Genomic DNA, 55,649 nt, shown 5'->3' with positions numbered 1-55,649 from the left:
CCGCGTCGTCACCCTTAGTCATATGACGATTCAAACAGCGGCGGTGCCTGCCTCGGCGAGGGACACGCCGAGATAGAACAGGAGGCTCCGAACTGGCTGTGGCCCAGCGCGAACGGAATAGCCCCTTCTTTGGGAAAAGGCACCGACCAGCCTTCAAAGTCCGTCGGCTCGCCTGACCCCCACACCGACCCACCCAACTCCCATCCCGCCGGCCGTCGACCCACACCTATGTGGAGCGGGCGCGGTGCCGGGCGTCCAGGTGGAGCGCGCCACTCTCCCTGGTGTGCGCGGCGCCGCCGCCCTTGACGAGCCAGCCGTCCGGCGCTATCTGGTCCGCACCGTCAATCGTGACATCGAAGCGGTCGATGCTGCCGAACGGTTCGACCCGTAGATCGAGCATCAGGGCCGCCTCCTCGGTCCGCGGCGACGTCGCGACACACCGCAGTGACAGACCGCGTGGACACCAAGAAGAAGGAACTTGTCGGCGACTTCAAGAACCATGGCCGTCAGTGGCGGCCGGCAGGCGAACCGGTGCCCGTGCGCGTCCACGACTTCGCCGATCCGCAGCTGGGCAAGGCCATCCCGTACGGGATCTACGACCTCCGGGCGAACACCGGCTGGGTCAACGTCGGAACCGACCACGACACCGCCGCGTTCGCCGTGCAATCGATCCGCCGCTGGTGGCACGGCCAGGGCCAGGACGCACATCTCCAGGCGACACGACTGCTCATCACCGCCGACGCGGGCGGCTCCAACGGCTACCGCGCCCGGGCCTGGAAACTCCAACTCGCCCAACTTACCGCTGAGACGGGACTGCTGATCACCGTCTGTCACCTGCCGCCGGGCACGCTCCCACAGCGGCCCCGCTGATCGTGGCCAGGTTCACCAAAAGCCAGTGCCAGCCCTGCCCGGCGCGTACCCAATGCACCACCTCCCGCGAAAGCACCCGCACCGTGGGCTTTCCCCCACGAGAACTCCGCGACCTGCAATTTCGCGTCCGCACCGAGCAACAGACGCCTGAGTGGAAGACCCGCTACGCGGTCTGCTCCGGAGTGGAGCGGCACTGTTAACGAGTTCGCCCGCGGCTATGGCATGCGACGCTGCCGCTACCGAGGACCGCTACCGAGGACAGGGAAAGGCCCACATCCAGCACGTCCTGACGGCCATCGCCGTCACCATCGAGCGACTCAGCGGACTGCCACCAACCGAAGAAGCCCCCACGCCCCGCCGACCGACCGCCTTCCAGAACTACCTCGACCAGCGCGAGATACCCCGGCCGAAGTCCTGGCGAACCCTGGGCAGCTGACCTCGGCGGCACCAAGATCCCCGACAGAGTCAAGTTTAGTGATGGTGTTTTTGAGCGCGTCGCCATCCGGCATGGTGGAGACGGTGAAGGAGTCGGCGGCCCCGATCAGGGAGACGATGGCCGCATCGGTGATGAGGCAACCAAATATCCTCTCAGGCTCGGGACTTGGCATGATTGTGGTGCTCGACCGAGTCGTCGCGGGCGACGAACACGTCGGCGACCAGCGTCGGAGGGAACAGGCCGTGCTCGACAACGCCGGGGGTGGCGCCGAGCAGCGCCGCCAGGCCCGCGAGGTCGTCGTAGGCACAGTGGCGCGCTCCACCTGGACGCCATGAACCACGTCCGCTCCACAGTGTGTGGGTCGACGGTGGACGGGATGGGAGCTGAGGATACTAGCGGGTTGCTGTCGAATGCAGAGCCAGCCGGTCGGCCGCGGCGTGACCTTCCAACTGCCCTCGGCTGCCGCGTCAACCGTCACCCTGCTCGATGTCCAGATGGATCGGACCCCGAAGAACGGGGCTGGGCCGGTACGGCGGCGGGTCGGCGACCAGCCTGGGTCGGTCGAGCCGGCGTACCAGCTCGGTCAGCGCGATCTGGGTTTCCCGCCGGGCCAGCGGGCCACCGAAGCACAGGTGGATGCCGCTGCCGAACCCCAGGTGCTGGTTGTCACGCCGATCCGGGTCGAATCGGTCCGGATCGTGGAAGCGCTTCGGATCGCGGCTGCCTGAGGCAAGCATGAGCATGATCTGCGAGCCCTGGGGGATGACGGTGTCGGCGACGGTGATGTCGCTGTACGCCGCCCGCCAGGGAATGATCTGCACGGAGGGCTCGTAGCGCAGCAGTTCCTCGACCAGCGGCACGACGAGGTCCGGTTCGTCGCGAAGTCGTTGCAGCACCTGCGGGTGGCGCAGCAGCGTCAGCATGCCGTTGGTGATGAGGTTGACGATGGTCTCATGGCCGGCGATGAGGAGCAGTTTGGCGGTGGCGACGATGTCGGCGTCGGCCATCCGACCGTCGGGCCCGTCGTCGCTGGCCAGCCGTGACAGGAAGTCGTCTCCCGGCCGGCCGTGGCGCTGTTCCACCAGTTCGCCGAGGCACTGGCGCAGATCTTTGCGGGCCTGTACGCCCTTGTCCAGTTTCTCCTTCGGGTCGGTCTTGGGGTCGTAGTCGATCGAGTTCATGATGTCGTTCACCCAGAGGTGGAACATCGGCTCGTCCTCGCGTGGCACGCCGAGCAAGTGACAGATCACGGTTACGGGGAACGGGAAGGCGAAATCATCGACGACGTCGATCTGCTCCTTGCCCGCCAAATCGTCGATCAGGCTGCGGACGGTGGCGGTCAGGAAGCCTTCAAGTCCGGTCACCAGCCCAGGGGTGTGCGGGGGGCCGAAGTGACGCGTCGCCATACGCCGCAGGCGATCGTGCTCGGGCGAGTCCATGTGGATGAACGACGACGTGGCCCCTCCCTCGGCCGAGGGCATCGGACGCGACAGATTGCGCACGTCGGAACTCAGATGCGGGTCATTCAGTATGTCCGTGATCTCGCGATAGGCGCTGATGACGTAGCTGCCGTCCTCCTGCCGAGCCACCGGCGTCCTGCGCAATTCGGCATACAACGGGTAGGGGTCGGCCCGGGCGGAGTAGTCGAAGATCCGTTGCAGCGTGCCGGGCGTCCCGGTCGTGGTCGTCCGGCCTTCCACCTGCCGATACCGGTGCACGGCCGTGACGCGGCGCTCACCGGGGTCATGGCCTGTGACGACCGCCGTGGCGCCCTGCGCGAGCAGGGCGGGGCCGGGGAAGTCGACGGGCACCGGTTTCATCTCGGCCGGCTGGTCCGGCGTGGGGCAGGGGGGCGGGAAAGGTGCTGCCTTCTCGATCAACCGTCGGTAGTGGTCCAGCCACTTACCGTTGTTGAAGCTCACGGCGGCCGTGACGCGGCCCCGATAGCCATATACGGTGACGAAACGGTGGTCGTCCAGCGATCCCTGGGTGACGACCACCTCGTCGGCGAAGGTCGGCACGCCGACGGACTTGATGTTGACGCCGAACTGGATCGACCAGAACAGCGGGATGGACAGGTGGGGCCGGCGGTCCGCCTGGGCGCTGACCATGTTGTGTGCCGCGACCTCTGCCTGCTCCACGGCGTTGGCCCAGTGCTCTAGTGCGATGAGCCGGTATTCGTAGATGGGGTTCGGGCAACGTGCCACGTCTCCCGCGGCGAAGACGTCGTCGGCGACGCGGCCATGGATGTCGAGGGCGCGGCAACCCGTGTCACAGGTGATTCCCCACACGCCCGCCGCCAGTCCCGACTCCCGCAGCCACTCGGTGTTGCGGATGCTCCCGAGCGCCACCACCGCCACATCGGCGTCGATGGTGCTGCCGTCGGAGAAGTGGGCGCGGCGGAAGTGCCCCTCGGCGTCGCCCTCCAGTTGGGTGACTTTGACGCTGCAGCGCAGGTCGACGCCGTGGGCGCGCTGCATGTCCGCCGCGACCTCACCGATCATGGCGCCGAGTGCGCCGACCAGCGGGGCTGGTGCGAGTTCGGCGACGGTCACCGGGATGTCACGCTCGCGGCAGATGGAGGCGATCTCGGAGCCGGTGAATCCCGCACCGACAACCAGTACCCGGGAGGGCCCGGCGGCGAGGGCTCGCTGCAGGCTCTCGGCATGCTCGCGCGTACGTACGACGAACACTCCGTCTAGGGCCGCCTCGGACTCGACGAACCACGGCCGGGCCCGTACCCCGGTGGAGATCAGCACCCGGTCGAAGGGAACCTCGCGTCCGTCGGTGAGATGTACGTGGTTCGTCGCGAGGTCCAGCCCGCTGGCGGGCACGCCGAGCAGCCACTGCGCATCGATGCCACGACGGCGGGGCAAAGTGGTGCCGTCGGCCGGCACCCACCCGGTCAGTACTTGCTTGGACAGGGGAGGCCGGTCGTAGGGCTCGCCCAACTCGTCACCGATCATGGTCAACGATCCGGTGAAACCCTCGTCTCGTAGAGCTTCCGCGGCCCGCAGCCCCGCCAGCGACGCCCCGACGACCACGATGCGGCCATCGCGCTTGAACGCACGCAGGTTGTCGGCACTGGTCATCACGGCGACGCCTCCGTTGGTGCGTGCCGCGCATCCAGCTGGTCGACCAGGATCGCCTGGACCGGGCAGGCCGCCGCGGCACGTAGCACCTGGTCGCGCCGGGCGTCGTCGGGGTCTGGGTCGTACATGAGCGCTTTCTCACCGTGCATCCGGAACGCCTCCGGAGCCAGGAACGCGCGCTGTGCATACCCCGCGCATCGGGAAAGATCAACGACAACTTTCACCCCGACCTCCACAGGGAGTGGGAGCTGTAGACCCTCAAGCCGACGCCACTCCGGCGCGCAATGAGGGAGGATCCGGCCGCTGCCCACGCCTGCGAAGTGCGAGGGGGTGCACCGCGCTCGTCGGGTCTCCATGGAAAGAATTGATCATCGCGGCTAAGGCGATCGGCGTCGGTCTAGGGACGTATCCCTGGTTGCGGCTGCATTTTGGTTACGTAAGCGGCGCTCTTTTGGATTGCCGTTTCGACAGAAACCGTGTGGCACGGTGCGCCGAAATGCCGTCAGAGGGTCAGCGTAACAGCGGCACCGATACCGGCGAGTCCAGCGTTGATCGATTAGATGGTCGCAGGCCAGAGACCCTTTCCTTCGCTTCTTCGGCTGCCGGGGCACTCGCCTAGGATCAGTAGAAGTCAAGCGTTGGCCAGGGCGGATGCCGATAGTAGAGGGCGGGAGTCAGTCTCGCTGACTCCCGCCCTCTCTCATTGTCTTGGAGTGACCCCCGAAATTCCGACACCTGGACGCTGGATGCTTTGTCATCCAGGGGAAGTGATCCATGGTGGCAAAGCGGAAGAACTACCCCGAAGACTTCAAGCGGGACGCGGTGGACCTGGTGCGGTCCTCGACGGACCGTTCTCTCACTGATATCGCTCACAGCCTGGGCATCCATCTGGAGACCCTGCGCAAATGGGTCCGCGATGACAGGGCCCGTGCCCAGACGCATGTGTTCGCCGACGCGCGGCGATGAGGAAAGCATGGGCGAGCATCGTTCTACCGGACGGCCAACAGCCTTCTCCAAGACGACCTGGCGGCGTCTGCCGTCGCCTACCGGCAGGCCCTGGCCGCCGACAGTGTGCGACTGCTGCTGCGCGACGACCGCCCTGTCAGTGACCGGGCTGGCCGACGCTGTGACGGCGGCGGTGTTGCCCGCCAGGTCCTGGACGGTGAGGCCGCAGGTGGTGCCCGCGCCGCGGTTGCTCCGCAAGGTTGCAGCTCCCCGATCCCATCGACACCGGTCCAGAAGAGCCGCCTGCCGTCTGCCTTCCTCGCGGCCCGCGGTCCTCGATGGTGGTCCGCAGCAGGTGCATGCGGCATCGACTACGTACCGCTTCCAAACCCCGCCTGCTACCACCCTGCTACCATGCGAGTATGACTTCCGCGAAGAAGCAGACGCAGGTCCGGCTGGAAGAGGACGTGCTCGCGGCCGGCAGAGCCGCCGCAGCCGCCCGCAGGCTGGACTTCAACAAGTACGTGGAGCGGCTCATCATCGAGGACACCACCGGTGCCCGCGCAGCCGGCATGGCGGCTGCGCAGCGGCTCATCGATGAGCACGGCACGTTCCTCGACGATCTGGAGCAACAGCTCGACGCCCCGTATGCCGATCCGCATCCGGGTGTCGCCGCGTGATCTTGCACGTCGATGAATCCTGGATTCTTGAGGTGGCGGAACGAGCCGGGCGCCACGACCCGACCCCCGACGATTACGGTGTGCCTATCGCCGCCGTCGCCCGCCACCGCGGCGAACTCCTTGACACCTCCGTCTACGACGGCCCCTACGCCCGCGCCGCCGCCCTGGTGCACAACCTGGGCCGCTGCCGCTGGTTGGAGCGCTCCAACCTCACCGTCGCCTGCGCCGTGGCGGTCATGTACCTCGAAGCCAGCAACATCGCCGTGAACCCGACCCGCGAACAGCTCACCGCGCTCGCCCACGAGCTGAACAACCCGCGCTGCACCGCCGCCCGGATCGCGTCCCACCTGCGCACCTGGAAGCCCTGATCCCGACCCGGGTGGTACTGGGAGAACGGCTTCAGCTCCCCCGAGCTGCCCGCCCGGTACGCCATGGGCCGCCCCCCACAGCATCCCGGGCTCGGGACTGAGTCGGTCAGCGGGATGGTGGCCCGCCGCCGTTACCCAGCCCCAGCAGCCTCCAACTCGGGGCCCCCGCCTCCACCGGCCGGGTCGGCGGGCGGAGGTGACCGTGATGGGCATAACCGAGAGCGTCGGCAGGACGTATGTGGTCTACGACGGAACCCGCTACGGCAAACTGGGCGCCAATCACATGCGATGCAGCAGCGACGGTCGGCGGGCCATCAAGATGGGGAGCACCGAGGCACACAGCTTTGCCGAGGGAAAGTTCGGCTCCCTCGTGTGCACCGGCGCGCCTTACCCGAAGAAGGGCACCATCGGGTACTACCTGCGCGGTCAGAAAATCTGCAAGCCGTGACGCTGACCCGCCCGGCCGCCCGGGCACACGTCCAAGGCACTCCGAGTGAAGGTGGCATGGTGAACCGCAGTCGCATCACAGTTGCAGCTGCGCTGCTGGGCGTGTTGCTCAGCGCATGTACAGGGCAGGGGACCGGCCCACATCCGTCGGCCTCGCCTTCCGCCGTGCAGACGGCAAGCCACTCATGCCGTTTGACAACAGCATTAGGAAGCGAGGGTGACGGTGATGGGCGCGGCCTCCTGCAGACCCTGGCCGCTCGCGCCGCGCTCGTGGGGCAGAGCTGCGGGGCTCCCGCGCCGCGTGGGAGCCCAGCCGGTCCCTTCTGGATCCCGTCACGCGGCGCGGCCTACGGCCTCGCTGGAGGTCAGCCGATGCCGGTGACCTGGAGCGCGGTGGTCCAGTTGTTCTTGATGGCGCTGCGCGCGGCACAGGATCAGCCGAAGGCCGCTCTCACGTCCGCCGGATGCACTTCCGAGTGATCATGTTCGGGGGCATCGTTCGAGCCGGATCCCCAGAACAAATTCAGCGTGCTCCGGCCGGGTTGGCGTCCTCGCCGAGGTAGGTGCCGTATCCCTCGGCGACCAGCGGGCCTTCGAAGGTCAGCACCTCGTTGACCAGTCCGCCCTTCTGGTTGCGGTAGTTGATGACCAGGCAGTCCACGCCGACGTAGCACCCGACCACTTCAAACTGCAGGTCCGGGATGCGCCGCAGGCCCTCCGCCCAGTAGGCGCGCAGCGCTTCCTTGCCGCGAATGACCCCGTCACTGCCGAGCAGTTGTGCGGCCACCGGCGACCGGAACGTCACGTCGTCGGCGAAGTGCGTTAGCAGAGTGTCTAAGTCGTGCGCGTTCCACGCCGTCACCCAGGAGTCGACGAACGCCCGCGCTGTTCCATGATCCATGGGCGCATTATGCCGTTCCACATCAGGGTTGGGACGGCCGCTCGGTTCGAAGAACAAGCGGCCCGCCACCCGCTACGACGTGGGCAAGACCGTCAAACGGCCTGAGACGATCACCGAACGCAACCAGGCCAGACCATAAAGCACACGCGAAGCTGTGTCTGAACCTCTTTGCGCTGTTCACGGGGCTATGCAGCGGGACGGGTCTCTGCTTGCCGTTCGGATCGGCGTCCATCGACGCTGATCCGAACGGCGGGTGGCGGGTTCTGGATCGTCTGTCTCAGTTTCTGCTGTGGCTCAGAGTGCGCGGTGCATAATGTGGAGCCCGACGTAGCCCTTCGAGGGATGCCGGAAGCCTTCCGGCAACGTGCCAAGCACCTCGAAACCGATGGACCGATACAGCTTCACCGCATGCACGTTCGTATCGACGACCGCGTTGAACTGCATCGCCCGGAAGCCGGCCGCGCGCGCCCACTCCACCGTGTACTCACACAGTGCTCGGCCCACGCCCTGCCCAGAGTGCGCCGGGTCGACCATGTAGCTGGCGCTCGCGATGTGCGAGCCGTTGCCCATGTGGTTGTTGTTCATCTTCGCCGTGCCGAGGACCGTTCCGGCGTCGTCGACGGCGACGACCGTGCGGTTCGGGGCCGGCAGGAGCCACCAGTCGCGGCTCTGCTCTTCGCTGAGATCGATCGGATAGGTGAAGGTCTCACCAGCGGCAACGATCTTGTGGAAGAAGGGCCAAATGGCAGGCCAGTCCTCGGTGTTGGCTTCCCTGATCAGCATGCGGACAGGATGTCGGCCCGCGCCACGGGACCGCCAATGCTTTTCGCGCCCCGGGGGGCGCCTCACGTTTCGCAGGTCACGAGGCCCCGGAGCTGGGTGCTGATCGGGTTTGCCGTTCGGTTGAGCGTCGATGGACGCCGAATCGAACGGCAGTCGGAGGGACCGTCAGGCGGTTGTGGCAAGGGGAGTTGGGGCCGCTTGGGGCCGGCGGTTGCGTCGGGTGAGGCGGCGGGTCATGAGGGTGATGAAGGCCCAGTGGCTACGAGGGGCAGAGGGCGGCGGTCATCAGGGCGAGGGCCGCAGGGCTGGCGTCGGCGTCGGTGCCCCAGTCGGTCCAGTCCACCGTGACTTGGCGGGTGCCGTCGAGTGTGTGGAAGGAGATGGTGCGGTAGCCGGGAGTGCCGCCGCCGTGCCCCACGATGGTGCCGCAGGGGCGGGCGGCCATCTCCAGGCCCAGGCCCCAGCCGTCGCCGCTGGTGTCGGTGGTCATCTCGCGCAGCTCGGCTGGGCGCAGGAGGCGGCCGCTGAGCAGGGTGCGGAAGAAGTGGTCGAGGTCGGCGGTGGTGGAGATGATCTCGCCGGCAGCGCCGGCGATGGACATGTTGACGGTGGTGTAGTCGACCGGGACAAGTGTCCCGTCCTTTTTCTCCACTGGTTCGTAGCCGTGGGAGTGGGGCCCGGTGAGGAAGGGAGAGGAGCCCGGCAGACGGGTGTCCCGGAGCCCGAGGGGCCGGATGATGCGCTGGTCGATTTCGGTGCGGTAGGAGCGGCCGGTGACCTTTTCGACGATCATCCCGAGCACGATGTAGTCCGTATTCGAGTAGTGGTGATCGGTGCCCGGCGGGAACAGCAGAGGGCGGTTGCGGTCGCCGTCCTTGACGGCCCGTCGGACCAGCTCGGCGGGTGTCCAGGTGCGGAAGCGGTCGTGAGGGGCGTCACCGTCGAGCAGTCCGTCGGTGTATTCGGGCAGGCCGCTGGCGTGCTGGAGCAGTTCCCGGACCGTGATCTTGTCGCCTCCGGGGGCAGGGACGAGGCCGGGAAGCCACCGCTCAGCTGTGTCGGACAGGCGCAGCCGCCCCTCGCCCACCAGTTGGAGCACCACGGTGGCGGTGAACGTCTTGGTGACGCTTCCGGCGCGGAAGCGGCCGTCGACAGGGGCGGGCTGCCGGCCGTTGAGCCTGGACTTGCCGCTGCTGCCGCGCCATACGGCGCCACCCTGCCGGACCTCGGCGACCGCGCCCACCGCGCCGGTTGCCGTCACCCGGTCCAGCGCCGCCTGCAACGCAGTTGCGTCCGGTACCACGGTGGGCGGTGCGGCGACCGCATCGCCCGCCGTGGGAACCAGCGCGCACACTGTCAGCAGCGCCAACGCCCCGAATCGTGAGCCCCTCATCGTTCTCCCGCCCTCGCTGTTCCCCGTGGTCCCCGTCGTACTGGCGTGGACGATGGTGCCCGTCCACGCCAGTACGACGGATCCACCCGGGGAACGAGGGGGTTTCCCGGAACAAAGGGCCGCCCGCCCCGACGCCGGGATCAGGGGTTCACCTAGGGGCCGTCGGGAACGAGCCCCGTCATCCTTGCCCGCATACCCCTGCGTTGGCTCTCACCGTTCACTTCTGAGCCTGGGTGCATCCTTTGGCCGACGTTGGCGCGAGCCCGGTCGGGGCAGGTGGTGCTGCTCTCATCGTGCGAAGGCCAGGAGATCCGCCGCTGGGACATGTTCACCGGCCGCATGCTGTGGTGTTCGGCTGATGCATGGTCTGCCCATGCGCTCGCGGTCGCCTCACCGCCGGGCGGCAACCCGGTGGTCGCCGTGGCCACGGAGGACGGCGTTGTGCGGCTCGACGCGCTGACCGGCGCGGAGCTGGACGGGTACGAGATGGCCGCCGATGACACCATCTGGGACGTGGCCACCGGGATCCTGCCGGACGGCCGCGCGTTCATCGCCGGGGCCGGCCATTGCGGCTTTCGGGTGTACCGATGGGACGCGGCGACAGGTGAGCCCCTGGGCCCGCCGCTGGTCGGCCACACCACCTGCGTCAAGGCCATCACAGCCATCACACTGCCCGACGGCACTGCGCTGATCGCCTCGGAGGACGAGGCAGGCCGCATCCTCCGCTGGAACGCGGCATCCGGCCAACCGTACGGAAACCCCATCCACGGGCCCGGTGACTACAACATGCAGTTGGTCTCCCTCGCCCTGAACGACGGGCATCCGGGCCGCGTTCGCGGAGCCCATGGTCATGGCGGAGGCAACCGCGGGGGACCTGGTCACGCCGGAGCCGTCCGAGGCGGTGGCCGTGCCGTTCGTCCCGCCGGACGGCACGCTTGACGTCATGGGCCGGCCTCGGCGCCTGGTGGCCCGCACAGCGGAGAGATACGCGGCGGTCCAGGCGCTGCTGGCCGACGGGCGGTCCCTGGCGACGATCGGCCGGACACTGCGGCTGGACCACCCCACCGTCCGCGGCTTCGCCCGAGCCAGCAGCCTGGAGGAACTCCTGGTCAAAGCCACCGGACGGCTATCCGTGCTGGACGAGCACAAGCCCTGCCTTCACACCCGCTGGCTGGAAGGCTGTCACGACATTCCCCAGTTCCACCGAGAACGACGCGGGCACGGATTCACCGGGAGCGTCCAGTGCCTCCGCCGCTACTTCCGCGCCTTCAGACCTCCCCGCCAACCAGGCCGGAAACAGCAGCTGGTCTCCTGGCCACAGCCCAGGCCGACCCCGAAGCCCCGCCGCGTCGTCCGCTGGATCATGACGAACCTCCAACACCTCGCCGACGGCCGACGCCGCGGAACTGAAAGAGATCCGCACGGCCCGCCCCCACCTCGACGCCACCGCACGGCACGTCCACGACTTCGCCGAGATGCTCCACCACCTCCGCGGAGACCAACTCCCGGACTGGATGGACCGCGTCCTGGCCGACGACCTCCCAGCCCTGCACTCCATGGTCAGCGGCCTGAGAAGAGACTTCGACGCTGTCACCGCCGGACTCTCCACAACATGGAGCTCCGGCCAGGTCGCGGGCCACGTCACACGCGTCAAACTCCCAAAACGCATGGCCTACGGACGAGCCGACCTCGACCTCCTACGCCAACTCGTACTCCTCGCACCATGACCGTGCGACATCGCAAGATCCCCGTCAGAGCTGAATGATGCGAACGTCCACAACACCTCTCAGATGTGGGAAGTGAGGCCGGTGACAGGGTCGTGGGAGAGCAGCGTCGGCATCCCGGGGTCATACCGGACGACCTCGCCGGTCAGCAGGGCCCGTCGTTGACTGGCCGTCGCGACCTCGACCAGGAACCGCAGCCACCCCCGCCCCGTCGAGGACGTCCTCGGGCCAGACGGAGAACTCGATCTCCTCCTCGTCGCAGGGCACGGCGAAGAACCACACGGTGCCGAAGCGGGCCCGGAAGGAGAAACTCGTTCCCTGGTCCTGCGGGTCGTCTGCCCAGACGCGGAAGAGGTCGGTGAAGGCGGGATGCACGGGATCGAGCTGGGGGTAGGGGTGCTCCACCTCGGTCTCGTCGGCTACAGCACGCAGGCGTTCGAGGACCGCGATCCACTCGACGCGGGTCGTGTCGAGGACCCGAATGTCCCTCAGGCTGCCGTCGAGATGGAAGACATCGCACATCCACGGCTCGGGCAGACACCGCGCGCGGGTACCGTGCTCGCCGGCGTGGACGTCCTCGTGCGTCAACTCGACCCGCCCCCTCGCGTTCGTCTCTCCCATGGCACCAAGGTAAGAGGTCGCCAAGGTATGGAAGGACCGGGCCGGCCGGTTCAGGGGTGAGTGATCCCATGTTCAGGGGTCCTGCGACATCACAAGATCCCCGGCAGGGCCCGTAATTCCCCACCTGCTGCGCCAGCTTCCCCGGCCAAGTGTTCGATCTGGATGAGTTCGCAAGCGTTCACCGTCCCGCGGGCACGGCCTCCACGTCGCTGCGCAGGGCTCGCTCCTCTGTGTCGGCCAGCCAGAAGAAGAGCGGCGGCAGGCTGAGCTCGATCACCGTCAGCGCGATCTGGAACCACTGCGGCCAGCCGTGCACGGCGAGCGAGAGCAGCCGGCCCACGCCGCCCAGCAGGAAGACGCCGGCCAGCCACCGCACCGCCCGAGCCGGGATCGGGCGTTGCCGCGCGGCCCAGAGCCAGGCCAGCCCGTAGCCGACGAAACTGGCCCCCATGAACCGGCCCCAGCTGTCGACCGTCGTGCCGGCGGAACCGGCGCCGGGGATCGCCGCGTTACCGAGTGCCACATGGAACAGGCCGATCATCACGCAGGCCCAGCCCATCAGTTGTGTGAGTGTGCGCAGAACCCTGGCCATAGTCCCTCCAAGCCGCCTTGGCAGAGCTTAGTTGACATACGTCTACTACGATGGGTGCGCTAGTAGACCCATGTCAACTAAACTTCGTTCGTGCCTCCCCGCCAGCGACTCACCCCCGCCGACCGCCGCGCCCAACTCCTCACCGTCGGCGCACGGCTCTTCGCCGCGCACCCCTACGCCGACGTGCTGATGGAAGAGGTCGCCGAAGAGGCCGGTGTCTCCAGGGCTTTGCTCTACCGTCACTTCCCCAGCAAGCACGCCCTCTTCGCGGCCGTCTACCAGCAGGCGGCGGACCAACTGCTCGTCGAGACGCGGCTCGATCCCGCCGACTCCCTGGTGGAGCAGCTGAACCAGGGTATGGACGTCCATCTCGACTACTTCGTGGCGAACCGCAACGCCGTCCTTGCCGCGAACCGGGTCCTCGCGGGCGACCCGGTGATCCAGACGATCATGACGAACGAGCTGGACGCACTCCGTGCGCGGCTGCTGGCCGTACTCCCCCTCGCGGACGAGAGCGCACGCGAGGCCGTGTCCGGCGTCCTGAAGAGCTGGCTGGTCTTCGTCCAGGTCCTCTGCGTCGACTGGCTCACCCACGAGACGTGTACCCGCATCCAGTTGCGCGACGTCTGCATCGGCGCGGTTCTCGGCGCCCTCCGACCGCTGCTCGCTCACGACCCCGCCCCCGACTGGCCGCCGCAAGGACCCGGTGCGGGTGCCTAGGGCTGCCCTACCACAACGCGCAGGGAGCCCGATGCACTCTCAGCAGGTCGAGCCCGAACGTTCGGATGGGGAACCTGACGCTGCCGGTGGGGAATTACGTGACGTTCCACACTCAGGGAAGAACGCAGATATGACCGCCATCTTCGTATCGGCCGTGGGCGTGCTGGGAACCGTCATGGGGGCTGCCCTCACCGCCTTCATCGCAGCTCGTACGGAACGGCGCAGAGAAAGATCACAGGACCGGGTGCAGCTGAATGACCTGCGGGTCGAGCATCAGCGATGGCGCCGTGAACGCCGACAAGCTGCCTATCTCTCATTTCTCGAAGCGCTGGGCAACGCTGACCGGGACAACCAAGCCTTCTTCCGTGAGTTGCGTGCCGGGCAGGCTCCGGTCCCGCTCGACGAGACGCGGAGCGCCGCGATCAGGCTGAAGTTCAAGGATGCCGAGAGCGCGGGACTGGTGGTGGTGCTGGAGGGCCCCGAGGGCGTCGCGGAAGCAGCCCACAACCTCGTCGATCAGTTGTCCTCCCTCGTCCAAGACGTTCGGGAGTACGCGCAAGCAGTTGCGGCGGACAGCCACCCCAACGGGGGCGACAACGTGCACGAGGCCGGCATGAGATTCGTAGCCGAGCGGAAGGCGTTTCTCGGCTTGGCCAGGGATGCGCTTGATGAGGTGACCAAGCACATCCAGATCCTCCCCGAAACTCAGCTTCGAGATTGAGCGGGCTGACGCAGAAGTAAAGACGACTCGGTTCGGTGAGAACACGACTCGATTGCGCGAGACAGGAGAGTCGACGGGCACAGCGCCCACGGCGCAGACAGCCGGCGGGGCGGCGAACACGGACTCCAGCGCGGTCTGCGCCGTTGGTACGGCCACCCAGTCGTGTCCGTCCCGGACAGGCGCAACAGATCGAACGCGACGGAGTGGGCCGGCCACTCCTTTGCCGCCCGGGCCGCTCCGGCGCCGCGCCGGGCAAGCCGGTTCCGCAACCGCTCGAACGCGAGGCGGCCCGCGGCGTCCCATACGACCAGCTCGCCGTCCAGCGCGGTCGCGTCCGGCAGCTGCGCGGCCCCGGTCACAACCTCCGGAAAGGCCGGCGCCATGTCGGTGCCGCGCCTGGAGCGCAGCACCACCTGGCCCGCGTCGACGGAGACCCCTGCCCTAAACCCGTCCCATTTCGGCTCACCCGCCCATCCCGGCAGCAGCGCAGGGTCGGACACAGGGGCGGCGAGCATCGGTTGCGGCAGTGTCCACGTCACAGCCCATGTCTTCCACCCGGCCCGCCCGTCGGCGAACCGAGTGCGCGTACGCACCCGACTACCGGCCCGACCATGGCAGGTCAGCGCACTACAACACCTCGCCGGGGGCTGTGTGCTGAGCTCCTGGCGTACGTCCAGGCAGCGCGGCCGGACACCGGGCTGCCCGGATCCCGTGTCGTACGGTCTGATGTCGCGGCCGCCCACCGTCCGCAACGGATCTCACCGAACCCGGCGGTGCCGCCGGTAGGGCCGAAGGATCTGAACCAGTACCGGGAATCAGGCCGCGACGAGCTCCTGCTCGCGGTCCGGTGTCCTGGCCTTGGGCTTCTTGTTCGGCAGCGAGAGCCGGACGACCTTGTGCCACGCGGAGAACACCTGCTTGGGCAGCGGCCCGGTGACGTACTCCAGCTCGTACTTGTCGAACAGCGCGCGCACCTTCACCGCGACCTCGGCGTACCGGTTGCTCGGCAGGTCCGGGAACAGGTGGTGCTCGATCTGGTGGGAGAGGTTGCCGGTCATGAAGTGCATGGCCCTGCTGCCGCTGATGTTCGCCGAGCCCATCATCTGGCGCAGGTACCACTGGCCGCGCGTCTCGCCCTTGATCGACCGGCGCTCGAAGACCTGCACGCCCTCGGGGAAGTGCCCGCACATGATCACCGAGTGGGACCAGATGTTGCGGACCAGGTTCGCGGTGAACGTGGCGGCGAGCGTGGTGAGGAACGACGGGCCCGACAGCAGCGGGTGGATCACGTAGTCCTTGAGCACCTGCTTGCGGATCTTGCGGCCCACGGCCTTGGCCCGCGCGCGGAACTCCGGGTTCTTGCGGCGGCGCTTGTGCAGGTTCTTGCCGAGCTCCAGGTCGTACGCCGCGATGCCGTACTCGAAGAAGCAGGCGTTGAGGAAGTTCCACAGCGGCTGGCCGAGGTGGAACGGGTGCCACTTCTGGTCCTCGTCGACGCGCATGATGCCGTAGCCGAGGTCGTTGTCCTTGCCGATCACGTTGGTGTACGTGTGGTGCAGCTCGTTGTGCGAGTGCTTCCACTGATCGGCCGGTGAGACGTGATCCCACTCCCAGGTGGTGGAGTGGATCTTCGGGTCCCGCATCCAGTCCCACTGGCCGTGCAGGATGTTGTGGCCGATCTCCATGTTGTCCATGATCTTCGCCACGGACAGACCAGCGGTGCCGATCAGCCACGCGGGCGGGAAGAACGAGAACAGCAGCACGCCCCTGCTGACCAGCTCGAGCCTGCGCTGCGCCGAGATGACCTTACGGATGTAGGCGGCGTCCTTCTCGCCGCGGCCGGCGATCACCTCGTCGCGGATCGCGTCCAGCTCGCGGCCGAGCTCCTCGATCTGCTCCGCGGTCAGGTGGGCGGTGGGGTCGATGGCGGTCAAGGTGCTCCTACCGTTCGATGTCGCAGGGGCCCGCCGCGGCGGACACGCAGGTCTGGATGAGGACGCCCGGCTCGGCCTCGGTGATCTCGCCGGTGCGCAGGTCGCGGACGGCGCCCGCCTTGAGCGGCGTGATGCAGCCGAAGCAGATGCCCATGCGGCACCCGGAGGGCATGAGCACGCCGGCCTCCTCGCCGATGTCCAGCAACGGCGTGGCGCCGTCCGCGTCGACGGTCTTGCCGGTGGCGCTGAACGTGACTTCGCCGCCGTCGCCGGCGACGACGATGCTGGGGCGGAAGCGTTCGGTGTGCAGGCGCTCTTGTACGCCGTGCTCCATCCAGTGCTCTTCGGCGGCGTCGAGCAGGCCCGCGGGCCCGCAAGCCCAGGTCTCGCGCTCGGCCCAGTCGGGCACGAGTTCGTCGAGACGGGCGATGTCGAGCATGCCGTCCGTGTCGGTGTGCACCTCGGTGAGCCGCAGCTTCTTGTCCGCGACCAGGTCGTGCAGTTCGTTGCGGAAGATCACGTCTTGCGGCTGTGGCGCGCAGTGGACCATGACGACGTCGTCGAACTCGATGTCGCGCAGCATGCCCATCACGGGCGTGATGCCGCTGCCGGCCGTCAGGTAGAGCACCTTGGCGGGCTTGGCCTGCGGCAGCACGAAGTCACCGGTCGGCTGGTCGAGCTGGATCAGCGTGCCCGGTTTCGCCCTGCGGACCAGATGGTTGCTGACCTTGCCGTCCGGGATCGCCTTCACGGTGATCGTGACGCGGCCGTCCTGGCGGCTTGTCGGCGAGGTGAGGGAGTAGGCACGCCACAGGCGCACCCCGTCGACGTCGACCCCGATCCGCACGTACTGACCAGCCGTGTGGCCGCGCCAGCCTCGTCCCGGCCTGATCACGACAGTCGCGGCGTCACCCGTCTCGGGGTGCACGGCCTCGATGCGCCCACGCAGGTCAGCGCCCGCACGCAGCGGGCTGACCAGGTCGAGGTAGTCCGACGGCAACAGCGGCGTCGTGACCATCTCCAGCAGTTTCCACGCCCTGCTGCGGAGGGCTGCACTCGTCATGACCCCAGCTTGCTGCGCCTCAGGGCGTAAAGTCCTGACCGCAGGACGTAAATCTGGTCGACTGAATTGTTCGCAGGGAACAAAAACGTGAGCCATGCAATCCAAAGGGCCAGCGAACTGGCCCTGGATGAGACGACGGTCACCGCACTTCGGGCCGCGCTGAAGACCACCGCCGACGAGGTCGTCCAGGCGATCATCGACGAGGTCCCTCCCTACGCCAACGCCCTTTCGGGCCGCATGGGCGCCACCATCCGCCGAGCCGTCCGCACCGCCCTGGGGCACTACCTGGACCTCGCGAGCGGGAACGCCACAGGCGGCGACGCCGGTGACGCAGCCTACGAGCTGGGCCGCGGCGAGGTGCGCGACGGCCGTTCGATGGACGCCCTGCTCAGCGCCTACCGCGTCGGCGCCCGCGTGGCCTGGCGATGCCTGGCAGCGGGTGCCGTACCCGCAGGTCTGCCCGCCGCCGAGGTCGCCAAGTTCGCCGAGCTGACCTTCGCCTACATCGACGAGCTCTCCGCCGCGAGCGCCGCGGGCCACGCCGACGAACTGGCCGCCCGGGGCAGGGACCACGAGCGCCACCTGGAACACCTGGCCCGCGACCTCCTCGCCGGCGCGAGCCCGGACGTGCTGCTGGCCTCTGTTCAACGGGCCGGGTGGCAGCCTCCGGTTTCACTGACCGCGGTCCTGCTGCCCGCCGCCCAGGCCCGGCCTGCCTACCGCGCGCTCGACCCGAGCACCCTCGTCCTCGACGATCTGCCGGACGCCACCGGTGTGCTGCTCGTCCCCGATGCCGACCGATCACATCTCTTGCGGCAGCTGACCGACCGCACCGCCGTGGTCGGCCCGGCCCGGCCATGGACTCGTGCGTCCGCCTCGTACGCACGAGCCGTACGCGCGCGCTCCCTCTCCTCTGACATCCGCGACACCGAGGACCACCTGCCCGAGCTGGTGCTGAGCGCCGACGTGGACGCGTTCGCAGACCTGCGTGCCCGAGCCCTCGCACCCTTGCGGACCTTGCCTGTCACGACCGCACAGCGGCTGGAGGAGACATTGCGGGAGTGGCTGCTGCACCAGGGCAGGCGGGACGAGGTGGCGGCGGCGTTGTTCGTCCATCCCCAGACGGTCCGGTACCGGATGTCGCAGCTGCGGGAGCTGTTTCCGGATCTCGCATCGCCACACCGGGTCCTTGAACTGACGCTGGCGGTCGGTCTTCGGGTCAGCTGACGCGTACTTCGACCGTCCACGACCGCGTCGGCGAGCGGTCCAGGAATCGTGCCTCGTTCTCGGTGCCATCAGCTGGCTCATGCGGCCCGGGGAAGAAGGCTATTAGCCAGCTGAGACCGGGGGTGATGTGAAGACCGGACAAGGCCTCGGGAAGCCCGTCGGGGGCGCTGTCTCTGAGAAGCGCGGTGGCGGATACGGCTCGCCTGGATCCGGTGGACGATGCGCACCGGCCCGCTCGTCGACGCGCTCATCGAGCATCTGGTCGATGATCTGGGCCGCTATGCCCTGGAAAACGGCTTTCGTGTCGTCGTGGAGGGCGCTGTCCTGGCACGAGCTGACCCACGGGCGCGCGGCGGGCTGCAGCTGGGTGACCGGCGGGGCGGCCAGGCCGGGTCACCAGGGGCGGGGGGCCGGGCCGCTCGCGCCGGGGACCACCGTGGTTCTGCGACGGCCCCGTGCCTCCCTTCCGGCAGGTCAACCGGACGACCGACCGGGCCGGCGTGACACACCGCGCGGGGGATGATGGGGATGGAATGACGGAATGTGAGGTCTGGAGCTTCCATGGCGAAGCGGGTTCACCGACCCCGTGAGGACGCGGAGTTCGATTTCACCCTGGGGATGAGCGGAGTCCCGGTCCTCGCATACTTCACCGGGACGTGGCCCAAGGCAATCGAGCCCTGCCGGGTGACGGTCGGCGCGGCCAAGGGCCAACCACTTCGAGCACGTGCCGTAATGGTGGAGTCGGGTATTGGAACTCCCGGAATACCCCCGCGCTCAGAGGGGATCGAGGAGCATCAGGACCTCGTCCCGGGTGTCGCCGGGCGCGAGGCGGAGAGCCCCTGGCCAGCGACCGACTTCACGCCATCCGAGTCGGCTGTAGAAGTCCTCCAGCCCCTCTCCTCCCCGGGCAGCGAGATGGAGCTGTTCGAGCCCCAGTTCGCCGCGGGCTATCTTTCGCAGCTCATGCATGAGGGCGGAGCCGACGCCGCGTCCGCGGAATTCGGGGTGGCTCTGAAGGTGGTTGACCGTGCCCCAGTGCCCGACGAGCCGGTAGGGATCGCGGTTGAGGACAACCCATCCGGCAAGAACGTCGTCGAATCTGGCGGTGATGAGTCGGCTGTGTTGCGGGTGGAGACGTCCGAGGAGCTTGTCCGTGACTGGCGCGACGTCGTTGTCTTGGACGGGTGGGAAGGGGAATCCTGCGGCGCCGCCCGAGTTGGTGACCGCGATCCAGCAGTCGATCAGCTGGCGTCGGAGCTCGGGAGTGACCTCGTGGGCGTCGGTGATCTGGGCGAGGTCGGGCATGCTTTCGGGCGTTGTCATGAGAAGCAGCATGTCAGCGGGGTCTGACATCGGGACGGGTCAGGCTTTCGAGTTTCGGCGGCTGACCTCGGCTGCGTAGGCGCCCCAGTCTCCGGCGGCGGCTCGCTGCCATTTCACGGCGCCGGTGATGTCGATGCCGAGGGTGCGGGCGAGGACCGCGCCGGGTAGCTCGGTGGCGAGCTGGAACAGTGCGGTCGAGCGGGCTTCCGCGAGTCGGATGCCGAGTTTGCGGAGTCGTTCGCCCATGGCCCAGGCGCTGATCGGGCGGCCGGGCTGGACGCCGGGGAAGAGCCAGGTCGAGTCTGTCCGGCCGAGGACTGCATGACTGCGGCGAATCTCGGCCTGCCGGAGGGCCAGTTCAGCGACGAGTGCGGGAAGTTCGACCGGGACGGCGCCGAGGCGGATGCGGACAGTTCCGTCCGTCTCCTCGATGTGGTCGACGGTGAGCCGGGAGATCGCCGCTGGCCGCTGGCATAGAGGAGCAACAGCAGGCCGGCGAGCCGGTCTTCGGGCCTGAGGGTTTCGTCGTGCAGCAGGCGGCGGGCGGTGGCCCAGCGGGCCTCGTCGTCCATCGGCTGTGAGGGGCCGTTCCATCGCTCGGCCGGGAAGCTGAGTTCACGGGTGATCTTCTGGGTCAGAGCCCAGCGCACAAAGTGGCCTGCCTCTCGGCGGAGGCGGACGTCGTCGCTGGTCATCCAGCGTTCGAGGTCGGCCTGTCGGCAGGTTGCAAGGGCCAGGTTCTATTCCTCGAGCCAGTTGAGGAGATAGATGGCCGCCCGCAGATGTTGGCGCGCGGTCGCGAGCTGGTAGTGCGTGATCTCCTTGCCCCGGCTGCGGCGGCGGAGCCGTCGCAGGATGTGCCAAGTCGCGTATCGGTGCAGGATTTTGCGGCCTTCGGCCGTCGTATGTGAGGTGACGAGGTCTTTCACGTGCCGTTCGAGCCGGACCATCTGCTCGTCTCGCTTGGGCAGGACTTCGGTGGCGACGAGGACGCTCGATCTGCGGCCACACCGGACCCTGCACACTCTCGAAGCTCACCGGTCTACCCCGCTGCGGCGGCTGCAGGCAGCGCCAGGCTCACTGCACCATCTGCGGACGACTCTGAGTGGGCGGCGGCCGGAGCCGAGATTGGACAGGACGGTGGAGACGATTGCGGCATCCACTCCTGCCCCGCCGACGCCCCCGTCTGCGGCCCATGCAACACACCCGGCCTGGAGGACTCGACGTCGACGAGGACGGTGCCGTAAGTCCGGCCCTTGCGGAACGCGAACTCGTCGATTCCGAGGATCCGTGGGGCCTGGGCCGGCACGGGCTGAGCGGCCAACTGCCTCAGGAGGTTCGTCCGCCGACCATGGATCCGCAGTTTCGTGCATAGGCGTTGACCCGGGCGGCCCCCGAGCTCCACGGCGACCGCTCTTATCGCCGACCGGGCCGCCGGTGAGGTACGAAGGCGCGGCTCGGTCAGGCCCGTCACCTGTTCCACGTAGGTCCGGCGTCGGCACTGGCTTTGATCACAGAAGAACCGACGCACGCGGAGTCGGACGATCATCCGGTGACCGCCGACGGGCAGCCCGGCTATGTGACGCCAGTAGCGGCTGTGAACGCGTGCGGCAGGATGCTGACACTGAGGTCATGGTCCTGGGGGTCCGCAGCCCGCCGCGTCGATCATCAAGCAGTCGTCCGCGAGCACGGCCTGGCGCACCGTGAGGTTCAGGCCCGAGAAGAGGAAGTCTTCGAGTGATTCCAACTTCATGTCGACGTCATCCCCTGGCGGAACGATCCTGCAGTCCAGCCCTTCGAGGGCCAGCCGCCAGGGGGCGACGTCCAGGGCACGAGTGATCGTCTGAACCGTCGTTCGCCACTGTTGGGCATCACTGCTCTCGACCCAGCCTGCGGCCAGCTCCGAACCGTCCTGCAGAACACAACGAAGTGCCCGCTCGGCCACGGGCCGGAGCGAGAGCGGCAGGACAGGCAACGGCTCAGAAGGACCGTCATCAGGATCGATCACTACCTGGCTGCCCGGAATCTGGGCCGCGACAAGAGCAGCAGCGGCAACGGCTTCGGCCCCGTCCCCACCATCCACGCGCGAACCTGAGTCCACCACTCGCTGGAAAGCCCTCGCCATCGCTTCAATTACCTGCTCAGGCGACTTCCCTGCAAGGCCGTCGACGAAGTCTGCGGCCATGTCGCTGTCGAATGGACCGGTCCCCCACGTTCCCATGCACTACTCCCACCATCTGGACTTGGTGGCGCCAGCATCTCAGCACGCTCTGACACCGCGGAGCAGGGCATCCGGCGATGCCCACCGTCTGGCAGTGTCCCCCGGATGGCGTGGGTCTCACGGAAGAGCGAACCCCTCAGCTGGCCAGTGAGTGCTTCAGTTGGCCAGGAGCTCAGCGTTGAGCCGCGTGGGTATGCTTCGGCCTTTGTCGAAACCGGCATCGGCTACCGAATCGATCACTCCTCCGCACAACTGAAGCTGGGGGAGTGATATTGCACTCTGGCCGTGAGGAGCATATGGCTGGATGATCTGGCCCATGGTGCCAGGCGGCACGGTCCGGCGGTCAGTCTGGGTGGTCGGGGCCCAACCGACCGGTCAGCAGCAACACCAGGTTCCCGACGGCGCTCACGTTGCCGGCCGCGATGGCGCGCCGGAACAAGCCCTCGGCTGCATCCGGGTCGCCCCGGTCGAAGCAGAGTAGAGCAAGGTTGTTCATGGCCTTGGGATCGCCGGCATCGACGGCCGTGCGGTAGAACTCCGCCGCCTCTTCGTGACGCCCGGCCTCGTCGAGCAGCATGGCGAGGTTGCACAGCGAGTCGGGGACGTCGGCGGCGATCGCATCGCGGTAGAGGCGCTCCGCTTCCTCTTTGGCACCTCGCTCGTCCAGCATGACGGCCAGGTTGTTGAGGGCATTGGGCTGGCCGGCGTCGATCGCACGGCGGTAGAGCGCCTCCGCCTCTGCCAGGCGGCCCTGTCTTTCGCGGACGCGGCCGAAGTTGTAGATGGCGTTGATGTTGCCCGCCGCGATCGCGCGTTTGTACCACTGTGCGGCACCGGACCAGTCCTCGCGGCCGGCAAGGAGCAGGCCGAGGCTGTTCCTGTCCGAGGAGTTGCCGGCGGCTGCTCCCTCCCGATGCAGCTTCTCCGCCTCGGGCTGCCGTCCTTGTTCGGAGAGGAGCAAGGCGAGGTTGTAGCGCGCTTCGGCGAGGCTGTGCCGGAGGGCCATACGGTAGAGCCTCTCGGCTTCCTGTGGGTCACGCTCGGCGACCATGAGCGCCAAGTTGTTGGCGGCCTCTGGGTTGCCCAGGTCAACGGCCCGGCGGAACTGGGCCTGTGCTTCCTCGTGTGCACCGCGTTCGGAAAGCAGCAACCCCAGCTTGTTCATCGACAGGTCTGCCCCCGCATCGGCGGCGCGCCTGAAGAGCGCCTCCGCCTCCTCTGGGTCGTCCCGTTCCCACAGCAGCTCGGCCAGGTTGTGCATCGCCGGCGTGAGACCCGCCTCGACCGCCTGGCGATAGTGGGCCTCGGCCGCGTCGAGGTCGCCGTCCTCGGCTTCCATCACACCGAGGTCGTTGGCCGCCTTGGCGTCACCTGCCTCGATGGCGCGGAGGTAGAGGCGGACGGCCTCCGCACGGTCTCCACGGACCCTGACCACGCGGGCGAGAAGGACCATGAGGCTCAGGTCGCCGGAGGCGACAGCGCGCCGCAGGCGCCGCTCCAGCCGATGCAGGCGCAGACGCGTCCAAAACGGCGTCCATACAGTGACCTTGGGCAACGCGTCGGCGGATAACCACGTCGGGCTTCGAGAGCTGCTCATGAGTCGACGGGACCATTGGCCGATCGGAAGGTCAAGCCACCTGAGTGTTCTGGACCTTCGCCGCGACATTCACGGGCGTCCTTGCCTGGCGGAAGGCAACCAGGCTGTACGGGTGGCTGGTGGCGTCCAGACCAAGACGGGCACACCCATGATCACCGGCATTTCCGGTTACTGATCTCTCCGGGGTGTTGTCGGCTGTTGGCTGAGTGTGAGGCCGGTGCCGGTGAGGCAGCCGTCGATGAGGTCGGGCCGTAGCTGGATATGGCGCAGGCCCCGGCGGAGAGTGCGTTCGAGGTGTTCGTCGTCGGTGAAGGCGACGTTGGCCAGCGGGCCGCGTCGTAACAGTGACCAGATACCTTCCACCGGATTCAGATCTGGTGCATAGGAAGGCAGTTGCACGATGGTGAGCCAGTCGTGTTCGGCGGCGTACTCGCGCATCCCGGCGGCCCGGTGGGTGTTGAGATTATCCCAGATCATGACGATGGGGGTGCCGAGCTGGATGTGGGCGCGGACGACCAGGTCGCGGTAGTCGCTCCAGGCGAAGCTGTTGCGTCCCTTCCCCCGGTGCTTGCGGTGGCGGCACGGCCGGTAGATCAGCCTGGGCGATTCGCCCGGCTTGTAACAGCACATCGCGGCGATCGACCAGCGGCGCCAGGACCGGCCCCGCACCCGCACCACAGGCGTGTGTCCACGCCGGTCCCAGGTGCGGGCGATGGGTGGCGTCATCGAGAACCTGAAGTTTCCCCGTGGTCTCGGACACGTGATCGTTATGCCGCGAGGGCGTGTTGATGCCGCTGTCTGGTCTCGGTCGGGGTGAGGTAGCCGAAAGTCCGGTGCTTCCGCAGGCGGCGGCGGTTGTAGAAGGTCTCGACGAAGGAGAAGACCTCGGCTCGGGCGGTGGCCCGGTCGGGCCGGATACGGGTGCCGATCTCCTCCTTGAGCAGGGCCCAGAAGCTCTCCGCGGCAGCGTTGTCGAAGCATGATCCGGTGCGTCCGCAGCTCTGCCGCAGTCCCAACTTCCCTATTCGGTCCCGGAACTGGGCTGACGTGTATTCACTGCCGCGATCGCTGTGGATCACGCAGCCGGGCTCCAGTCCGCCCCGGCCGTGGGCCATGTCGAGGGCGTCGACGACGAGTTCGGCGCGGTGGTGGTCGGCCATGGCGTAGCCGACGACCTCGCGGGTGGCCAGGTCCAGCCGGCAGGCGAGGTAGAGCCGGCCTTCGGCGGTGGGCAGGCAGGTGATGTCGCCGACCAGCCTGGTCCCGGGCCGCTCGGCGTGGAAGTCGCGGCCGATCAGGTCCGGGGCCGGCTTCGCTTTCGCGTCCGGCCGGGTCAGCGAACGCCTCTTGCGCCGGGTGACACCGCGGATGTCGCGCTCACGCATCACACGGGCGACGCGCTTGCGGTTCACCCGCCGGCCCAGGCGGCGCGGTTCGGCGTGGATGCGCGGGACACCGTAGGTGTGACGGGAGGCGATGTGCACCACGGTGATCTCGTGCGCGAGCGCGTCGGCGGCGGCGGGCCGCCTCGCCCTCGCGCCAGGCGTAGTAGGAGGAGCGGGCGACTTTCAGCACCCGGCACAGCAGGACGATCGGATACGTCACCTTCTCCGCATGGATCAACCGGTACAGCTCGCTCACCGGTCGCCCCCGACGACCACGAGTCCCTCAACGGCTACGCCTACGCCAACAACACCCCCGTCACCCTCGCCGACCCCACCGGCCTCCGCCCCGACGGCATGTGTGGCGGTGCCTCGAGCTCCTGCAACGGTGGTACCGAGACCTGGACCAAGAGCAGGGACGGCTGGGACTGGAGCTACACCAAGACCTACACGAGCAAGGGCACAGTGGGGGGTACAGCGGGAACTTTCACCGCGGTAGTCACCCAGACCCAGAACAGCACAACAACCAAGGTCACCTTCAAACAGGGCCCAGAACCGCTCCCTCTGAAGACGACCGGCAACGACTCCCCGAAGACGCCGAACGACAACGCCCCCTTCAACTCGAAGGAGGCCACGCCAAGCCAGTACAACTACTTCATGAACCACCTCCTGCTCGAGTACGAGGCTGCGATCGCGGCGGCCGGGGCTGCCGGGATGGATCTGACGGTAAAGCTCTGGAGGCACTACCGCGACGCCAGCGGAACCAACTACGACGTCAACTTCAATTACCTTAAGGGCGACCCCGGACTGCGCAAGGTCGTGCAGGGACAGCTCGACGACTGGCAGGCCCAGGCCCTGACGAGTTGCCGGTCGGGAGGGGCCTGCGAGTTCAAGGCCGATTCCAAGTGGCTCGGTGTGAATCTCGAGACCAAGGACAACCACTTCGGCATCGGGCATGCGCAAGTCCGCGTCACCGGAACCGCCATGTCGGACGGGAAGTCGGTCGGCATGACGTTCAACGTCCAGGTGTACAAGGACTGGAACTTCGACAAGGACAAGACAGCTCTCGCCGTCAACCTGAGTAGATACGCGGCCATGCACGAGTATGGATACGCGCAGGAGTTCACGATGACCTCGAGCAGTCCGACGTACGCCTACAACAACATGTACGCGAACAGCTGGGGGTGACCGGAGAGACCGAGTGACCGCCGGGCCGACGTGCGGATGCCGCACGTCGGCCCGGCGGTCCGGTTTCCGGTCGCCCGATAGCATCCCGGTAGACACGGGACACAAGTGAAGGTGAGTGTGAAATATTTTTGGCTCCTGATCCGGCTCGGTTGCATCACCGTGTCGGCGGTCGCACCATTGGCGGTTCTCTACTACTTCCTTTTTGGCGTGTTCGAGGCGCAGTCCGGAGCGAGCGCGCAGAGCGGGCTCCGGTGGGCGAGTGCACTCCAGGTCGCCGTTCCCGCAGCGGCCGTCGAGTTGGGCATCACTATGGTCGTGCTGCTCTTCGCCAAGGCGATGAGCACCAATCCGGCCTCACGGTCCGCTCACGTCGTTGCGGTCGCAATGGCTGCCCTGTGTGCCAGTGTCCCCACCTCGTTCTTTCTGGGCCTGGTGGCCTGGCCTGTGGTCCTGTTGAGCTGCGTTGTGCCTGCCGGTCTGGCCGCCCCCGCCCTCATGCGGTCTGCAGCCGCGACCACACCGCCCGCCTGAGTGGGCGTTTGATGTTGATTCACCTTGGGTTCTTCGACCCGCTTTGCCGTATTCATCGCCAATGTGCGTAGCTTGAAATGCCTGGAGGATTCGCTTCGGCGGGAATCTTCCGCCCCATTACCAAACCAGCCCGTCGGATCACCTGCGGTGACGCCCGTTCCGTGCTGAAAATTGGTGTGGTTGCTGCCTGCTGAGGCCGTTTCGTCTGTGATCTTCGAGGTCGTAAACCAGCCGGGCACGGGGAGCCAGCCAACGGGCGCCTTCAATGTGGCTTCGAGCACGCCTCATGGCGCACCAACCAGCTGCCGTCGCCGGGGGAGAACTGTTGTTCACCCCCGGTGCCGTCGTCATTCCTCTCGTTGGCGTACGGCATGTCATCCGGACGCCGTTCGAGCCGGGTACGCCGCCGGGCACCGCCGCCCGCGGGGTCAGGGCAGGCGTACGACCTCGCCGGTGGCGGCACTGGTGCGCGCGGCGTCCAGGACGGTCGCTGTGGTCACGGCGTCCCAGGGGTCCACGGGCAGCGGGCGGGTGCCACGGAGGGCGGCGGCGAAGGCCGGGTAGAAGAGGTCCCACGCGCCGCGGGCGGACGGTGCGGGCTCGGCGTGGTCGCCGCGCAGCACCTGGCCCCAGCGCCGCTCGGGCTCGATGCCCCAGCGCTCACCCTCCGAGGCCGGGGTGGCACCTGCGATGAGCTGGTTTTCCTGGCCGTCCACGCCGTCGACCACGTACGTCCCGGTGGTCCCGGTAGCGCGGAAGCGCGGGCCGGGTGCGCCCTGCCGCCAACTGCCGGACAGGTGTGACTGGGCGCCGCTCCGGTGGGTCAGCGCGACGAAGACGTCATCATCGAGCCCGTCGCCGCCGTCGCGGCTCCGCATCTCCGCGTACACCCGTTTGACCGGCCCGGACAGCACGAGAGCCTGGTCGACCAGGTGGCTGCCGAAGTCGAGCAGGGTGCCGCCGCCCGCGGCCGGCGGGCCGGGCTCGGGCTGGAACCGCTCAAAACGCGACTCGAAGCGGGTCAGGGTGCCGAGCGCGCCCTCGGCCACGAGTCGACGCAGGGTCAAGAAGTCAGAGTCCCAGCGCCGGTTCTGATAGACTGTCAGCGAAACCTTCAACCGCTCCGCCAGCTCCGTCGTCTCCCGCGCCGAAGCGGCGTCGAGCGCGAACGGCTTGTCACAGACCACCGCCAGGCCCAGTCTCAGCGCTTCCTGGGCCAGTGGGATGTGTGTGGCCGCCGGGGTGGAGATCGCGACCGCCTCGGCTCCGGCCCGGGCCAGTTCCTCCAACGAGTCGTACGTCGGCCGGCTGAGCTCGTCGGCGACCCGCTTGCGGCGCTCGGGGGAGGTGGTGACCACCCCGAGGAACTCGCAGTCCGGGGTGGAGGCGAGCAACGGCGCGTGGAAGTACCTGCCGCCGAAGCCGTAGCCGGCCAGTCCGATCCGTATGGGCGCGTCCGTCATGTGTGGTCCTTGCCGTCGTTCTCGTGAAGCCGGTCTCGGTAAAGCTTCAGCAGACCTCGAAGTCCGCGCTGGTGTTGTTGTAACCGCAGGAGTCGACCTTAACGCCGTCGGCCTCGCGCAGGGGGACGCCGGATGCGGTCCGGCCTCGGCTTCGGCGGCGGCTGCCTGCCGAAGGACGTCCACGGCTTCATGGCCCGCACCGGTGAACTCGGCGTGAACCAGGCCCTGACCACACTCCGCGAGGTCGACGCGATCAACAGCCGCCGCAACAACCGCGACTCACCCGCCCTCGCCGTCGCCCAGAGAGTCCACGAACTCGGCGCCACGGTCACCGTCACCGGTCCCAAGGCCCGGGAGAACGCCCGCAAACTGCACCCCGAACTCGACTACGTCGACGATCCGATCGCCGCCGTCCAGAACGCCGGTCTGCTGCTGCACCTGACCGAGGGGGCGCAGTTCGGCCGTATCGACCCTGCGTGGTCTTGTCAACTTGGCGGGGTTCGAAGTGTGTTGGGGCTTGGCGGGGCGAAGGGAGCCGTCGGCCGGTGCTGTGGTCAGGGTGCCGCGGGTACGCCTGTGATCTTGTTCCAGATCGTGAAGCGGAGGGTCGTCTTGGCGCGGTGGTCGGGGGCGGTCAGAAGGGGGCGGCGAGGCCGGAAGTGTGGCGAGACGGCGCTGAACACCGAGAGGAATTCTGGGCGCCGGTGGGTGAGCGGAAGCCCTTCATGGCGCCCTTCGAGCGGCGGTCAGGAATGTCCCAGGACCGGATGTGGAGTGTAGGGAGCCTCCAGCCGGGCGATGTCGTCGTCACTCAACGTCACTTCGAGGGCCGCGGCGGCATCGTCGATGTGGTGAGGTTTGGTGGCGCCGACAATGGGCGCGTCCACGGCGGGCCGGCGTAGCAGCCACGCCAGTGCGATCCGAGCCGGTGGCAGGCCGTGTTCGGCGGCGACGGCACGCAAGGTGTCGATGACGGTGAAGTCGGCGTCGGCGTGGGTGTCGAACCGGGCGTCGGCCAGGGCGTCGCTGGCTGCCCGCAGGGTGCGGCGTTCGCTGTCGCGGTCTCGGTTGCCGGCGAGTAGTCCGCGTGCCAGCGGACTGTAGGGGATGACGCCGACGCCCTGGTCGAGGCATTGCGGGATCATTTCGCGCTCCTCCTCGCGGTAGAGGAGGTTGTAGTGGCTCTGCATCGAGACGAACGTGGTCCAGCCGGCGGCCTCGGCGGTGTACTGCGCCTTGGCGAACTGCCAGGCGTACATGCTCGATGCGCCGATGTGGCGGGCCTTGCCGACGCGCACGATGTCGTGCAGGGCGGACATGGTTTCCTCGATCGGCGTGGCGGGATCGAAGCGGTGGATCTGGTACAGGTCGACATGGTCGGTGCCGAGCCTGGCCAGCGAGGCGTCGACGGCGGCCATGAGGTGCTTGCGGGACAGCCCCTGGTCGTTGAGGCCGGGACCGGTCGGGTAGTAGACCTTGGTGGCCAGGACGTAGTCCTCGCGGCGGGCGAACAGCTTGCGCAGCAGTCGTCCGGTGAGTTCCTCGCTGGTGCCATTCGCGTAGATGTCGGCGGTGTCGAAGAAGGTCACCCCGGCCTCGACCGCGCGCCGCACGATCGGTTCGGCCATATCCTCGTCGAGCTGCCATCGGCGTGACGGTGAGTCTCCGTAGCTCATCATGCCCAGGCAGATCCGGGACACCGACAGTCCTGAGGATCCCAACGGGACGTACTTCACCTGTGCTCCTTCGAGTAGTCGCGGTGGAGGGCGCCTCCCGCCGTCACCAACGCGATGCCGACGAGGTCCCCAATCATGGGCAGCTGCGTGAGCACGAGCGTGCCCGTCGCGGTGGCGATGGCCGGCAGCAGGCTCAACATCAGCGCGAACGTCGCACGGGGCAGGCGCGCCATGGCAAGTTGATCGGTCACATACGGGATGACTGACCGATGAACAGATTCCGACTCCGATGCCGGCCAACAGCCACGCCGGGTGGGTGAAGGCCACGGCCGCGGGGCCCATGCCGAGCGGGCCGGCCACGACGGCGGCTATGAGCATGGCAGCCGCGAGCCGGTCGATCCCCGTGCGGTGCTGCTGTCCCTGGCGGCTGGAACTTCCAGCCTACTGAACGCCGGGGCCCCTACCTCGGGGCGTGGCCAGGATCTCGCGGCCGCGGTCCGGGGTGATCAGCTGGGCCAGGACCGGGTCGGCGAACAGAGATATCGGGGCAATATGGTCCTCGCACACCGGGTGCCACAGACGCAGCGCTGCACGGAGTTCGGGCCAGGCTTCGTCACACAGGCCCGCACGGGCCGTGCGGACCTTGGCGGGGTCGGACAGCGGGTCGGGTTCGGGCCGCGGGCCGCGGGCCGCGTACAGGGTGACGACGATCGGATCCGTCCGGATCGGCGGCTCGTCGGGAGCCTGGAAGGCCGGCATCCCGGCGAGGCGGTCGGTGACGGTGTGCACGGCCGCGTCGAACTCGGGTCCGCCGAAGGTGAGCCGGAAGCCCGGCTCGGCCGTCCGGGCCTCGTAGTCGGCGACGAGCGCCCGCACAGGTGCGGGCGCGTACTCCTTGAGCCGCAGCAGGGACCGCAGGTCGTGGGGGTGCGCGAGCTGGTCCTGCCGGACCAGGAGCGGCAGGAGTTCCGCGGCGAAGAGCGGGCTGAGCAGGAGGTCGTCGTTCCCCGGGCAGTACCACATCAGGCTCGCGATGTGACGGCGCCAATCGCCGAGCATCGCCTTCATCTGCATACTCAGTACGTCGGCCCGCTCCCGCCCGTACTCGTGTGCCTGGGCGAACATCGCCAGCGGTCCGTCGACCGCCCCGGCCAGCGCCTCGCAGCGGGCACGCTCGACCTCTGTGTCCCAGTGGTCCCGGGTGGCGCCCGGCGGCTTGCGCAGGGCGTGGAAGGACACCCACTGGCGGCGCATGAGGTCGTGGAAGGAGCCGTACCGCTCCGGTCCCTCGCCGGACCAGGAGGCGAGCCAGTACGCCGCCCACTCGCCGTCTTCGTCCACGTCGTCAGGGTCGAGCAGCATGACCGCCGCATCACCTTCAAGGGACAGGCGCAGGGAGCGTGCGAGGACCTTCGCCTCCTGAACGCCGAACGCCTCCTCACCGTCCCCGTCCTCCTCGACGTCGTCCTCCGCGAGGTCTTCCCAGGCCTCGATCCAGGTGCGGTCGTCGGTGTCCCGCAGCCATTCCAGCTCCGCGGCGCCCGCCAGCCGGTAGATGAAGTTGCCCGCGTCCCGCCACCCGTTGGTGACCAGCAGGAACTCCCTCAGCGAAGGCGGCAGCCGGCGCCCCAGCCGGGCCTCGGCCGCAGCGACCTCGACCTCACTCGCCGGCGCGAACCCGAGCCAGGCGTCACGCACGACCTCCTGCGCGAGCGGCGCGTCCTTGTCCGGGTCGTGCCCCGCGACCCACTCCGCGCTCCACTGCTCCAGAAACGGCCGCCACGTCGTACGCTCACCCATCGTCCCCTCCGCCTCTCGCCCTCCGTCGTCCGACTTCACCTCACCACAGGGGTACGACAACGGGTTGCGGCCCGACTCGGCTACGCCCGCCTGCCGCGGGAAGAGATCAAGACCCGTGACCGCGCCCCGGCCCCGGCCTTCGAGAGAGCCAGAGGTCCCGGTTGCCCGCGATCAGCACGCGCCCGTCCGCGAGGGTGACCGCCGTTCTCGGGGGATCCTCGCTGCAGCCGAGGCCGCCGCGTTTCCAGTCCGTGGTCGTCCCGTTGCCGACCCAGACGGAACCGCACAGCACTGTGCGGGTGTTCGGCTTGGACTTGGGGCGGGGGGCCGAGCCGACCAGGACCGGGTGGCCCACGGAGTCGACGGTCGCGGCAGTGATCTCGCCGTTGCCCATGGCCGAAGTGTCCATCCGGGTCCAGTGGTTGCCGTGCTGGCTGGTGAGAACCAGCGGGAGGGAGTCGTAGAAGGCGCCGGCCCTGGCATAGCCACCCACGGCGAACCAGTGGCCCGAGGCGTACAGGACGCTGTGCACCTGTGAGCCCGGTGGCATCCCGGTGATTTCGCCGGACGTCCAGTGCGCGCCACCGTCCGCGCTGCGCCAGAACGGGATCGTGCCCGAGGAGCGGAAGTCGAAGGCGTTGGTCGCTGCCGCGCCGAAAGCGACGACCTCCTTGCCGTTGACGCCGAAGTCGCCCACGGGTGTGGACGGTTGCCGACCGTCGATCGTCGGCAGCGGCATGCGATGCACGGTCTTGCCCGCGTCGTCGGACGCGAACACGTACGGAGACTCCACCTGGTCGACGATCTGGCCGCCGCCGATCAGCAGGAGCGAGCCGACCTTGACCGCGGTGTTCACCGAGGCGTCGTCCGCGGTCTCCTGCTCGGGGCGGGTGTTGAACGTCAGTGGCAGCGTGGCGAGCCGGAACTGCTCGCCGTTCGGCGCCCGGCGGGTCAACGTCGCGCCGACACCGATCAGCGAACCGTCGTCCCACGGCACCACCACGTCGCCCGGCAGGCCGCCACCGGGCCAGCCGCTGCGCATGGAGTACGGTACGTCGGATTCGTCGTCGGCACCCGGCTTCGGGGTGATCGTGAGCTTTGTACAGCCGTCGGAACCAGTCCAGTTGACGTTCACATAGCGGTACCCGTTGGCGAACGTCCCCTCGCCCAGGGCGCAGTCACCCAGCGGCACCAGCTGGCGCAGACCCTCGCGGGGCGCCACGTACCCCTTATTGTGCGGACCGGTCACCGACGGGTAGTCCACTGCGCCCGCATACTCCTTGAACCCTAGCTCTGCCGCGCTCGTGCCCCCTGTGCCGGTGTCCCCTGTGCTGATCCTGCCGCAGCCGCCCAGTACCAGGGCGGCGCCGGCTGCCAGGCTCGCGACGACTGCGAGCCTCTCCCCGCGTGTTCTCATCCATCCACGCTACTGAACTCGAACGCGTGATGCCGGGCGCTGCCATGGCGGGTGCTGCATACGGCAGCCTCGGCTACGACGGATTCCACGACTGGCCCCTGCTCCAGGGCCGCTAAACGCTCGCCGTCCTGTTCGAATACGCCGCCACCCTCGGCCTCATCGGCATCGAGTACGTTCCGCCCGTCGGCGCCCGCGAGGACTACCGCGACAACTGGGGCGGCGACGACCTCAACCAACTCTCCCGCCATGACGGTCCGCTCGCCCTGTGCTTGAACCAACTCGGCGCGTACGCCACCGGCAGCGCCCCCGCCTACTTCCCCGCGCCGGCCCCCGTCGACACAGACTGCCGCGGCATCAAGGTCCTGCCGATGCCCTTCTCCTGGACGCCTTCGCTGACAAGACCTCCGACCGGGTGTGGACCCTGGGCACCGTCTCGCTCCTGAGCGCCCTGGACACCAAGGGGCCTTCACCCTTGATCGTGGACACCGGTTGTTATGCGGCGGTGGTCAGCGTAGTTGATCGCTGTTCGTAGTTGATCGGGCTCTGCTGACCGAGGGCTGAGTGCCGTCGCCAGGTGTTGTAGCGGGTGACCCAGCGGAAGACCGCAAGGCGGGCGGCGCGAGCTCCGGGCCAGCGTTTCGCGCCCTTGAGAGTCTCCCTTTTCATGCTGGCGTTGAACGACTCCGCGGCGGCGTTGTCCGCGCTGGTGCCGACGGCCCCGCGTGATCGGATCACGCCGAGGTCCTTGCAGACCTGGGCGAACTCCTTGGAGGCGTACTGGGCTCCGTTGTCGCTGTGGAAGATCGCTCCGCGCAGGTTCCCTCCCCGCGCGCCGGCGGCGGCCTTGAGGGCGTCGGTGACCAGTTCGGTCCGCATGTGGTCGGCGATCGACCAGCCCACCAGACGCTTGGAGTGCAGGTCCAACACCGTTGCCAGATAAAGAAATTGGCCGTCGCCGACCGGGAGGTAGGTTATGTCGCCGACGTACTTCTTGTTCGGCCCAGAGGCGGTGAAGTCCCGCTGGATCAGGTCCGGCACCGGGATGGCGTCGGCTGCGGGGACCGTGGTGCGGACCTTCTTGCGCAGGTGCAGCCCGACGATGCCGAACTTCCGCATGACGCGTTCCACCCGCTTGTGATTGATCCGCAGCCCGGCGCCCTGGAGCTCGGCGGTGACGCGCGGAGCCCCGTAGGTGCCGTCGGACTCGGTGTGGATCGACGTGATCCGCCCGGCAAGTTCGGCGTCCGCACGCGCCCGCCCGGCCCGCGCATCCAAGCCGGCCAGGTGCCGGTAAAACCCGGAACGGGAGAGCCCCAGGATCCGGCACAGCCGCTTCACGCCGAAGGCGTCATGGTGGTCGGCAACGAACTGGAAACGGCTCACCAGCTGGTCTCGCCCGCAAAATACTTCGCGGCCCTCCGCAGGATCTCGCGTTCCAGCTCGAGCTCCTTCACCTGGGCCCGCAGCCGCTTGTTCTCCTTCTCCAACTCGCTGGCCTCCACCGCGCCGGGCACGGCGGCCTGCTCGGCATCCCGCACCCAGGTGCGGAGCGTCTCGTGGTTCACCCCAAGATCCTTGGCCACCGACGCGTACGTCCGGCCCGGGCTGGAGCGGTACAACGCGACGGCATCGGCCCGGAACTCAGGCGAGTACTTCGACGTCCCCAACGGGAACTCCTGTCCTTCGGATCTTCACGATCCAATGATCAGGGTGTCCACGGTCAAGGGGTAACGCCCAAGCGCACCCTGAAGGAACTCCGCCGTTATCCTGCCAGGCGTCCTTGAAGCCGCTGCCGCGAACCGTCGCCACCCTGCTGGCCGACACCGAACGCCGCCTCGGCACGGTCCGCGACGCCGGCCCGGTCCAGAGGAGCACGGGGCAATCGACGGTACGGCCCTCACCCGCAAGTATCTGATGGCCTTACCGCCCACGGTGGACCTACAGACGGCGAACAAGGTCCTCTCGATAGGGAGGACCACTGGCTACGGCCTGGCGAAGCGGGGCGAGTATCCGTGCAAGGTACTGAAGCTCGGAAACGCCTACCGGGTGGTGACTGCCGACCTCCAACGTCTGGTGGCGCTCGAGGACACAGCAAAGGAGCCAGTGCCCACGACGCCGCCGCAGGACCGCAGGAATGCTGACGCGCATGAAGAAGTGACACGACGTTGCTGCTGTCACTGCCGGTGCTGCTCCCCGCAGGACTCGTAAGGGAGCACATGGTCTCGGTGACTTGTAGGTTTACAACAGCGAGTGTGGTGGACAGGTCGAAACGTAGCGCCGCCTAGTACTCCAGCCGGACTTCTCCATTACCGCTGGTCAACGGCTTGAGTGAAGCGCTCCGGGCCTGATGGAGGCTCGATTCCTTGAGAGGATCGAGCCATGGCATGCCCGTCCCCTTACCCTCCTGAGCTTCGTGAGCGTGCGGTGCGCATGATTGCGGAGATCCGCCCGAACTACCCAACCGAGTGGGCTGCGATGAAGGCGGTCGCAGCCAAGCTGGGGATCGGCGCGGCCGACTCCGTCTTCTACTCGTCCCTCCTCTGCTACGTCCACCGCGGCCGTCACATGAAGCGCGGCCCGCAGTCATGAGGAACAGTAAGCAACCCCGGTCAGATCCGCCTAACCTGCTCACACCAGAGATGGCGTTTGACCTTGCCGCACATCGTGTCCGGGGGAAGTCTTACCGCGAATGCTGGTGCAGGCACCATTGATCCAGCGTGCAACGACTGTGATCGTGGATGCATGGGGATCACACAAAAGCCACATCGCCGTTCCGCCAGCTCGTTCGTTTCGAAGACCTTGGGCAGGACTGGCCAGTCGTGGGTCTGGCGGGGGATCACGTTATTGCCGGTGTCAGCCGCCCGGTTCGCGCGAACAGCATCGAGGGGGCGCTTCACCGACGCGTTGGCGGCGCTCCTTGGCGTGGGGCTGGGGCTCGTCGCCTGGTTCGTCGTCCTGATCAGCACACAGGCGGCCGTGAACGGCGCTCTCTACCCGCTCTTGGACGCGCACGATTACCAGCACTCCTGGGGCGGGCCTACCCTGGCGGGTGCTTGGGCGACACACGCGGCGCTGGCCGTGCCGATCCTGGTGGCTGCCATATGGCTTCTGCGGGGTCTGGCCGCACTCAGTTCCTACGATCAGGAGTTGTCCACCGGATCGAGGCACCACCGGTGGAGCAGGCCGCTCGCCCTCCTGTTGGCCGCAGCAGGAGCTGTGCTGTTCGTGGCATGGATCAACCAGCTTTGAACCGGATGGCGTTGGGTGCGGGTTTCAGGTGTCGCGCCAGCTCCGGGTGGATTCCCCGGTGAGTCGTCTGCTCATAAGGTCGGTCATCGCGCAGCGGATCACGGCTTCGGAGAACCCGTCTCACGCAACCCAGTCCACTCAGGTCAGCAAAACCCGGCCGACTAACTTCACTGCGACAGGTCATGCACCACCGCCGCCGACCACGAGGGCGATCTCCGCGCGACGCTCGACGGGATGGACGTCGGCCCGGCCCACGCGGCGGCCGACACCGTCAAGCTGCTCGCGCAGCAGCCCGACGACGGCGCCGAGCAGATGCTCGCCGCCCGCTACAACGCCATCGCCCGCTTCCTGCCCGGCCTGCTCAAAACGCTCACGTTTGAGGCTAGTGCTCTGACCGCGTAGGTTCACCGGGTTGCGGGTCATGCTGCGACGGTGCGCGGGCGTCCGCCCCAGCGGATGCCCTTTTCGCTGCGGATTCGGGCGCGTTCTCGCCGCTGGGCGGTGAGGACGTCGGGGTGGCGGGTGTTGGTGTTGCGCCAGCGCAGGTATGCGTGCAGTGCGCGGGTCTGGACAGTGTGGTTTGGGTGGTGGGAGTTGGCCAGGGTGAACTGCCGCAAGGGCCCGAAGTGGGCCTCGATCGGGTTCGCCCAAGAGGCGTTGGTCGGGGTGAAGCACAGCTCTACCCGGTGCTTCTCCGCCCAGGCCCGGATCGCGGCGCCCTTGTGAGCGGACAGGTTGTCCATGATCACGTAGATGGGTGCGCCGTCGGGGCGGGCGGCGCGGATCGACTTCAGCGCGGCCAGGGACTGCGCGGCGCCCTTGTGGCGGCGGTTGACGCCCCACAGGGTGTCGTCTCCGATCGAGTAGCAACCGTGGAAGTAGGTGACGCCGTGGGTGCGGTGGTAGGTAGCCGGGATCCGTTGGGTCCGGTTCCGCGGCGCCCAGCAGGATCCTGCGGTGGGGCGGATGCCGAGCGGCCCGAACTCGTCGAACGCGAAAACGCGGTCGGGTAAGTGCTCCAGGACCTGCTCGATGCGGTCCAGTTTGGCATCTCGCTGCGGGTCGGTGGACTCCTTCCAGGTCTTGGTGCGCTGGAAGGTGATGCCGCGTCGGGCCAGGAGGCAGCGCAGGGCCTCGCGGCCGATGCGGATCACGCGGCCGTGGACTCTGCGCAGGTAAGCGACGAGTTTACGGATCGACCAACGGGTGAAGGGCTGGCCGAGTCTGACCGGGCGGGTGGTGGCCGTCGCGATGACGAAGTCTTCGTCGTCAGCGTTGAGCAGGCGGGGACGGCCTCCCGCCCACTTGGGGTCCAAGCAGGCCAGACCGATCTCGTTGAACCGGTGGATGACACCGCGCACGGTGTCCTCGTCGGCCGCAACAAGCTGGGCGATGACCGGCACCCGGTTCCCGCCGGCCGACGCCAGCAGCATCATCGCGCGGCGGTAGCGCACCGAGCTGGTGCTGCCTCGGCGCACGATCTGCTGCAGCCGCTGCCCCTCCTGGTCGGTCAGACTGCGTACTCGTACCAGCTCTGCCATCGCTTCTCCCCGGCTGGACCCGCCACGCCTGAGCCCGGCGCGCGACTCGCTTAGCATCTCCTGCCATGAGCGATGCGGAGTCTCTTCTTGACTGGCTGCAGAACTGGTACGCGCAGCAGTGCAACGGCGACTGGGAACACGAGTGGGGCGTGAAGATCGACACGCTCGACAACCCCGGCTGGACCGTCAGCATCGACCTGGAGGAGACCGACCTGGAAGAACGCGAGTACTCCCGCCAGGAGATCAACCGCTCAACGCAGGACTGGGTCTGGGCCTGGACCGCCGAGAAGGCATTCCACGCCGCGTGCGGTCCCGGAAACCTCACCGAGGCCCTCACGCTGTTCCGTACCTGGGCGACCACGATCGCTCCCTGAACCGGCGCAGAACCCGGAGACACCAACCCTGTGAACCTATGCGGTCAGAGCACTAGGGTGCGTATCGAGTCGTGATCAATCTTTGAGTGCGTCCTCACTCCGAGTCCTGATCCGGTAGATCATTTTGCATGACGCGAGTGCAACTGACGCACGAGGAGTGGGAGTTCAGCGGGCCGTACCTGCCGGTCGGGGACTACGGCCCGTACCCCGAGCGCCTGCGGCAGCAGTTCGAGGGCGTGATCTGGCGGTTCAAGACCGGCGGGCAGTGGGGGGAGATGCCGCAAGAGTTCGGCGCTCGGTCGACCGTGTCCAACCGCTTTCGACTGTGGCGTGACGCCGGTGTGTTCGAGGCCCTACTGGAGGGCCTGATCGCGGAGGCCGCGAAGCGGGGCGAGGTGGACCTGTCCCTGGTCAGCATCGACTCCACCACCGCGCGCGCCCACCACGACGCTGCCGGGATGCACCTTGGCGAGGACGTGCTCACCGCCCTGGAGAAGGCGGACGCAGAGGAGAAGAAGGCCACGTCAAAAGGGGCGACCTGGAAGAACAAAGCGGACAGGACGTCGAAGCGGATCCAGAACGGGGGGAGCGACGACGCGTCCGGTGCCGACGAAAGCTCCGGCTGAAGGCCGCCCTCCTTGGGCGTTCGCGGGGCGGGCAGACCAGCAAGGTCCACCTCGCCGTCGACCGCAAGTGTCGTCCGCTGGCGTTCGTCCTGACCGCCGGCCAGACGGCCGACAGCCCGCAGTTCATCCCCGTCCTGAAGAAGATCCGGGTTCGCGGGCCCGCTGGCCTCCCCCGCACCCGGCCCGACGCCGTCGCGGGCGACAAGACCTATTCGTCCCGCGGCAACCGAGCCCACCTGCGCAGACGCGGCATCAAGGCCGTCATCCCGGAGAAGGTCGACCAGGCTGCCAACCGGAAGAAGAAAGGCTCCGGGGGCGGCCGGCCCGTCAGCCACGACGCAGACCTGTACAAGGAACGGAACACCGTCGAGCGGCTGATCAACAAGCTGAAGGCCTGGCGGGGCATCGCCATCCGGTACGACAAGACGCCGGAGAGCTACCTCGCCGGACTCCACCTGCGCGCCTCGATGATCTGGATCAAAGACCTCACCAGGGGCGGCCCGTTGATCAGGACTCGCTCCGCACCCTAGCGCCGTCGTCCGCGTCCGCCCTGCCGTCTGCCCTTGTCCCTGCTGGGACGTCTGCCCTTGGCCTTTCCCCTGCGCCCGCCCGGAGCCTGCACCGGGCGCCCCTGCCAGTCGATGCTGTCGTCCTCCGACAGGCTCGCCGCATAGGAGAGCGCATGCTGGATCAGCAGCGACAACAGGCGCCTGGACTCCGCCGAGGGAAGCTCACTCTGCCAGGGGCAGAGCGAGTACCAACCCTGGCCCGGATCCGTCAGGGGCGGGCAGGGCTCTGCGGGCTCCAGGGGCTCGGCCGGCACTTCGGGAAGGCGCACCAGCACCATACCCATGCCCCAGGCGACGACCGCGGCAATGTTCTTGTCTGCAAGCACCGGCACCCCGAACGTCGCCAGGACGGGCCACTGGGGAGCAAGGTCCTCAAGCCTCTCGACCAGATCGGGGTGGGTATGCAGCTCCCACCCCTCATAGACGTAGGCACCGCGCTCCTGCGGAACGCCCTGCTGCCGCAGCAGGTCGAGCAACGGCGTGTTCTGAGGCAGGTCCGGCAGCAGCGTCATGCCTCGACACGCTACGCGCCGTTTGAAGTAGGGGCAGTGGTGGTGCTCCTCTCCGACAGGCCCAACGGACCTGCACCATCCGGCAGTACTGGTACGGCCCGATGGTGTCAGGGCCGCTCCCGTCCTCCGCCCGCCACCGGGGCGAATCCGCAGAATGATCACGACTCGATACGCGCCCTAGTGGCCTACAGGGCGCGCAGCGAAGTCCCGGCGAACCGCCGGGAATCTCGACGTAAGGAAGCATCCTCGCCAGCGAGGCGACCGTCTTCCGGCGTGCCCCTGCATCACGGGACCAAGCACTCATTCCGGTCTGAACGCCGAGCGAAATAACCCCTCAACCTGATCAGGGTCATCCGGTGCCGGTATCGGCCTTGTGCAGCATCTGGGCCAACAGCAGGGCGCTTCCGGTCGCTGCCCCTACCGCTCCCGCGGCCAGGAAACCGCGAGAGGAACGCCAGGACAGCACCGACCACCGAGACTGCGCGGAAAACAACGATCCTGTACTCAGCCACGAGCCGGTTGAGATCAGCGACAGGGCGGAGCCGATCGAGCCGACCGACAGGGCGCTTCCGATCGAGCCCACTGACAAGGCCGAACCGACGGACCCCACGGACAGCACCGATCCCACTGAGCCGATCGACAACACAGAGTCCTGTGACCACAACGACAGCACTGAACCAGAGGAGGCACGACGGACCGACCGTGCGGACAGTTTTGTCATGAGGCCATCCTGCCCGCTGGTTGCTCTGTCTCGGGCGGATGTGGACGGATGACGCGGGTCTCGGGTGGGGACCTTCCGACATCCGGCTCGCTGCGTGGCGGGGCGGATCCCCTTGGGAGCCCGGACCGGCCCGGAACTACGACTACGCCAGACTTCCGTGAGTGTCTACTGCTGGATTTCTCAAAGGAGGTACACATATCGGCGTCGTAGGGAACGGGGGCCTTGACACCGGATCTTGGGCTCTGGCCCGTAGTCGGTGGTGACGCCGAGTGGCGGTCAGGGCAGAAGGATGCGGTGGCGGAGGAGGTCGAATCCAGCGCGTCCGTGCATCTGCCTCATGATCCTCTTGGTGCGGGTGTTGACGCCTTCGGTGCGGCCGTTGTGGTAAGGCAAGGTGAGGCCGGCGTTCACGGCGGACCGGTCGATTTCGAGACCGTTGGTGAAGCTGCGCAGGTGAGGCAGGTCGATGGCCCGGGCGGTCGTGATCCACTCGGTGAGTTTCACGTCGTTTCCCTCGGCCGGTTTCAGCAGGGTGGCGAAGCCGCGTACGAGATCGGCGAGTGCGGTCATCTCCGGGCAGGCCGCAGCGATCTTCTCCAGCAGGGTCGTTTCCTTCGGGCGCAGGTTTTCGGGGTCGGTGAGCAGGAGGCGGCTGGCGTGACGTGGGGTGGTGACGGGGCGGTCGCCTTCGGCGCGGCCCTGGTTGAGGTAGCGGACCAGCAGGTTGGCGCTGCCGGTGTAGCCCAACTCCCGGATCTCTTCGAGGAGGTGGGTGACCGGGACGGCGGCATCCTCGGCACGGCGCCGACGCAGGTGGTCGCGGTAGGGGTCGACGAGGGGGGCCGGTAGGCGGGAAGGGCGATGCGCAGGGCCTGGGGTTGGGGCATGCGGGCGTAGCGTTTGACGGTGTTCAGGGCCAGGCCGAGGCGGCGGGAGCAGTCGAGCAGGCCGACGCCCTGGCCGAGGAGGTCGTGAATCTTGTTCCAGCGTTCGAGTGTGGTCTGCTCGCGTACGCCGCCGGGGCGGGGCGGGTTGATGGTGGCCCAGCATCCGGCGTGGGCGCGGACCTCGAGCTGGACTTTGTCGCAGAGATTGCGCCAGAGGCGCCATCGGTCGCTGACCTGCACCGCGTCGGGCAGGGCGCGGCGGATGGCCTCGGCGTAGGTGGCCGAGCCGTCTCGGCACACGACCTCGACACCAGGATGTCTCCGCAGCCAGGACTCCAGGGCGACTGCCTCGCGGTCGGGCAGGACCGCGACGCGCCGGCCGGTCTCGGCATCCGTGATGATCGTGGCGTAGCGGTGGCGGCGGCGCAGGGCGAAATCGTCCACGCCGATCACCCGCGGGATGGCCTGCTGCGGCAGCGGCAGGCGCCGCAAATGGCGCAGTGCGGTACTCCGGGAAACGGGCACGGCCAGCAGGCCAGCCAGGCGTGTGGCTGCCCGGCCGCATAACTCCCGTGCCACCTGGGATATCTGCCCGACAAGACGCACCGTGCGGCGCCGATGGCGCTCCAGCAGTCCGGGAATCTGCTCGCGGAAGGTCTGCCGCCAGCAGCCCAGGGCCGGACAGGCCAGCCGCCGTACGCGCAGGTGGACGACGACCTGGCGGCCGTCGACCGGCACGTCCCTCACCGTCCGGCGGTGATAACCGTGCACCTTCGCCGTCGGCGTCCCGCACACCGGACACGGCACCGCCACGTCCCGGGTCCGGGCCGAGACCACCACCGCGTCGCTGCCGTCCGCCACATCCTCGACGACCAGCGCCGAAAGCCCCGAAAACACCGTCCCGATAAGGGAGTTGATATCCACCACACGATCATGATCAAGGGCGGCTACTCGGCGTCACCACCGACTACGGGCCAGAGCCGTTGGCTGGACAGACCCACGGCACGGTGAAGGTTTTCGCGGATACCGAGGACGGCCGACATCCGGGCACCGTCCACCTCTCCGAGGCTGCCACCCACCCCCAGCAGCGCGCCCTGGCCGGGGTACGCACACGCAAGTCCCCAGCACCGCATGCGAACTTGAAGAAGCAAGATCGCCGCAGGCCAGGGTAGGCATGGAGGGCGATTGTGGATGAATTTTGCGGAACGTGTCACAAGATCGACCTCCTGACTGTCATTACCTAGTGAACCGGGGCACCACAGGTTGACCTGTCGTCAGGCACTTTCGCCGGGCGTCCATGGCATGAGTCTGTCGCCAGGGAGAACCGTCCCGGTCTGAATTGCGGCATGCGCAAACACTTCGAAGCGCTCTAAGGAGATTCTGTGAAAGCGAAAAAGAAGCTTGCAATGGTCCTGGCGCCGACTTTGTCGGCTATCGCGATGACAGTCGGCGGAGCCGGATCCGCATCCGCCGCCGCCTCCAACGTCATGGCTTACACCTGCCAGGACAACGAGGTCTGTCTCTACCATGATAGAGACTTCACCGGTTCGGTATTTGTGCCGGACGAGCTGAAGTATCGTTCCGCTGTGCAAGATTTCGGGGTTCGGAATTTCGTCAATGGCACCAACGCCAACGAAGCAGTATCTTCAGTCAAGAACACGACCGGCTGGACATTCTGCTTTTACGATAACCCGCACCTGGACCACTATGAGGGGTCAATAGGGCCTGACACAAACATGACCTTCGTTGGCGGATATTCGTATCTCAACGACATCATCAGCTCTATGGGGCCCTGCTGAGCGTTTTCAGCGTGACCCACTGATCGGGTGATGGGGTCGGTGTAGCGTGAGGCTCCCGTGCCGTTGAGGTAGGTGTTCGAAGTCTCAACTCATCGGCGCGGGAGCTTCGTTGGTCCCCTGTCCTGCCGGACGCGACCCTGCTCACGCTCTGGTTGAGTGGGCCGCCATGCTGATCGTCGCGTGCGGGGTGACAGTCGCTGCGGGTTCCTTTCGTCAGCGTTCTTCCGTCGGCCTGGTGTTCCTGCACCGGCGCGATGTCCTCATCCGACTCGTCGCTGGTTTCGGCGTCGCCGTCGGCACTGCACACCTGTACGCGACGGCCGTCATCCGTCTTCTCCACTGACGGTGCACCTGGGCTACTGGGTGCTTTGCGCGACGCGATCCCGACTGTGCTCCTGTCCGACGGCATCCTCGCCGGGCGCGGCGGAGCGGCGCGGACTGGCAGGGTGCCGTCGGGTGTTTCGCGTCCTGTCGGCAGTGGGGCCTGATGAATGGATCCTGCGACAACGCTATCGGCTCGGGCTACGTCGAACCCTGCCGTCGGTGCTAGAAGCAGAAGCATCCGCTCGGAGAAATAGGCCCTTCGGGTTCCTTCCGCCCCCGTGTGAGTGACTCGGAGCTCTCACGGACCGCGGGTGACGCCCATGCAGCTGTGCTCCGCGTTGTACGTCCTCCATGGGCCGGTCTCCCCGGCCCCGACCATCCAAGTACACGGTGATCCGCTATGCCTGTCGACCACACCGGTCTCCGCCCGCCTGTCCGACCGCGCCCTACCCCTCCGCATGAGGCCGTCCAGCGTCCACGTACCCATGCCTCGCTGACGCCCGGAAACATGTCCGGCAGGGTCCAGACGGCCCGCGAAAACGTCTTCACCGGTTGGCGCAGAGTATTCGGGCTGATCGTGTGGGCCGGGCTGAGCGCCGTTGTGCTGACCGGCTGTGACTCTTCCCAGAGTGCCGCGCGCCCTTCGGTCTCGGAGACGGCGTCGGCGCAGGAGATGGTGCGTCTGCTCGAGGCGTCGCTTCCGCAGGGAAAAACTTCCGGCCAACGGGGGGAGGGTGTGAGTACGAAGCCCGGGACGCTACCGTCGGCCGAACTGGTCTTCCAGCGGGGTGGGAGGTCGGCACATGTCCAAGTGATGCTCGGCCGAATTCCGGTTCCCCTTCCCGCCGAGGTGTCACAATGCCCGGATACAGCCGTTCACCCCTACAGCCGGTGCACCATCACCACGCTGCCCGACGGCGCCACGCTGGTGCAGGATCAGTCACCGCACCAGGAGAAGAATCCCTCCGGCGGCAAAGTCCTGACCGCCCGCCTGATCTTCGATGACGGCAGGCAGATCCTCGTTTCTCAGGTCGCAGACCCGCAGGCCAAGGCCGATTCCGCGGTCACGGCTCTGCCGCTGACGCTCAAGCAGTTGACGGCCGTCGCCACGTCTTCGACATGGGAACCCGTGCTCAACACGGTGCCCACGCCGCCCGCCGGCGGGAGCGGCGGCTGGCAGCCAACCGGCAAAGAGATCAGCCTCGTGCTCGAGCAACTCCTCCCGGCAGGGATCAGCCACGCGCAGCCAGGCGGCACGGAAGGCTTCGGCCACCTCGTGGTCGACGACGGCCACGGCAAGAGTCTCGTCGCCGTCAACGTCCAGCGCTGGAAACCCAGCGATGACGGCATGGCCAAACTCTTCGCAAAGGGCGAGACCCTGCCCGACGGCACCCGGCTCAGCATTCGGAAGAACCCTGCCAACCGTGGCGACAAGGGCACCATCGAATGGACCGTCGATACCTTCCGCAAAGACGGTATACGCATCGTCGTCTCCGCCCTCAACGCACCCGCCTACGCCCTTGCCCCCACCCGACCCGACCCAGCCCTCGACATCGCCGAGCTGAAGAAGATCGCCCTCGACCCAGCATGGCAACGCGTCACCCGCAGGTGATCAAGCAGCACTCTCGGCCCGCGTCATCGAGGCCGCCAACGCGTCGGCAGATCGTACGGTCGTGCGCGCGCTGCGGATCCTCGTGCGCGGCTCCGTGCCCGCGCCCGCCCCGGACGACATGGCCCCGCAGACGGCGGCCGCGGCCAAGGGGCCGGTGACGACACGGGAGTTGGCCAGCGACGGCTACCACCGCGCCCTCGCCGCTCGCCGGCAGGCCGCCCCGCCCTGCCTGGCCGACCCGGACATCACGGAGGCGGTCGAACGGCAGACCAGGGCAATGCGCGAGCTCAGCCGCCCTGCGTTCCCTGAGTTGGAGGCGGGACCGGACGATGCGCCAGCCCCGGTCGGGCAGTGCGTGTCCAGCGCCGCCGCCACGTCGACGCCACGCACGCGGCCGCCCTGCGCCAGGCCCGCGAGGATCGAGGCCAGCGGTCCGGGACCGCGCCCGCCGCGCCGTGCTCCAACCAGGAGACGGCCAGCGGGAGGCAGGCTCCTGATGCTGTCGGCCGACGGGCTGGAGGGACTGTGCGTCAGTCGGCGGGGGGTGCCGCAGCGGAACCGCCTCGGCCGTGAGTATGGCGTTGTGTACTGCCCGGGACGGGCCTCGGATAATCCGTCGGCGGCCGGAGGGGCCGCGCGGGGTGGTACGGGGTCAGCGGGCTCTACGGTCTTGATCGGGTTGATCGAGCCATTCGTAGGGTTGGGTGGCCCAGGGGTACTGGGTGTGGCTATCAGCGGGCTGCCGTCTCGTGGCTTCCTTCGCTTCGCCGCCCGGCACCCCACGACGACTCGGCCGCCGATTAGGAAGTGCGAACAAGTCGCTGTGTAGAGCAATGCCGGCGAAGTCGTCCGTGGCACGAACAGAACAAACACGTACGTCAGGAGCACGATGAGCCGGATATGGGCGGGGATCGACAGCGGCAAGGGCCATCATCACGGCCTTGCTCTGGACTCGAACGGCACGACGCTGCTGTCGCGGCGGGTCGCCAACGACGAGCCTGAGCTGCTGAAGCTGATCGGTGATGTCCTGGACCTGGCCGATGGCCGGCAGGTCACCTGGGCCATCGACATGACCGGCGGGGAACCTGCACTGCTGCTGGCCCTGCTCGTCAGCCACGGCCAGGAGATCCTCTACATGCCCGGCCGCCTGGTGAACCGGGCATCCGACGGCTACCGCGGCGAGGGCAAGACCGACGCTCGCGACGCCTACGTGATCGCCGACCAGGCCAGGATGCGCCGCGACCTGCGCCCCATCCGCCCCGGTGACGAAGCCGCCGTCGAACTCAAGCTGCTGACCGGCCGCCGGTCTGACCTGGTGGAGGACCGCACCCGCGTCGTCAACCGTCTGCGCAGCACCCTGCTGAGTATGTTCCCCGCCCTGGAGCGGGCGCTGGAGGTGACCAACACCGGCCCGCTCAGGCTGCTGACGGGTTACCAGACGCCGGCCGCCATCCGCCGCGTCGGCGTCACGCGGCTGACGAAGTGGCTGGCCAACCGCAAGGTCCGAAACGCACGGTCCTTGGCCGAAGCAGTTGTCGAGGCCGCCGAGCGCCAGCACACTGCCGTCCCCGGGGAGAAGACCATCGCCAAGCTGGTCAACACCCTGGCCGAGGAGGTGATGGCCCTTAACGAGCAGATCGCCGAGATGGACAAGCTCATCGAGGGCCGGTTTCGTGAGCATGAACTCGCCAGCATTCTTCTGAGCGTTCCCGGCATCGGCGCGACTCTCGGTGCCGAGTTCCTCGCCGCCGTCGGCGGTGACCTGGATGAGTTCGATTCCCCGGACGCTCTGGCGGCCTTCGCCGCGGCGTCACCCCCGCCCCTCGCGACTCGGGCAAGGTCAGCGGCAACCTCCGCCGGCCGATCAACTACCACCGAAGACTCCAGCGCGTCTTCTACACCTCCGCGCTCGTCAGCGTCCGCGACGACCCCAACTCGCGGAAGTTCTACGACCGCAAACGCGCCGAAGGGAAGAAGCACGTTCAAGCCGTGCTCGCCCTCGCCCGCCGACGCGTCAATGTCATCTGGGCACTGATCCGTGACCAACGGTGCTACCAAGTCACACCTCCGGTGATTACAGCCGTTTGACAACAGCATTAGGAAGCGAGGGTGACGGTGATGGGCGCGGCCTCCTGCAGACCCTGGCCGCTCGCGCCGCGCTCGTGGGGCAGAGCTGCGGGGCTCCCGCGCCGCGTGGGAGCCCAGCCGGTCCCTTCTGGATCCCGTCACGCGGCGCGGCCTACGGCCTTGCTGGAGGTCAGCCGATGCCGGTGACCTGGAGCGCGGTGGTCCAGTTGTTCTTGATGGCGCTGCGCGCGGCGGACAGGGTGATGGTGCCGTACGCGCACGGGCCGCCGTCTCCCGCGCGTCCAGTTCCCCGAACAACGAGCCCATCGCCACCACCAAGGTCGTGACGACACCGTAGGAGACACCCGCCAGGACCGCAGCCAGAGGTTCAAGTTCCCAGCTCAGCCAGTCTCCTCAAGGTGAAGCTAAGAAACTGCATCTGTTGACGAATGGCTTATCCGAATAGGCCGCTACCCAGGTACTTGTAGCCGGAGTCGGGTGCCAGCGTGATGACGGCCGCCTCTCGCGGCAGCTGGGCCGCGAGGCGCACCGCCCCATAGACGTTGGCACCGCCTGAGACACCGGTGAAGATGCCTTCCTCCTCGGCCAGGCGGGACGTTGTCGCAAACGCGTCGTCGTCGCTGATGATGTCGACCGCGTCGACGGCGTCAATGTCGAACAGCGGTGGGGCGAAGCCACTCCAGCCCTGCATCGCGAAGACGCCCCGGGTGCCGGCGGTGATACCTGGCGATCCGGCCGGCTCCAAGCCGACGATTCGGGGGCGCGGGTCGCGCCGGCGGATCGCTGCTGCCACACCGAGCAGGGACGCGCTACTGCCGATGCCGGTACAGAACGCTGTCACTGGCAGGTGCGCGCTCTGGTTCAGGATCTCCATGCCGAGTCCGTCGCGCAGACCGGCGACCACATACGGGTTGTTGAACTGGTCGGTGAAGTAGTGGCCCGGTTGTTGGGCGAGGTCGGCCGCGCGGGCGCGCATCGCGTCGATGTCGGTCGGCGTGACCGTACCGGGTGCGATGGCGGCGTCGAGCACCTCCACGTCGGCGCCGAGTGCCCGCATCAGCCGCCGCGGCTCGTCGCTGAAGCAGGCCGACGTGACGATTTTGAGCCGGTACCCCTTGACCGCGCAGACCAGCGCGAGCCCCGGGCCGGTGCTGCCGCCGGTGTACTCGACGATCGTCATCCCCGGCATGAGTCTGCCGTCACGTTCGGCTCCCTCGACCATCGCCAACGCCAGCCGGTCTTTCATGGCGCCAGTTGGGTTGAGGTATTCGAGCTTCACCAGCACCCGGGCACCGGTTGAGGACGGGAGATGCTGCAGTTCCACGAGCGGTGTGTTGCCGATCGCGGCCAGCGTTCCTGGTCGCATCGCGTTACCCTCTGCCGGTTGTGACAGGCACGGTGGCCCCGCCCGCAGCGTGTGCGACGGCGGCGTAGGCGAAGGCGCGCACGATCGGATGACAACGCCCGTCATCAATGGCGAGTTCGGGTTGGAAGAGCGTGCTCAGGAAGAAGGGATGTCCTGGTAGTTCGGCGATGCGTACGTCGGGGCCGTCGTGACCGGTGAACCGCATGCCGTGCGCGGACAGGACATCCAGGTACTGGGGATTGAGCCCGTACCCGCAGTGGTAGCGCTCCACGGTCCGGTCCACGCCGAGGATACGTTCGGCCGCCGAGCCCGGGGTGATGCTGACCATGCCCTCGTGCCCGATGAGGGAGCAGGCCAGGGGTGCGATCAGCGGGCTCTCTGCGTGCGGAGTGTTCTCGGCGTGGCCGGCAGTGGTGAGCCCGCAGACGTTGCGCGCGAACTCCAGCAGTGTGTGTTGAAACCCACCGCAGGTACCGAGGTAGGCGATGCCGTTTTCCCGGGCGGTACGGGCTGCCTGGAGCGCGCCGGTCTCGCTGCGGTACGGGCTGCCGGGCAGCAGCCAGATGGCGTCGAACCGGTCCAGCCTGGTGGCGTGCACCTCCTCGGTCGGTACCCAGTAGGCGTCCAAGGCGATTCCGTCCCGCTGCCGCAGCGTTTCCAGCAGGAGGGGTATCCGCGTGTGGGACCGCACGTGCGGCGACCGGTCACCCACGAGTGCCACCTTCGCCGTATGCGTCTCGTCGTTGCTCTCCATGGGCTCATCGTGCGCAGCCCGCAGTTATTAGTCCAACGAGAAATCGTCGTTGAAGTATCAGAGATACTTATAGTCATGGACGTCAACCTCCTGCGCGCCTTCGTGGCGGTAGCCCGTGAAGGGTCCTTCTCCGCCGCCGCATGCGACCTCGGCTACACCCAGTCCGCGGTTTCCCAACAGGTTGCCGCGTTGGAGAAGGACCTCGGGGTGCAACTGCTGCACCGTCGCCCGGTCATCCCGACCGAGGCCGGGCAGAGACTGCTGGAGCATGCCACGCCGATCCTGCTGCGCCTCAACGCCGCCCGGACCGACGTCCAGCGCCTGTCAGGTGAACCGCAGGCCCGTCTGACCCTCGGGGCGTCGCCGCTCGCCGACGTCCGGCACACCATCGCCGTACTCACCGAACTGCAGCGCTCGATGCCGCGATTGACGATCGTCGTGAGAACCATGGGCCGTGATGGTGTCCTCGAGGCCGTTGCCAACGGCGACGCGGACCTTGGTCTCGTCGACGGAGTCACCGCTGCCAGCGACCCGCTCCGCCTGCTCGACAGCGGTCCGCTCACCACGGTCGCTCTGACGGAGGAATCCGTCGCCGTGACTCTGCCCGGCACGCACCCCCTGGCAAGCCGTAGCCGGCTCCGTCTGGAGGACCTCGTCGACGCTGTCTGGATCGACGCACCCGACGTAGCCACACCGCTGGACCGGCTGCGGGGTCTCGCGCGCACCGACGGGTTCCGCTCCAGCCTGCACTACGACGGCACCGATGTGCGCAGTCTCCTGGCCCTCGTCGCGGCCGGCGGTGGGCTCGCCCTGCTTCCCGCGTCCGCCGTGCAACACCATCGAGACGGCGAACCCGATGTGACCGGTGTCCCACTCTCGACTCCCCACCTCGTCCACCGCACCGAACTCGTCCACGGCAGCCTGACGGGTCCCGCCATGACCCTCACGGCGGCGATCCGCCGGCACGCCGTACCAGGCTGGCACTGACCCTCGACCGCGTACCCGCGTGGGGACACGTCACGGCACACCGCATGCAGATCCTCCCGGCCGCCGGACGGCACCGCGTACGACGCTCGGAGCCGTGAGTGGCAACCAACCGGAAAAGCGCACCGAAGGTCCTCTGACTCGAAGCGACAGAAGCCGCCGCGCGGCCTGGCCCGGCAGATGCTTGACGTCCCTGGCGTTGACCAGCCATACCTGGAAGCCGGCTGCCTCCAGGGGGAGAACGCGGGCCGCCAGTAGTCGGACGTGGCCTCCATGACCACCCGGGTCACCCTCAGGCAGCGCAGGTGGTCGCACATGCGTCCAGCAATGGCTCCTTACGGCCGCGGCTCCTGCTGGCGCAGCGACGTTGTCCCCGCGATCGCGTACATCGACCCGGGGACCTTTGTTGCTCACGTGCAGGCCGGCGGCACTTTCGGGTCGCAGCTGCTATGGGTGCGGCTGACCACGAACGTCGTGGCGACGCTTCTGCATTACTTCTCCGCGAAGTTCGGCGTCGCCACCGGTATGAGCCTGCGGGCGCAGGGGGCGGCGTGATGACCGACCTTGCGGAGTGCTCGGAGCGGCCATTGCCCTGCACCTGCTGCCCGGTCCTCGTTTCCTGCCATTCGACACCGACGACTTGGCCGTCCGCCGCGCCAACGACACGCCGTACAGGCCGGCTGCCTCGGCTTGGACGAGCAACGCGTTCCGCGCGAGCCGTGCAAGCCGCGAGATCCACGGGCTGCGTCTGCCGGTGTCTGGTGACGTGTCGCCCTCTACTCGCCTGTCGTCGGGGAGTAGAGGGCGGAGGCTCAGGCCTTGCCTTGCAGACGCCAGATCTGGTTCTTCTTGGTGCTGAGGGCGCTCGCGGGGTCGCAGGTCCACTGATGGATCAGGGCTCGCGGCTGGGTGGAGACGTTGGAGACGTCGACGCACTTTCCGCTGTGCGCAGCCACGAGTTGGTAGTCGTGGCTGTTGCCGAGCGCGGTGACGGGGTTGAGGGTGAACATCTGGTTGGTCTGGCCGTTGCAGGTGTACTGGTCGACGGCGGCGCCGTCGACCGTTGAGGCGCCCGAGACATCCAGGCACTTGCCGCTGAGCTCGTTGACGATCGTGTAGGTGTTGGCCCGGCCCGAGACCGGCTTGAGGTCGAGCATCTGCTGGTAGCCGCCCTCGCAGTAGTACTGCTGGTACTGGGTGCCATTGGCGGTGCTGAGGTTGGTGTCGTCCAGGCACTGGCCGCTGTTCTGGCTGACGGCGACCGTGGAGACCGTGGTGTTGGACGGTGGCAGCAGAGTGACGGTGTAGCCGTCTTTGGCGTTCGCCCACGGGATGCTCACCGAGGTGGCGTTGTTGCTGACCGTCAGGGTGGTGTCGGAGACGGTCTCCGGGCCGGTCACCGCGGCCCCGCTGTTGTACGGGACGCGCTGGACGACCGCACGGACCTTGCCGCTCTCCACGACCGATGTGGTGTTCAGGCCGGTGAGGTTGACGGTGACGGTGCCGGTGTTGCCGTTGCTGCCGAGGAGGATCTTGGCGTTCTTGGCGGTGTTGTCCTTGGTCGCCAGGCCGTCGGTGCCGGTGCCGGGGATCAGGTTAACGATGTTGCCGCTCTGCGAGCCGTAGTAGCGGTACATGAACCACTCGCCGAGCGGCACGTACTGGCCGGCGCTGTTCTTGGTGAGCAGGTTGGCCTCGTAGTCGTGCAGGTTCGTGGCGCCGCCCCAGTTGCCGCGCAGTCCGTCGGCGCCGGCCCGCTCCAGGCGGCCGATGAACCAGGCGCCGCCGCCCGGGGACTGCATGGACAGCGTGGCGTACTCGTTGATCTGGTACGGCCGGGAGTTGGTCAACCCCGCTGCGGCGAGGGTCGAGTTGGCGCGGCCGACGTCGGTGACCGGGTCGCCCGGTTCGTCGTGCCAGCTGTAGATGTCCGGGGCGATGTTGTTGGCCTTGACGTAGGACAGGTAAGTCGTCCACCAGGTGTTGGAGGAGTTGGGCTGGCTCGCGGTGCTGGGGCCGACGATCAGCTGGCCCGGGAAGGCGGCCCGTACCTTGGTGTAGAACCGGGACCACATCTGCAGGTACTGGTTCTGTGAGGCGCCCCAGAAGTTACTGCCGTCAGGCTCGTTCCACAGGTCCCACTGGACGGTCATGTTGTTGGCTTTGACGTCACTGATGAGCTGGCTGACGAAGTTGTCGAACTGTGTCCAGCTGCCGTTGTCGCCGGGCCAGCCCTGGCTGGTGGTGCCGTCGGCGCCCCACAGGTCGTGCGGGAGCAGGACGAAGGTGCCGCCCAGGGCGACCGTTCGCTTGTACTGGGCGAGGGTGGAGTTCCAGCGGGTCTGGTAGTCGGCGAGGCTGGTGGCGTAGCCGCCGCTGTTGAGCTGGGCGCCGCCGGCCCGCATGAAGTGCCACTTGATGTCCTTGAAGAAGTGGTCCTGGGGCAGCGAGCCGTCCGGGGTCATTCCGTAGATCGTGCCGGAGGCGTGGTACGTCGGGGCGCCTCCGGAGGTGGCGAAGTCCACGGTGACGCTCGTGTCGGCGGCATGCGAGGCGGTGGCGGGCAGCAGGCTCGCTGCCAGGGCGGCCAGCAGGACGGCGGTTGTGGAAAGTGGGCGTGGTGAACGTAGGCGCATGTGCGGCTCTTTCGTCGGGGGAGGGAGGAGGGACCTTCGCCCGCTACTTCGCGGCGAGCGGGGTGACGGCGATCCGGTCGATGACCGGCGCGTACGGGGATCGCTGGTCGTACTGGTTGTAGGTGTCGCCGTTGAAGTCGGGCAGTTCCGCCGCGGTGAAGGACAGCCGGTTCGTGCCCTTTTTCAGGGTCACCGGGACGGTCAGTTCCCAGAAGTTGTCGAAGTGGAAGGTCGTCGGGAACAGCACCCTGCGGGCCGGTCCGCCGTTGATCGAGAGGTCGGCGTGCCGGGCGATCGGGTCGGGGTTGTAGTGGGTCGCGGGTGCCTGCTCGCCGTTGGAGTACCGGATGGTCACCGCGTGCCGTCCGGAGTGCCGGGCGGTGACGTCGACGGTGAGGGCGTTGGCCTTTCCGTCGCCTATGTCGGTGACCGCCTTGCCGCCGGAGGCGAAGGTGTAGGCGTCGGTCACCTTGGCGGCGCCGGTCACGGTGCCGTCCTCCGCCTGGTACACCTTGGTCGTCAGGGTGCCGCTGGACGGGGTGACCAGCAGCCGGTCGAGGGCCAGTTCATGTGAGGCGCCGGTGACGGTGATCTTGTTGATGCCGCCGGACAGGAACATCCGGACCCGGTCGGTTCCCTTCCTGCTGCCTCCGAACTGAGGCACGTCGAGCTTCTCGCCGTTGAGGGAGAGACTTGCGCGGCCACCGCCCAAGTGGTCGACGGACACGGTCGCTTCACCGTCCGTGCGCGAGTAGACCCAGAAGGTCGCGGAGTCGCCCTTGGCCAGTGGCACGGCGCCGGCGCCCGAGGCGCCGGGGTAGGTGTAGCCGGGTCGGGTTCCGGAGAGGGCGGCGTACTCGGCCTCGTAGACGGCGGGCGCGGTCACATGATGGTCGCGCAGCGACAGATCGATCTTGTCGATGATGGCGTCGCCCTTGGTGACACCGAGATCCGGGTCCTTCGCGGCGAGTGTGATGCGGTGCTTGCCCGCGGTCAGCTTCACCTGGGTGTCGGTGTGACCCCAGACCACCCACTTGTAGCCGAGGGGCAGCCGTAGTTCCTGCGGGTCGGCGCCGTCGACGCGCAGGAAGACGTTGGTGGGGCCCTGTCCCTTCACCAGGTCGTACAGGTTGTAGGAGTTGGCGAAGACGCTCAGGTCGTAGGTGCCGTCCTGCGGGACGTCGACGTCGAAGGCGAGGACGCCGTCGGAGCCGGTGCGCAGGCCGCCCACGTTGTAGGAGCCGGAGGTCGCGAAGCCTCCGACGTTCGTGGGCGTGCCCTCGGGGCCGTTCTTGGAGTAACCGCTGCCGGTGTAGGTGGCGTTCTCCGCCTCGTACGTCTGGCGCCAGCTGACGGAGGGCGTGACCGGTACACCGCCGTTGCCGCCGGGGGAGAGGATGACCTGGTACGCCGACATCTCGTTCATGCCGGTCATGGGCAGGGTGACAGCGCCATCGGCACCGACCTTGAGCTCCTGATCGGCCAGCCGCAGGGGCTGGGCCGAGTCTCCGACCTGGCCGGTCCACGGGATCTCCTGCACGGTGGCGTGCACGGTCGTGCCGAACAGCTTGGGGTCGATGTTCTGGAAGACGACGTCCGCGTCGCCGTTCTTGCCGCCGAAGAGGGCCCTCGACTGCTTCTTGCTCTCGTCGAGCGTGGCGACGCCCTGGAGGGTGTACTGCTGGTTGGGGTGCGGGGCGGTCACCTGCACTGTGTGGCCGGACATCTGACCGTAGGCGTTGAACAGCCACCACTGTCCGTTGCCCTTGTTGGCCTCGACGGCGGAATCATTGAGGTTGCCGTCGATGTTCCAGTACGCCAGGTCGGCGTCGATCTTGGACTCCTCGATGGCAGAGACCCACTGGACGACCTGGCCGGGCACGGAAAGGTGGTAGTTGTGGCCGTACTCGTTGACGTTGATCGGCAGCGGGCCGACCCCGACGTCCGTCTCCATCTGCCGGTACTTCGCCACGTTCGTGCGGACCGCGGCGGGGCTGGACAGCTCGTGCCAGGTCATCACGTCGGGGACGACGTCGTTGGCCTTGGCGTACTGGAGGAAGCCCTTGACCTGGCTGTAGAGGACGCTGGTGTTGGGTCCGGCAATGCGGGCCTCCGGGTCGAGGCCCTTGATGAGGCGGTACACCTCCTTCCAGGCCTCGAAGTAGTACTGCGGGTCGTTCAGCCAGGAGACCTTGTCGAAGCTCCAATCGCCTGTGCCGAACATGTTCCCTTCGGGTTCGTTGAAGGGGACGAAGACGACGTGGTTCTTGTAGTCGCCCATGGTCAGGACCTGCTGGACCTGCTTCTTGATCTTCGCCTCGAAGTCGGCGAGCCGCGCCGGACCGTCGGCACCCGGCCACTCGTACGGGAAGCCGCGGTAAATGTCGGTCATGTAGATGTAGACGTCCTTGCCGCCGGAGTCCACGAACGGCGACAGCATCTCCAGGGCGTCCGCGCCCGGATGCTGGGGTCCGTCCTGCGCCTTCGTCGAC

At 67.7% G+C, this 55,649-nt stretch carries 54 protein-coding genes and 11 pseudogenes (2 of these 65 cut by a window edge); 29 read left to right on the top strand and 36 right to left on the bottom strand.

The features are described from left to right. Both OG568_RS50920 and OG568_RS50915 read right to left on the bottom strand, forming a co-directional pair. Positions 1–22, bottom strand: partial view of a glutamate decarboxylase gene (locus OG568_RS50920; protein WP_329536934.1) — the start only. It extends 1,343 nt beyond the left edge of the window; the window shows 22 of its 1,365 coding nt (coding positions 1–22); it begins with the start codon at positions 20–22; its stop codon lies off the left edge, out of view. A gap of 204 nt (positions 23–226) precedes the next feature. Further along, complete coding sequence (locus tag OG568_RS50915) at positions 227–400, bottom strand: ribose-5-phosphate isomerase A (RefSeq protein WP_443077924.1); 174 nt, start codon at positions 398–400, stop codon at positions 227–229. Positions 401–456: 56 nt separating this feature from the next. Here OG568_RS50915 and OG568_RS50910 point away from each other — a divergent pair. From OG568_RS50910 to OG568_RS50895, 4 genes and pseudogenes are all read left to right on the top strand, one after another. Continuing rightward, positions 457–849 (top strand): annotated as a pseudogene (locus OG568_RS50910) (ISAzo13 family transposase); the annotation flags it as partial. 23 nt (positions 850–872) lie between these two features. Then, positions 873–1,070, top strand: coding sequence for a transposase (locus tag OG568_RS50905; protein ID WP_329536933.1), 198 nt, complete (start codon positions 873–875; stop codon positions 1,068–1,070). 17 nt (positions 1,071–1,087) lie between these two features. Further along, positions 1,088–1,306 (top strand): hypothetical protein, encoded by a 219-nt coding sequence (locus OG568_RS50900; RefSeq protein WP_329536932.1) that lies wholly within the window; start codon positions 1,088–1,090, stop codon positions 1,304–1,306. 170 nt (positions 1,307–1,476) lie between these two features. Then, positions 1,477–1,641 carry a hypothetical protein gene (locus OG568_RS50895; protein WP_329536931.1) on the top strand — a complete coding sequence of 55 codons (165 nt, stop codon included), beginning with the start codon at positions 1,477–1,479 and terminating at the stop codon, positions 1,639–1,641. Positions 1,642–1,773: 132 nt separating this feature from the next. Here the strand turns inward: OG568_RS50895 and OG568_RS50890 are convergent, their stop codons facing one another. Beyond that, positions 1,774–4,398 (bottom strand): cytochrome P450, encoded by a 2,625-nt coding sequence (locus OG568_RS50890; RefSeq protein ID WP_329536930.1) that lies wholly within the window; start codon positions 4,396–4,398, stop codon positions 1,774–1,776. Beyond that, a complete protein-coding gene (locus tag OG568_RS50885; protein WP_329536929.1) occupies positions 4,398–4,754 on the bottom strand; it encodes a ferredoxin in 357 nt (118 codons plus the stop codon). The genes OG568_RS50890 and OG568_RS50885 overlap by 1 nt, the downstream gene beginning before the upstream one ends. A 418-nt stretch (positions 4,755–5,172) precedes the next feature. On the opposite strand from OG568_RS50885, the gene OG568_RS50880 reads away from it, so the two are divergent. From OG568_RS50880 to OG568_RS50865, 4 genes are all read left to right on the top strand, one after another. Beyond that, complete coding sequence (locus OG568_RS50880; protein WP_329536928.1) at positions 5,173–5,364, top strand: transposase; 192 nt, start codon at positions 5,173–5,175, stop codon at positions 5,362–5,364. 401 nt (positions 5,365–5,765) lie between these two features. Then, complete coding sequence (locus OG568_RS50875) at positions 5,766–6,023, top strand: hypothetical protein (RefSeq protein ID WP_266435979.1); 258 nt, start codon at positions 5,766–5,768, stop codon at positions 6,021–6,023. After that, positions 6,020–6,391 carry a fic family toxin-antitoxin system, toxin component gene (locus OG568_RS50870; RefSeq protein WP_329536926.1) on the top strand — a complete coding sequence of 124 codons (372 nt, stop codon included), beginning with the start codon at positions 6,020–6,022 and terminating at the stop codon, positions 6,389–6,391. Before OG568_RS50875 ends, OG568_RS50870 begins: the two co-directional genes overlap by 4 nt. A 205-nt stretch (positions 6,392–6,596) precedes the next feature. Further along, positions 6,597–6,839 (top strand): hypothetical protein, encoded by a 243-nt coding sequence (locus tag OG568_RS50865; RefSeq protein WP_329536925.1) that lies wholly within the window; start codon positions 6,597–6,599, stop codon positions 6,837–6,839. Positions 6,840–7,361: 522 nt separating this feature from the next. On the opposite strand, the gene OG568_RS50860 is transcribed toward OG568_RS50865, so the two are convergent. The 3 genes from OG568_RS50860 to OG568_RS50850 form a co-directional block, all read right to left on the bottom strand. Beyond that, positions 7,362–7,739, bottom strand: a complete 378-nt coding sequence (locus OG568_RS50860; RefSeq protein WP_329536924.1) for a nuclear transport factor 2 family protein — start codon at positions 7,737–7,739, stop codon at positions 7,362–7,364. A 294-nt stretch (positions 7,740–8,033) separates the two neighbouring features. Continuing rightward, the gene (locus OG568_RS50855; protein ID WP_329536923.1) at positions 8,034–8,522 is read right to left on the bottom strand and encodes a GNAT family N-acetyltransferase; all 489 of its coding nucleotides are present in this window, start codon (positions 8,520–8,522) and stop codon (positions 8,034–8,036) included. A gap of 259 nt (positions 8,523–8,781) precedes the next feature. Beyond that, positions 8,782–9,891 carry a serine hydrolase domain-containing protein gene (locus OG568_RS50850; RefSeq protein WP_329536921.1) on the bottom strand — a complete coding sequence of 370 codons (1,110 nt, stop codon included), beginning with the start codon at positions 9,889–9,891 and terminating at the stop codon, positions 8,782–8,784. A 303-nt stretch (positions 9,892–10,194) separates the two neighbouring features. Here OG568_RS50850 and OG568_RS50845 point away from each other — a divergent pair, with 303 nt between their 5' ends. Together OG568_RS50845 and OG568_RS50840 are read left to right on the top strand one after the other, a co-directional pair. Further along, positions 10,195–10,854, top strand: coding sequence for a WD40 repeat domain-containing protein (locus OG568_RS50845; protein WP_329536920.1), 660 nt, complete (start codon positions 10,195–10,197; stop codon positions 10,852–10,854). A 467-nt stretch (positions 10,855–11,321) separates the two neighbouring features. Next, positions 11,322–11,642 (top strand): transposase, encoded by a 321-nt coding sequence (locus OG568_RS50840; protein WP_443077970.1) that lies wholly within the window; start codon positions 11,322–11,324, stop codon positions 11,640–11,642. A gap of 120 nt (positions 11,643–11,762) precedes the next feature. On the opposite strand, the gene OG568_RS50835 is transcribed toward OG568_RS50840, so the two are convergent. Further along, a complete protein-coding gene (locus tag OG568_RS50835) occupies positions 11,763–12,260 on the bottom strand; it encodes a hypothetical protein (RefSeq protein ID WP_329536919.1) in 498 nt (165 codons plus the stop codon). 178 nt (positions 12,261–12,438) lie between these two features. Further along, entirely contained in the window at positions 12,439–12,852 is a 414-nt protein-coding gene (locus OG568_RS50830) for a DUF4345 domain-containing protein (RefSeq protein WP_329536918.1), read from the bottom strand. Positions 12,853–12,942: 90 nt separating this feature from the next. Between OG568_RS50830 and OG568_RS50825 the strand changes: the two genes are divergently transcribed. Both OG568_RS50825 and OG568_RS50820 read left to right on the top strand, forming a co-directional pair. Continuing rightward, positions 12,943–13,572 (top strand): TetR/AcrR family transcriptional regulator, encoded by a 630-nt coding sequence (locus OG568_RS50825; RefSeq protein ID WP_329536917.1) that lies wholly within the window; start codon positions 12,943–12,945, stop codon positions 13,570–13,572. Between the two features lie 130 nt (positions 13,573–13,702). After that, positions 13,703–14,293, top strand: coding sequence for a hypothetical protein (locus OG568_RS50820; RefSeq protein ID WP_329536916.1), 591 nt, complete (start codon positions 13,703–13,705; stop codon positions 14,291–14,293). Here OG568_RS50820 and OG568_RS50815 read toward each other — a convergent pair. From OG568_RS50815 to OG568_RS50805, 3 genes are all read right to left on the bottom strand, one after another. Further along, positions 14,278–14,808, bottom strand: a complete 531-nt coding sequence (locus OG568_RS50815; protein WP_329538250.1) for an ATP-dependent DNA ligase — start codon at positions 14,806–14,808, stop codon at positions 14,278–14,280. The genes OG568_RS50820 and OG568_RS50815 overlap by 16 nt on opposite strands. 300 nt (positions 14,809–15,108) lie before the next feature. Further along, positions 15,109–16,227 (bottom strand): fatty acid desaturase family protein, encoded by a 1,119-nt coding sequence (locus OG568_RS50810; RefSeq protein ID WP_329536915.1) that lies wholly within the window; start codon positions 16,225–16,227, stop codon positions 15,109–15,111. Between the two features lie 7 nt (positions 16,228–16,234). Then, the gene (locus tag OG568_RS50805) at positions 16,235–17,290 is read right to left on the bottom strand and encodes a ferredoxin reductase (RefSeq protein ID WP_329536914.1); all 1,056 of its coding nucleotides are present in this window, start codon (positions 17,288–17,290) and stop codon (positions 16,235–16,237) included. An 87-nt stretch (positions 17,291–17,377) separates the two neighbouring features. Between OG568_RS50805 and OG568_RS50800 the strand changes: the two genes are divergently transcribed. Beyond that, on the top strand, positions 17,378–18,517 hold the full coding sequence (locus OG568_RS50800) for a PucR family transcriptional regulator (RefSeq protein ID WP_329536913.1): 1,140 nt from the start codon (positions 17,378–17,380) through the stop codon (positions 18,515–18,517). Between the two features lie 561 nt (positions 18,518–19,078). Next, positions 19,079–19,204: pseudogene (locus OG568_RS50795) on the top strand (thioredoxin family protein); the annotation flags it as partial. Between the two features lie 87 nt (positions 19,205–19,291). On the opposite strand, the gene OG568_RS50790 reads toward OG568_RS50795, so the two are convergent. Together OG568_RS50790 and OG568_RS50785 are read right to left on the bottom strand one after the other, a co-directional pair. Next, entirely contained in the window at positions 19,292–19,822 is a 531-nt protein-coding gene (locus tag OG568_RS50790) for a GNAT family N-acetyltransferase (RefSeq protein ID WP_329538249.1), read from the bottom strand. 57 nt (positions 19,823–19,879) lie between these two features. Further along, positions 19,880–20,086 carry a hypothetical protein gene (locus tag OG568_RS50785; RefSeq protein ID WP_329536912.1) on the bottom strand — a complete coding sequence of 69 codons (207 nt, stop codon included), beginning with the start codon at positions 20,084–20,086 and terminating at the stop codon, positions 19,880–19,882. Positions 20,087–20,161: 75 nt separating this feature from the next. Here OG568_RS50785 and OG568_RS50780 point away from each other — a divergent pair, with 75 nt between their 5' ends. Continuing rightward, positions 20,162–20,317 (top strand): hypothetical protein, encoded by a 156-nt coding sequence (locus OG568_RS50780; RefSeq protein ID WP_329536911.1) that lies wholly within the window; start codon positions 20,162–20,164, stop codon positions 20,315–20,317. Positions 20,318–20,580: 263 nt separating this feature from the next. Here the strand turns inward: OG568_RS50780 and OG568_RS50775 are convergent, their stop codons facing one another. The 6 genes and pseudogenes from OG568_RS50775 to OG568_RS50755 form a co-directional block, all read right to left on the bottom strand. Beyond that, positions 20,581–20,865, bottom strand: a complete 285-nt coding sequence (locus OG568_RS50775; RefSeq protein WP_329536910.1) for a hypothetical protein — start codon at positions 20,863–20,865, stop codon at positions 20,581–20,583. Positions 20,866–20,882: 17 nt separating this feature from the next. Then, a pseudogene (locus OG568_RS61795) lies at positions 20,883–21,458 on the bottom strand (transposase family protein); the annotation flags it as partial. A 12-nt stretch (positions 21,459–21,470) separates the two neighbouring features. After that, the gene (locus tag OG568_RS50770) at positions 21,471–22,061 is read right to left on the bottom strand and encodes a DUF4259 domain-containing protein (protein WP_329536909.1); all 591 of its coding nucleotides are present in this window, start codon (positions 22,059–22,061) and stop codon (positions 21,471–21,473) included. Between the two features lie 343 nt (positions 22,062–22,404). Next, positions 22,405–23,658 carry a tetratricopeptide repeat protein gene (locus OG568_RS50765; RefSeq protein WP_329536908.1) on the bottom strand — a complete coding sequence of 418 codons (1,254 nt, stop codon included), beginning with the start codon at positions 23,656–23,658 and terminating at the stop codon, positions 22,405–22,407. Positions 23,659–23,826: 168 nt separating this feature from the next. After that, positions 23,827–24,390, bottom strand: a pseudogene (locus tag OG568_RS50760) (transposase); the annotation flags it as partial. 35 nt (positions 24,391–24,425) lie between these two features. Then, complete coding sequence (locus OG568_RS50755; RefSeq protein ID WP_329536906.1) at positions 24,426–25,145, bottom strand: IS3 family transposase; 720 nt, start codon at positions 25,143–25,145, stop codon at positions 24,426–24,428. 9 nt (positions 25,146–25,154) lie between these two features. Between OG568_RS50755 and OG568_RS50750 the strand changes: the two genes are divergently transcribed. Beyond that, positions 25,155–26,228 carry a hypothetical protein gene (locus OG568_RS50750; RefSeq protein WP_329536905.1) on the top strand — a complete coding sequence of 358 codons (1,074 nt, stop codon included), beginning with the start codon at positions 25,155–25,157 and terminating at the stop codon, positions 26,226–26,228. A gap of 111 nt (positions 26,229–26,339) precedes the next feature. Continuing rightward, on the top strand, positions 26,340–26,759 hold the full coding sequence (locus OG568_RS50745; RefSeq protein ID WP_329536904.1) for a hypothetical protein: 420 nt from the start codon (positions 26,340–26,342) through the stop codon (positions 26,757–26,759). 428 nt (positions 26,760–27,187) lie between these two features. Here OG568_RS50745 and OG568_RS50740 read toward each other — a convergent pair whose 3' ends face one another. After that, entirely contained in the window at positions 27,188–28,207 is a 1,020-nt protein-coding gene (locus OG568_RS50740) for a Gfo/Idh/MocA family protein (protein ID WP_443077969.1), read from the bottom strand. A 135-nt stretch (positions 28,208–28,342) separates the two neighbouring features. Between OG568_RS50740 and OG568_RS61790 the strand changes: the two are divergent. Next, positions 28,343–28,693, top strand: a pseudogene (locus OG568_RS61790) (UDP binding domain-containing protein); the annotation flags it as partial. A gap of 83 nt (positions 28,694–28,776) precedes the next feature. On the opposite strand, the pseudogene OG568_RS61785 reads toward OG568_RS61790, so the two are convergent. From OG568_RS61785 to OG568_RS50705, 6 genes and pseudogenes are all read right to left on the bottom strand, one after another. Continuing rightward, positions 28,777–28,958: pseudogene (locus OG568_RS61785) on the bottom strand (IS6 family transposase); the annotation flags it as partial. A 10-nt stretch (positions 28,959–28,968) separates the two neighbouring features. Further along, a complete protein-coding gene (locus tag OG568_RS50725; RefSeq protein WP_329536902.1) occupies positions 28,969–29,958 on the bottom strand; it encodes an aldo/keto reductase in 990 nt (329 codons plus the stop codon). Further along, positions 29,955–30,149: a hypothetical protein gene (locus tag OG568_RS50720; RefSeq protein ID WP_329536901.1), complete on the bottom strand. Its 195-nt coding sequence runs from the start codon at positions 30,147–30,149 to the stop codon at positions 29,955–29,957. Before OG568_RS50720 ends, OG568_RS50725 begins: the two co-directional genes overlap by 4 nt. Before the next feature lie 190 nt (positions 30,150–30,339). After that, a complete protein-coding gene (locus OG568_RS50715) occupies positions 30,340–31,698 on the bottom strand; it encodes an SMI1/KNR4 family protein (protein WP_329536900.1) in 1,359 nt (452 codons plus the stop codon). A 106-nt stretch (positions 31,699–31,804) separates the two neighbouring features. Beyond that, positions 31,805–33,115: a hypothetical protein gene (locus tag OG568_RS50710; RefSeq protein ID WP_329536899.1), complete on the bottom strand. Its 1,311-nt coding sequence runs from the start codon at positions 33,113–33,115 to the stop codon at positions 31,805–31,807. A 492-nt stretch (positions 33,116–33,607) separates the two neighbouring features. Further along, positions 33,608–34,782, bottom strand: a protein-coding gene (locus tag OG568_RS50705; protein ID WP_266421100.1) for an IS3 family transposase whose coding sequence is annotated in 2 segments (ribosomal slippage) — positions 33,608–34,515 and positions 34,515–34,782 — 1,176 coding nt in all. Because the reading frame shifts where the segments join, the coding sequence is not laid out codon by codon here. A gap of 265 nt (positions 34,783–35,047) precedes the next feature. On the opposite strand from OG568_RS50705, the pseudogene OG568_RS61780 reads away from it, so the two are divergent. From OG568_RS61780 to OG568_RS50695, 3 genes and pseudogenes are all read left to right on the top strand, one after another. Then, positions 35,048–35,197 (top strand): annotated as a pseudogene (locus OG568_RS61780) (integrase); the annotation flags it as partial. 297 nt (positions 35,198–35,494) lie between these two features. Further along, positions 35,495–35,638 (top strand): annotated as a pseudogene (locus OG568_RS50700) (IS3-like element ISMyma3 family transposase); the annotation flags it as partial. A 219-nt stretch (positions 35,639–35,857) separates the two neighbouring features. Continuing rightward, positions 35,858–36,364, top strand: coding sequence for a hypothetical protein (locus tag OG568_RS50695; RefSeq protein WP_329536898.1), 507 nt, complete (start codon positions 35,858–35,860; stop codon positions 36,362–36,364). A gap of 180 nt (positions 36,365–36,544) precedes the next feature. Here the strand turns inward: OG568_RS50695 and OG568_RS50690 are convergent, their stop codons facing one another. Both OG568_RS50690 and OG568_RS50685 read right to left on the bottom strand, forming a co-directional pair. Continuing rightward, positions 36,545–36,787: a hypothetical protein gene (locus OG568_RS50690; RefSeq protein WP_329536897.1), complete on the bottom strand. Its 243-nt coding sequence runs from the start codon at positions 36,785–36,787 to the stop codon at positions 36,545–36,547. Continuing rightward, positions 36,784–37,905: an IS630 family transposase gene (locus tag OG568_RS50685; RefSeq protein WP_329536896.1), complete on the bottom strand. Its 1,122-nt coding sequence runs from the start codon at positions 37,903–37,905 to the stop codon at positions 36,784–36,786. The genes OG568_RS50690 and OG568_RS50685 overlap by 4 nt, the downstream gene beginning before the upstream one ends. Positions 37,906–37,970: 65 nt before the next feature. Between OG568_RS50685 and OG568_RS50680 the strand changes: the two genes are divergently transcribed. Further along, entirely contained in the window at positions 37,971–38,279 is a 309-nt protein-coding gene (locus OG568_RS50680; protein WP_329536895.1) for an immunity 53 family protein, read from the top strand. Between the two features lie 128 nt (positions 38,280–38,407). After that, positions 38,408–39,435 (top strand): annotated as a pseudogene (locus OG568_RS50675) (IS5 family transposase). Here OG568_RS50675 and OG568_RS50670 read toward each other — a convergent pair. From OG568_RS50670 to OG568_RS50660, 3 genes and pseudogenes are all read right to left on the bottom strand, one after another. Continuing rightward, positions 39,432–39,986 (bottom strand): hypothetical protein, encoded by a 555-nt coding sequence (locus OG568_RS50670; RefSeq protein WP_329536894.1) that lies wholly within the window; start codon positions 39,984–39,986, stop codon positions 39,432–39,434. The pseudogene OG568_RS50675 and the gene OG568_RS50670 overlap by 4 nt on opposite strands. Before the next feature lie 349 nt (positions 39,987–40,335). Next, complete coding sequence (locus tag OG568_RS50665; RefSeq protein ID WP_266593563.1) at positions 40,336–40,707, bottom strand: hypothetical protein; 372 nt, start codon at positions 40,705–40,707, stop codon at positions 40,336–40,338. Positions 40,708–40,983: 276 nt separating this feature from the next. Then, positions 40,984–42,521, bottom strand: a pseudogene (locus OG568_RS50660) (ISL3 family transposase). A 455-nt stretch (positions 42,522–42,976) separates the two neighbouring features. Between OG568_RS50660 and OG568_RS50655 the strand changes: the two are divergent. The 4 genes and pseudogenes from OG568_RS50655 to OG568_RS50640 all read left to right on the top strand — a co-directional run bounded on the left by OG568_RS50655 (position 42,977) and on the right by OG568_RS50640 (position 47,417). Beyond that, positions 42,977–43,393, top strand: a complete 417-nt coding sequence (locus OG568_RS50655; protein ID WP_329536893.1) for a peptidase inhibitor family I36 protein — start codon at positions 42,977–42,979, stop codon at positions 43,391–43,393. Between the two features lie 166 nt (positions 43,394–43,559). Beyond that, positions 43,560–43,736 (top strand): hypothetical protein, encoded by a 177-nt coding sequence (locus OG568_RS50650; RefSeq protein ID WP_329536892.1) that lies wholly within the window; start codon positions 43,560–43,562, stop codon positions 43,734–43,736. A gap of 489 nt (positions 43,737–44,225) precedes the next feature. After that, positions 44,226–45,329, top strand: coding sequence for a hypothetical protein (locus OG568_RS50645; RefSeq protein ID WP_329536891.1), 1,104 nt, complete (start codon positions 44,226–44,228; stop codon positions 45,327–45,329). Between the two features lie 889 nt (positions 45,330–46,218). After that, a pseudogene (locus OG568_RS50640) lies at positions 46,219–47,417 on the top strand (IS110 family transposase). Positions 47,418–47,850: 433 nt separating this feature from the next. Here OG568_RS50640 and OG568_RS50635 read toward each other — a convergent pair. Both OG568_RS50635 and OG568_RS50630 read right to left on the bottom strand, forming a co-directional pair. Next, positions 47,851–48,783 (bottom strand): PLP-dependent cysteine synthase family protein, encoded by a 933-nt coding sequence (locus OG568_RS50635; RefSeq protein WP_329536890.1) that lies wholly within the window; start codon positions 48,781–48,783, stop codon positions 47,851–47,853. 4 nt (positions 48,784–48,787) lie between these two features. Continuing rightward, the gene (locus OG568_RS50630; protein ID WP_329536889.1) at positions 48,788–49,537 is read right to left on the bottom strand and encodes a CTP synthase C-terminal region-related (seleno)protein; all 750 of its coding nucleotides are present in this window, start codon (positions 49,535–49,537) and stop codon (positions 48,788–48,790) included. A 75-nt stretch (positions 49,538–49,612) separates the two neighbouring features. Between OG568_RS50630 and OG568_RS50625 the strand changes: the two genes are divergently transcribed. Further along, complete coding sequence (locus OG568_RS50625) at positions 49,613–50,524, top strand: LysR family transcriptional regulator (RefSeq protein WP_329536888.1); 912 nt, start codon at positions 49,613–49,615, stop codon at positions 50,522–50,524. Between the two features lie 312 nt (positions 50,525–50,836). Then, positions 50,837–51,076 (top strand): divalent metal cation transporter, encoded by a 240-nt coding sequence (locus OG568_RS50620; RefSeq protein WP_329536887.1) that lies wholly within the window; start codon positions 50,837–50,839, stop codon positions 51,074–51,076. Positions 51,077–51,333: 257 nt separating this feature from the next. Here OG568_RS50620 and OG568_RS50610 read toward each other — a convergent pair whose 3' ends face one another. Further along, the gene (locus tag OG568_RS50610; protein ID WP_329536885.1) at positions 51,334–53,157 is read right to left on the bottom strand and encodes an RICIN domain-containing protein; all 1,824 of its coding nucleotides are present in this window, start codon (positions 53,155–53,157) and stop codon (positions 51,334–51,336) included. A gap of 43 nt (positions 53,158–53,200) precedes the next feature. Next, a protein-coding gene (locus OG568_RS50605; RefSeq protein ID WP_329536884.1) for a cellulosome protein crosses the window boundary here: on the bottom strand, positions 53,201–55,649 show its 3' portion. The gene runs 242 nt beyond the window's last position; only the last 2,449 of its 2,691 coding nucleotides appear in the window; its start codon lies off the right edge, out of view; its stop codon occupies positions 53,201–53,203.

The sequence above is a fragment of the Streptomyces sp. NBC_01450 genome, assembly GCF_036227505.1.
In the GTDB taxonomy this organism is placed as follows: domain Bacteria; phylum Actinomycetota; class Actinomycetes; order Streptomycetales; family Streptomycetaceae; genus Streptomyces.
This window is presented reverse-complemented; position numbering and strand designations above follow the sequence as displayed.

Excerpts from the sequence above, each read along its gene's own strand:
- OG568_RS50790 (WP_329538249.1), bottom strand. The coding sequence starts at position 19,822 with ATGCCCGACCTCGCCCAGATCACCGACGCCCACGAGGTCACTCCCGAG.
- OG568_RS50635 (WP_329536890.1), bottom strand. The coding sequence starts at position 48,783 with ATGCGACCAGGAACGCTGGCCGCGATCGGCAACACACCGCTCGTGGAA.
- OG568_RS50885 (WP_329536929.1), bottom strand. The coding sequence starts at position 4,754 with ATGGAGACCCGACGAGCGCGGTGCACCCCCTCGCACTTCGCAGGCGTG.
- OG568_RS50610 (WP_329536885.1), bottom strand. The coding sequence starts at position 53,157 with ATGCGCCTACGTTCACCACGCCCACTTTCCACAACCGCCGTCCTGCTG.
- OG568_RS50625 (WP_329536888.1), top strand. The coding sequence starts at position 49,613 with ATGGACGTCAACCTCCTGCGCGCCTTCGTGGCGGTAGCCCGTGAAGGG.
- OG568_RS50855 (WP_329536923.1), bottom strand. The coding sequence starts at position 8,522 with ATGCTGATCAGGGAAGCCAACACCGAGGACTGGCCTGCCATTTGGCCC.
- OG568_RS50785 (WP_329536912.1), bottom strand. The coding sequence starts at position 20,086 with ATGGGCGAACGACTCCGCAAACTCGGCATCCGACTCGCGGAAGCCCGC.
- OG568_RS50620 (WP_329536887.1), top strand. The coding sequence starts at position 50,837 with ATGCGTCCAGCAATGGCTCCTTACGGCCGCGGCTCCTGCTGGCGCAGC.
- OG568_RS50630 (WP_329536889.1), bottom strand. The coding sequence starts at position 49,537 with ATGGAGAGCAACGACGAGACGCATACGGCGAAGGTGGCACTCGTGGGT.
- OG568_RS50695 (WP_329536898.1), top strand. The coding sequence starts at position 35,858 with ATGGGGATCACACAAAAGCCACATCGCCGTTCCGCCAGCTCGTTCGTT.
- OG568_RS50915 (WP_443077924.1), bottom strand. The coding sequence starts at position 400 with ATGCTCGATCTACGGGTCGAACCGTTCGGCAGCATCGACCGCTTCGAT.
- OG568_RS50860 (WP_329536924.1), bottom strand. The coding sequence starts at position 7,739 with ATGGATCATGGAACAGCGCGGGCGTTCGTCGACTCCTGGGTGACGGCG.
- OG568_RS50815 (WP_329538250.1), bottom strand. The coding sequence starts at position 14,808 with ATGCTCGCCGCCCCTGTGTCCGACCCTGCGCTGCTGCCGGGATGGGCG.
- OG568_RS50770 (WP_329536909.1), bottom strand. The coding sequence starts at position 22,061 with ATGGGAACGTGGGGGACCGGTCCATTCGACAGCGACATGGCCGCAGAC.
- OG568_RS50685 (WP_329536896.1), bottom strand. The coding sequence starts at position 37,905 with ATGGCAGAGCTGGTACGAGTACGCAGTCTGACCGACCAGGAGGGGCAG.
- OG568_RS50665 (WP_266593563.1), bottom strand. The coding sequence starts at position 40,707 with ATGACAAAACTGTCCGCACGGTCGGTCCGTCGTGCCTCCTCTGGTTCA.
- OG568_RS50880 (WP_329536928.1), top strand. The coding sequence starts at position 5,173 with ATGGTGGCAAAGCGGAAGAACTACCCCGAAGACTTCAAGCGGGACGCG.
- OG568_RS50900 (WP_329536932.1), top strand. The coding sequence starts at position 1,088 with ATGGCATGCGACGCTGCCGCTACCGAGGACCGCTACCGAGGACAGGGA.
- OG568_RS50865 (WP_329536925.1), top strand. The coding sequence starts at position 6,597 with ATGGGCATAACCGAGAGCGTCGGCAGGACGTATGTGGTCTACGACGGA.
- OG568_RS50650 (WP_329536892.1), top strand. The coding sequence starts at position 43,560 with ATGCTGATCGTCGCGTGCGGGGTGACAGTCGCTGCGGGTTCCTTTCGT.
- OG568_RS50645 (WP_329536891.1), top strand. The coding sequence starts at position 44,226 with ATGTCCGGCAGGGTCCAGACGGCCCGCGAAAACGTCTTCACCGGTTGG.
- OG568_RS50670 (WP_329536894.1), bottom strand. The coding sequence starts at position 39,986 with ATGACGCTGCTGCCGGACCTGCCTCAGAACACGCCGTTGCTCGACCTG.
- OG568_RS50895 (WP_329536931.1), top strand. The coding sequence starts at position 1,477 with ATGATTGTGGTGCTCGACCGAGTCGTCGCGGGCGACGAACACGTCGGC.
- OG568_RS50715 (WP_329536900.1), bottom strand. The coding sequence starts at position 31,698 with ATGGGTGAGCGTACGACGTGGCGGCCGTTTCTGGAGCAGTGGAGCGCG.
- OG568_RS50830 (WP_329536918.1), bottom strand. The coding sequence starts at position 12,852 with ATGGCCAGGGTTCTGCGCACACTCACACAACTGATGGGCTGGGCCTGC.
- OG568_RS50805 (WP_329536914.1), bottom strand. The coding sequence starts at position 17,290 with ATGACGAGTGCAGCCCTCCGCAGCAGGGCGTGGAAACTGCTGGAGATG.
- OG568_RS50710 (WP_329536899.1), bottom strand. The coding sequence starts at position 33,115 with ATGAGAACACGCGGGGAGAGGCTCGCAGTCGTCGCGAGCCTGGCAGCC.
- OG568_RS50835 (WP_329536919.1), bottom strand. The coding sequence starts at position 12,260 with ATGGGAGAGACGAACGCGAGGGGGCGGGTCGAGTTGACGCACGAGGAC.
- OG568_RS50690 (WP_329536897.1), bottom strand. The coding sequence starts at position 36,787 with ATGACCCGCAACCCGGTGAACCTACGCGGTCAGAGCACTAGCCTCAAA.
- OG568_RS50765 (WP_329536908.1), bottom strand. The coding sequence starts at position 23,658 with ATGAGCAGCTCTCGAAGCCCGACGTGGTTATCCGCCGACGCGTTGCCC.
- OG568_RS50890 (WP_329536930.1), bottom strand. The coding sequence starts at position 4,398 with ATGACCAGTGCCGACAACCTGCGTGCGTTCAAGCGCGATGGCCGCATC.
- OG568_RS50780 (WP_329536911.1), top strand. The coding sequence starts at position 20,162 with ATGACTGCGGCGAATCTCGGCCTGCCGGAGGGCCAGTTCAGCGACGAG.
- OG568_RS50875 (WP_266435979.1), top strand. The coding sequence starts at position 5,766 with ATGACTTCCGCGAAGAAGCAGACGCAGGTCCGGCTGGAAGAGGACGTG.
- OG568_RS50680 (WP_329536895.1), top strand. The coding sequence starts at position 37,971 with ATGAGCGATGCGGAGTCTCTTCTTGACTGGCTGCAGAACTGGTACGCG.
- OG568_RS50820 (WP_329536916.1), top strand. The coding sequence starts at position 13,703 with ATGACCGCCATCTTCGTATCGGCCGTGGGCGTGCTGGGAACCGTCATG.